Source organism: Candidatus Tisiphia endosymbiont of Beris chalybata (assembly GCF_964026555.1).
In the GTDB taxonomy this organism is placed as follows: domain Bacteria; phylum Pseudomonadota; class Alphaproteobacteria; order Rickettsiales; family Rickettsiaceae; genus Tisiphia.
Window position 1 is genome coordinate 634,386 of sequence record NZ_OZ032159.1, and the last position, 57,671, is coordinate 692,056.

The 57,671-nt window shown below is 34.3% G+C and carries 54 protein-coding genes, 2 tRNA genes and 1 pseudogene (2 of these 57 cut by a window edge); 23 read left to right on the plus strand and 34 right to left on the minus strand.

Features of this window, described 5'->3' with window-relative positions; all coding sequences use genetic code 11:
• The 4 genes from mgtE to AAGD44_RS03095 all read right to left on the minus strand — a co-directional run.
• Positions 1-1,019: the 5' portion of a magnesium transporter gene (mgtE, locus tag AAGD44_RS03080; RefSeq protein ID WP_341764518.1), read on the minus strand. It extends 352 nt beyond the left edge of the window; 1,019 of the gene's 1,371 nt are visible here — the first part of the coding sequence; the start codon lies at positions 1,017-1,019; the stop codon falls past the left edge of the window.
• 99 nt (positions 1,020-1,118) lie between these two features.
• Positions 1,119-1,204 (minus strand) — tRNA-Leu (locus AAGD44_RS03085).
• Positions 1,205-1,282: 78 nt separating this feature from the next.
• Positions 1,283-1,543 carry a hypothetical protein gene (locus AAGD44_RS03090; protein WP_341764519.1) on the minus strand — a complete coding sequence of 87 codons (261 nt, stop codon included), beginning with the start codon at positions 1,541-1,543 and terminating at the stop codon, positions 1,283-1,285.
• Positions 1,544-1,788: 245 nt separating this feature from the next.
• Entirely contained in the window at positions 1,789-2,685 is an 897-nt protein-coding gene (locus AAGD44_RS03095) for a TIGR01459 family HAD-type hydrolase (RefSeq protein WP_341764664.1), read from the minus strand.
• Positions 2,686-2,887: 202 nt separating this feature from the next.
• Here AAGD44_RS03095 and gyrB point away from each other — a divergent pair, with 202 nt between their 5' ends.
• Positions 2,888-5,311: a DNA topoisomerase (ATP-hydrolyzing) subunit B gene (gyrB, locus tag AAGD44_RS03100; protein ID WP_341764520.1), complete on the plus strand. Its 2,424-nt coding sequence runs from the start codon at positions 2,888-2,890 to the stop codon at positions 5,309-5,311.
• 6 nt (positions 5,312-5,317) lie between these two features.
• Here gyrB and AAGD44_RS03105 read toward each other — a convergent pair whose 3' ends face one another.
• The 6 genes from AAGD44_RS03105 to AAGD44_RS03130 form a co-directional block, all read right to left on the minus strand.
• Positions 5,318-5,731 (minus strand): hypothetical protein, encoded by a 414-nt coding sequence (locus tag AAGD44_RS03105; RefSeq protein ID WP_341764521.1) that lies wholly within the window; start codon positions 5,729-5,731, stop codon positions 5,318-5,320.
• A 154-nt stretch (positions 5,732-5,885) separates the two neighbouring features.
• The gene (locus AAGD44_RS03110) at positions 5,886-6,305 is read right to left on the minus strand and encodes a hypothetical protein (RefSeq protein WP_341764522.1); all 420 of its coding nucleotides are present in this window, start codon (positions 6,303-6,305) and stop codon (positions 5,886-5,888) included.
• A gap of 159 nt (positions 6,306-6,464) precedes the next feature.
• Complete coding sequence (locus tag AAGD44_RS03115; RefSeq protein WP_341764523.1) at positions 6,465-7,127, minus strand: outer-membrane lipoprotein carrier protein LolA; 663 nt, start codon at positions 7,125-7,127, stop codon at positions 6,465-6,467.
• A 213-nt stretch (positions 7,128-7,340) separates the two neighbouring features.
• Positions 7,341-7,802, minus strand: a complete 462-nt coding sequence (bcp, locus tag AAGD44_RS03120; RefSeq protein ID WP_341764524.1) for a thioredoxin-dependent thiol peroxidase — start codon at positions 7,800-7,802, stop codon at positions 7,341-7,343.
• A 156-nt stretch (positions 7,803-7,958) separates the two neighbouring features.
• Positions 7,959-8,690, minus strand: coding sequence for an SURF1 family protein (locus AAGD44_RS03125; protein WP_341764525.1), 732 nt, complete (start codon positions 8,688-8,690; stop codon positions 7,959-7,961).
• The gene (locus AAGD44_RS03130) at positions 8,690-9,592 is read right to left on the minus strand and encodes a glutamine synthetase (protein WP_410521006.1); all 903 of its coding nucleotides are present in this window, start codon (positions 9,590-9,592) and stop codon (positions 8,690-8,692) included. Before AAGD44_RS03130 ends, AAGD44_RS03125 begins: the two co-directional genes overlap by 1 nt.
• A 1-nt stretch (position 9,593) precedes the next feature.
• Between AAGD44_RS03130 and pgeF the strand changes: the two genes are divergently transcribed.
• The 5 genes from pgeF (at position 9,594) to AAGD44_RS03155 (ending at position 13,391) form a co-directional block, all read left to right on the plus strand.
• Positions 9,594-10,412, plus strand: a complete 819-nt coding sequence (gene pgeF / locus AAGD44_RS03135) for a peptidoglycan editing factor PgeF (protein WP_341764527.1) — start codon at positions 9,594-9,596, stop codon at positions 10,410-10,412.
• Positions 10,413-10,714: 302 nt separating this feature from the next.
• Positions 10,715-11,245, plus strand: a complete 531-nt coding sequence (locus AAGD44_RS03140) for a hypothetical protein (RefSeq protein ID WP_341764528.1) — start codon at positions 10,715-10,717, stop codon at positions 11,243-11,245.
• A gap of 36 nt (positions 11,246-11,281) precedes the next feature.
• Positions 11,282-11,431: a hypothetical protein gene (locus AAGD44_RS03145; RefSeq protein WP_341764529.1), complete on the plus strand. Its 150-nt coding sequence runs from the start codon at positions 11,282-11,284 to the stop codon at positions 11,429-11,431.
• Between the two features lie 216 nt (positions 11,432-11,647).
• Positions 11,648-12,976: a Tol-Pal system beta propeller repeat protein TolB gene (gene tolB / locus AAGD44_RS03150; RefSeq protein ID WP_341764665.1), complete on the plus strand. Its 1,329-nt coding sequence runs from the start codon at positions 11,648-11,650 to the stop codon at positions 12,974-12,976.
• Between the two features lie 339 nt (positions 12,977-13,315).
• Positions 13,316-13,391, plus strand: a tRNA-Thr gene (locus AAGD44_RS03155).
• 276 nt (positions 13,392-13,667) lie between these two features.
• On the opposite strand, the gene mfd is transcribed toward AAGD44_RS03155, so the two are convergent.
• The gene (gene mfd / locus AAGD44_RS03160) at positions 13,668-17,129 is read right to left on the minus strand and encodes a transcription-repair coupling factor (RefSeq protein ID WP_341764530.1); all 3,462 of its coding nucleotides are present in this window, start codon (positions 17,127-17,129) and stop codon (positions 13,668-13,670) included.
• Between the two features lie 12 nt (positions 17,130-17,141).
• Positions 17,142-17,411, minus strand: coding sequence for a succinate dehydrogenase assembly factor 2 (locus AAGD44_RS03165; protein ID WP_341764531.1), 270 nt, complete (start codon positions 17,409-17,411; stop codon positions 17,142-17,144).
• Positions 17,412-17,565: 154 nt separating this feature from the next.
• Here AAGD44_RS03165 and AAGD44_RS03170 point away from each other — a divergent pair, with 154 nt between their 5' ends.
• Together AAGD44_RS03170 and dnaA are read left to right on the plus strand one after the other, a co-directional pair.
• Positions 17,566-17,952, plus strand: coding sequence for a rhodanese-like domain-containing protein (locus tag AAGD44_RS03170; RefSeq protein WP_341764532.1), 387 nt, complete (start codon positions 17,566-17,568; stop codon positions 17,950-17,952).
• 23 nt (positions 17,953-17,975) lie between these two features.
• Entirely contained in the window at positions 17,976-19,340 is a 1,365-nt protein-coding gene (dnaA, locus tag AAGD44_RS03175; RefSeq protein WP_341764666.1) for a chromosomal replication initiator protein DnaA, read from the plus strand.
• A gap of 143 nt (positions 19,341-19,483) precedes the next feature.
• Here dnaA and AAGD44_RS03180 read toward each other — a convergent pair whose 3' ends face one another.
• From AAGD44_RS03180 to AAGD44_RS03195, 4 genes are all read right to left on the minus strand, one after another.
• Positions 19,484-20,572, minus strand: a complete 1,089-nt coding sequence (locus tag AAGD44_RS03180) for a hypothetical protein (RefSeq protein ID WP_341764533.1) — start codon at positions 20,570-20,572, stop codon at positions 19,484-19,486.
• Between the two features lie 538 nt (positions 20,573-21,110).
• Positions 21,111-21,554 carry a DUF2335 domain-containing protein gene (locus AAGD44_RS03185; RefSeq protein ID WP_341764534.1) on the minus strand — a complete coding sequence of 148 codons (444 nt, stop codon included), beginning with the start codon at positions 21,552-21,554 and terminating at the stop codon, positions 21,111-21,113.
• Positions 21,541-21,720 (minus strand): hypothetical protein, encoded by a 180-nt coding sequence (locus tag AAGD44_RS03190; RefSeq protein ID WP_341764535.1) that lies wholly within the window; start codon positions 21,718-21,720, stop codon positions 21,541-21,543. The genes AAGD44_RS03185 and AAGD44_RS03190 overlap by 14 nt, the downstream gene beginning before the upstream one ends.
• A 53-nt stretch (positions 21,721-21,773) precedes the next feature.
• On the minus strand, positions 21,774-22,199 hold the full coding sequence (locus tag AAGD44_RS03195; protein WP_341764536.1) for a DUF2163 domain-containing protein: 426 nt from the start codon (positions 22,197-22,199) through the stop codon (positions 21,774-21,776).
• Positions 22,200-22,308: 109 nt separating this feature from the next.
• Between AAGD44_RS03195 and AAGD44_RS03200 the strand changes: the two genes are divergently transcribed.
• On the plus strand, positions 22,309-22,602 hold the full coding sequence (locus AAGD44_RS03200) for a hypothetical protein (protein WP_341763459.1): 294 nt from the start codon (positions 22,309-22,311) through the stop codon (positions 22,600-22,602).
• Positions 22,603-22,613: 11 nt separating this feature from the next.
• The gene (locus AAGD44_RS03205; protein ID WP_341763476.1) at positions 22,614-23,507 is read left to right on the plus strand and encodes an IS3 family transposase; all 894 of its coding nucleotides are present in this window, start codon (positions 22,614-22,616) and stop codon (positions 23,505-23,507) included.
• A gap of 18 nt (positions 23,508-23,525) precedes the next feature.
• Here AAGD44_RS03205 and AAGD44_RS03210 read toward each other — a convergent pair whose 3' ends face one another.
• From AAGD44_RS03210 to AAGD44_RS03250, 9 genes are all read right to left on the minus strand, one after another.
• A complete protein-coding gene (locus tag AAGD44_RS03210; RefSeq protein WP_341764537.1) occupies positions 23,526-23,891 on the minus strand; it encodes a hypothetical protein in 366 nt (121 codons plus the stop codon).
• Positions 23,888-24,487 (minus strand): TIGR02217 family protein, encoded by a 600-nt coding sequence (locus tag AAGD44_RS03215; RefSeq protein ID WP_341764538.1) that lies wholly within the window; start codon positions 24,485-24,487, stop codon positions 23,888-23,890. Before AAGD44_RS03215 ends, AAGD44_RS03210 begins: the two co-directional genes overlap by 4 nt.
• A 67-nt stretch (positions 24,488-24,554) precedes the next feature.
• Entirely contained in the window at positions 24,555-24,971 is a 417-nt protein-coding gene (locus AAGD44_RS03220; RefSeq protein ID WP_341764539.1) for a hypothetical protein, read from the minus strand.
• Entirely contained in the window at positions 24,961-25,299 is a 339-nt protein-coding gene (locus AAGD44_RS03225) for a phage head closure protein (protein ID WP_341764540.1), read from the minus strand. The genes AAGD44_RS03220 and AAGD44_RS03225 overlap by 11 nt, the downstream gene beginning before the upstream one ends.
• A 1-nt stretch (position 25,300) precedes the next feature.
• Positions 25,301-25,837, minus strand: a complete 537-nt coding sequence (locus AAGD44_RS03230; protein ID WP_341764541.1) for a head-tail connector protein — start codon at positions 25,835-25,837, stop codon at positions 25,301-25,303.
• Positions 25,838-25,980: 143 nt separating this feature from the next.
• Positions 25,981-27,669, minus strand: coding sequence for a phage major capsid protein (locus tag AAGD44_RS03235; RefSeq protein WP_341764542.1), 1,689 nt, complete (start codon positions 27,667-27,669; stop codon positions 25,981-25,983).
• Between the two features lie 557 nt (positions 27,670-28,226).
• Positions 28,227-28,994 (minus strand): hypothetical protein, encoded by a 768-nt coding sequence (locus AAGD44_RS03240; RefSeq protein WP_341764543.1) that lies wholly within the window; start codon positions 28,992-28,994, stop codon positions 28,227-28,229.
• A 266-nt stretch (positions 28,995-29,260) separates the two neighbouring features.
• Positions 29,261-31,561 carry a Sca4 family protein gene (locus tag AAGD44_RS03245; RefSeq protein WP_341764544.1) on the minus strand — a complete coding sequence of 767 codons (2,301 nt, stop codon included), beginning with the start codon at positions 31,559-31,561 and terminating at the stop codon, positions 29,261-29,263.
• Between the two features lie 101 nt (positions 31,562-31,662).
• Complete coding sequence (locus tag AAGD44_RS03250) at positions 31,663-33,228, minus strand: Npt1/Npt2 family nucleotide transporter (RefSeq protein WP_341764545.1); 1,566 nt, start codon at positions 33,226-33,228, stop codon at positions 31,663-31,665.
• Between the two features lie 170 nt (positions 33,229-33,398).
• Here AAGD44_RS03250 and AAGD44_RS03255 point away from each other — a divergent pair, with 170 nt between their 5' ends.
• The 3 genes from AAGD44_RS03255 to AAGD44_RS03265 all read left to right on the plus strand — a co-directional run bounded on the left by AAGD44_RS03255 (position 33,399) and on the right by AAGD44_RS03265 (position 36,592).
• Complete coding sequence (locus tag AAGD44_RS03255; protein ID WP_341763535.1) at positions 33,399-34,520, plus strand: ISAs1 family transposase; 1,122 nt, start codon at positions 33,399-33,401, stop codon at positions 34,518-34,520.
• 98 nt (positions 34,521-34,618) lie between these two features.
• The gene (locus tag AAGD44_RS03260; protein WP_341763536.1) at positions 34,619-35,794 is read left to right on the plus strand and encodes a hypothetical protein; all 1,176 of its coding nucleotides are present in this window, start codon (positions 34,619-34,621) and stop codon (positions 35,792-35,794) included.
• A 30-nt stretch (positions 35,795-35,824) separates the two neighbouring features.
• Positions 35,825-36,592 carry a tetratricopeptide repeat protein gene (locus tag AAGD44_RS03265; RefSeq protein WP_341763537.1) on the plus strand — a complete coding sequence of 256 codons (768 nt, stop codon included), beginning with the start codon at positions 35,825-35,827 and terminating at the stop codon, positions 36,590-36,592.
• Here AAGD44_RS03265 and AAGD44_RS03270 read toward each other — a convergent pair.
• Both AAGD44_RS03270 and AAGD44_RS03275 read right to left on the minus strand, forming a co-directional pair.
• Positions 36,573-36,719, minus strand: coding sequence for a hypothetical protein (locus AAGD44_RS03270; protein ID WP_341763538.1), 147 nt, complete (start codon positions 36,717-36,719; stop codon positions 36,573-36,575). The two genes, AAGD44_RS03265 and AAGD44_RS03270, sit on opposite strands and share 20 nt — an antisense overlap.
• A 39-nt stretch (positions 36,720-36,758) precedes the next feature.
• Complete coding sequence (locus tag AAGD44_RS03275) at positions 36,759-37,649, minus strand: IS982 family transposase (RefSeq protein WP_341763461.1); 891 nt, start codon at positions 37,647-37,649, stop codon at positions 36,759-36,761.
• Between the two features lie 153 nt (positions 37,650-37,802).
• Between AAGD44_RS03275 and AAGD44_RS03280 the strand changes: the two genes are divergently transcribed.
• Entirely contained in the window at positions 37,803-38,687 is an 885-nt protein-coding gene (locus AAGD44_RS03280) for an IS982 family transposase (protein ID WP_341763539.1), read from the plus strand.
• Here the strand turns inward: AAGD44_RS03280 and AAGD44_RS03285 are convergent.
• The 4 genes from AAGD44_RS03285 to AAGD44_RS03300 form a co-directional block, all read right to left on the minus strand.
• Positions 38,684-39,817: an ISAs1 family transposase gene (locus AAGD44_RS03285; protein ID WP_341763596.1), complete on the minus strand. Its 1,134-nt coding sequence runs from the start codon at positions 39,815-39,817 to the stop codon at positions 38,684-38,686. The genes AAGD44_RS03280 and AAGD44_RS03285 overlap by 4 nt on opposite strands.
• A 99-nt stretch (positions 39,818-39,916) precedes the next feature.
• Complete coding sequence (gene hemC / locus AAGD44_RS03290; protein WP_341764546.1) at positions 39,917-40,816, minus strand: hydroxymethylbilane synthase; 900 nt, start codon at positions 40,814-40,816, stop codon at positions 39,917-39,919.
• Between the two features lie 25 nt (positions 40,817-40,841).
• Positions 40,842-43,544 carry a sodium:solute symporter family transporter gene (locus tag AAGD44_RS03295; protein WP_341764547.1) on the minus strand — a complete coding sequence of 901 codons (2,703 nt, stop codon included), beginning with the start codon at positions 43,542-43,544 and terminating at the stop codon, positions 40,842-40,844.
• A 173-nt stretch (positions 43,545-43,717) separates the two neighbouring features.
• Positions 43,718-44,542, minus strand: a complete 825-nt coding sequence (locus AAGD44_RS03300) for a folate-binding protein (protein WP_341764548.1) — start codon at positions 44,540-44,542, stop codon at positions 43,718-43,720.
• Between the two features lie 244 nt (positions 44,543-44,786).
• On the opposite strand from AAGD44_RS03300, the gene AAGD44_RS03305 reads away from it, so the two are divergent.
• The 6 genes from AAGD44_RS03305 to AAGD44_RS03330 all read left to right on the plus strand — a co-directional run bounded on the left by AAGD44_RS03305 (position 44,787) and on the right by AAGD44_RS03330 (position 50,324).
• Positions 44,787-45,584 carry an RMD1 family protein gene (locus AAGD44_RS03305; RefSeq protein WP_341764667.1) on the plus strand — a complete coding sequence of 266 codons (798 nt, stop codon included), beginning with the start codon at positions 44,787-44,789 and terminating at the stop codon, positions 45,582-45,584.
• 189 nt (positions 45,585-45,773) lie between these two features.
• The gene (gene coxB / locus AAGD44_RS03310) at positions 45,774-46,595 is read left to right on the plus strand and encodes a cytochrome c oxidase subunit II (protein ID WP_410520996.1); all 822 of its coding nucleotides are present in this window, start codon (positions 45,774-45,776) and stop codon (positions 46,593-46,595) included.
• 1 nt (position 46,596) lies between these two features.
• Complete coding sequence (locus tag AAGD44_RS03315; protein ID WP_341764549.1) at positions 46,597-47,220, plus strand: CatB-related O-acetyltransferase; 624 nt, start codon at positions 46,597-46,599, stop codon at positions 47,218-47,220.
• Positions 47,221-47,231: 11 nt separating this feature from the next.
• A complete protein-coding gene (ctaD, locus tag AAGD44_RS03320; RefSeq protein ID WP_341764668.1) occupies positions 47,232-48,821 on the plus strand; it encodes a cytochrome c oxidase subunit I in 1,590 nt (529 codons plus the stop codon).
• 111 nt (positions 48,822-48,932) lie between these two features.
• On the plus strand, positions 48,933-49,556 hold the full coding sequence (locus tag AAGD44_RS03325; RefSeq protein ID WP_341764550.1) for an RDD family protein: 624 nt from the start codon (positions 48,933-48,935) through the stop codon (positions 49,554-49,556).
• A 6-nt stretch (positions 49,557-49,562) separates the two neighbouring features.
• Positions 49,563-50,324 (plus strand): gamma-glutamyl-gamma-aminobutyrate hydrolase family protein, encoded by a 762-nt coding sequence (locus AAGD44_RS03330; RefSeq protein WP_341764551.1) that lies wholly within the window; start codon positions 49,563-49,565, stop codon positions 50,322-50,324.
• A 181-nt stretch (positions 50,325-50,505) separates the two neighbouring features.
• Here AAGD44_RS03330 and AAGD44_RS03335 read toward each other — a convergent pair whose 3' ends face one another.
• Positions 50,506-51,324, minus strand: a complete 819-nt coding sequence (locus AAGD44_RS03335; protein WP_341764552.1) for a hypothetical protein — start codon at positions 51,322-51,324, stop codon at positions 50,506-50,508.
• A gap of 614 nt (positions 51,325-51,938) precedes the next feature.
• On the opposite strand from AAGD44_RS03335, the gene AAGD44_RS03340 reads away from it, so the two are divergent.
• Positions 51,939-52,265, plus strand: a complete 327-nt coding sequence (locus AAGD44_RS03340; RefSeq protein WP_341764553.1) for a hypothetical protein — start codon at positions 51,939-51,941, stop codon at positions 52,263-52,265.
• Positions 52,266-52,819: 554 nt separating this feature from the next.
• Positions 52,820-53,645: pseudogene (locus AAGD44_RS03345) on the plus strand (dTDP-4-dehydrorhamnose reductase family protein).
• Positions 53,646-53,969: 324 nt separating this feature from the next.
• On the opposite strand, the gene AAGD44_RS03350 reads toward AAGD44_RS03345, so the two are convergent.
• A complete protein-coding gene (locus AAGD44_RS03350) occupies positions 53,970-55,439 on the minus strand; it encodes an oligopeptide:H+ symporter (protein ID WP_341764554.1) in 1,470 nt (489 codons plus the stop codon).
• Between the two features lie 657 nt (positions 55,440-56,096).
• On the opposite strand from AAGD44_RS03350, the gene AAGD44_RS03355 reads away from it, so the two are divergent.
• Entirely contained in the window at positions 56,097-57,230 is a 1,134-nt protein-coding gene (locus AAGD44_RS03355; RefSeq protein ID WP_341763596.1) for an ISAs1 family transposase, read from the plus strand.
• A gap of 191 nt (positions 57,231-57,421) precedes the next feature.
• Here AAGD44_RS03355 and AAGD44_RS03360 read toward each other — a convergent pair whose 3' ends face one another.
• A protein-coding gene (locus AAGD44_RS03360; RefSeq protein WP_341763476.1) for an IS3 family transposase crosses the window boundary here: on the minus strand, positions 57,422-57,671 show its 3' end. The gene runs 644 nt beyond the window's last position; only the last 250 of its 894 coding nucleotides appear in the window; its start codon lies off the right edge, out of view — the gene reads right to left on this strand; it ends in the stop codon at positions 57,422-57,424.

A 57,671-nucleotide genomic window follows, 5' to 3' on the forward strand; every position in this document is an offset into this window, starting at 1 on the left:
TGCGTACCGGCATTCCCTCCCATAGACGCAACTATAGGCATGATAGAAGCAAGCGCGATAAGTTTAGAAATGGTTAAACTAAATTGATTGATAATTATAGAAGTAAGGCAAGCAGTAATTAGATTCACAAATAGCCAAGGAAATCGATGTTTTACTGTATAAAATAAGTTATAGAATGTATCTTGAGTATGAACTCCCCCAAGGGACATTATATCTTTTTCTGTTTGTTGTTCAATAATATAGATCATATTATCTATTGAGACAGTGCCTATCAATTTCCCGCTCTTATTAACTACTGGCACAATAGTTAGAGCATATTGTTTAAAAATAAAGCTTAATTCACTTAATTCAGTGAATATATCAGTAATTTTAAACTCATGGCCCATTATCTTTTTTATTGATTCCTCGCCTCCATATTTTAGTAAAGTGCTTAATAATATGATCCCGATAGGACGATATTTGCTATCTGTTATAATAGCCGCATGAAAATCTTGTTTTATATGTTTATGCCTAATAAATTCTATTGCTTTTGCTACAGTCCAATCTTCATGAAACGAGATGAAATTTCGCTCAATTACTCTACCGACTGTATCCTCTGGGTAGGTACAGCCTTCTAGAATTTGCTGTCTTTTTTCTACTTTTAAATTATCTAATATTAATTCTTTTGTAATATCATCTAAATCTACTATTACTTCGACGGCCTCTTCTATCGCTAGCTGATTAATTAGTTGAGCGCTTTTTTGCACCCCTAAGATTTGTATGATTAAAGGTTTGCTGCTGACACTGAGCTGAACTAAAATCTCAGGCCTTAAGCGAGGAGCAAGAGGAGGAAGGATTATTTTATAAATTTTGTAATTAATATTGTCAAGGAAATCTGCTAGATCCGCATAATGGAGCTTATGCATCATCTCGACTGCTTCTTGAACCTGCTCATTGTTAATAAGATCAGTAATTTGTTCAAAAATTTCCTCAAATTGATCTTGATGAACAGATAATATGCTTTTGGATTGATTCTGCATAATTCCTCTTTGGGATTATTGAATTTTAAAAGTATCCCTAAATAGCCAAGAAGAAGGAGAGCTTCCTACTTCTTCTCTGGTACAAATCATACGTGATATTGGTGCGGCCGAGAAGATTTGAACTTCCATTCTGAAACAGAACAGCACCCTCAATGCTGCGCGTCTACCAATTCCGCCACGGCCGCATTAGGTTTTATGAACTCCCTATAAGGACTTGATAGGGTTTATTAGACTTCCTGCCTAAGTCCCATTATAGAGAAAAGCTAGCAGTCAGTATCACTACTCTCTGCTGTAAGCTGCACTTCCCTAGCTAACGCATTTTGATACACTTTCTCGATTATTAAGTGTAACTTAAAATTTTTATCCATAAATGCCTCTTCTACTACTTGCTCTAACAGCTGTAATCCCTCATTGCGTAGCAGTAGATTTTTGTGGATAATGTCTAACGCTTCTTCAGTCTTACCTGCATTTACCAGCTGTGCTATTTCCTGATATCTTTCTCTTACAATTTTCGAGCTAGGCACTTAAGTTTTTCTAATATCGATTATTTTCCACTTCTTGAGATCAAAAGGGTCTACTCCAATATTCTCTAGGAACGGGCTTCAAAATGAATTGCGAAGAAGCAAAAGATATTATCGGTTAATTATTAACAAATTATGCTCCCTATTTCAATAGCATTTATAGTATAGAGTGATTTTTTCAGTATACTACTTAACTTATTCTAATTGTTTTTTTATTTTACCATAGACTTACCTACTTCCCTGGATAATTAAGTGAATTTGGAAGTAAGCGTTTCCTGCCCCTTTCCTAATTCAATGACAAAATTGGGCATTACTTTTTCCTCATGAGCAGCGATTGTTATCTGTTCTAATTTCTCCTCTAAAACATGGTATTGGCTATGAAATTTAGTAGCATTCCCTGTTAATACTAACGCAGAGTCAATCCCTATTGTGTTGGCACCTAATATATCTGTATAAAAAGTATCGCCTACCATTAGAATACGTTTTTTAGGAATATTTGGTAGTTTATTTAATGCCAGCTGATATATTTCAGGGTATGGTTTCCCCGTATAAATTACAGAACCTCCAAATTGCTTTATTTTAGCCGCAAAATACCCAGCACAATATCTATATACTCCTTGTTGCATTATTCCAAGATCAGGATTAGCACAGATAGTAATCGTTTTTCTGTTAACGGCAGTTTGTAGTAAACTATCTATTTCATTTAAATTTACCTTTTCTCCTTCATCATAATGTAACGTTAAAAGCAAAATATTAGCTTCATTTATATTAAGGGTAGTAGGGATCTGGGTATTCTTTATTAGGTCATTTTGATTACTACTAAGATGATATATCAAAGGTTTATCAATAGCAAAAATTTCCTTGCTATTAAGTATCATATTTACCGCTAATTCTCCTGAGCTAATAATCATTTCTTTACTAGCGTTAATGCCCCAAGCAGTAAGCTTAGACCATAAATGTGAGATATTACGCGGAGCATTAGTAATGAAAATCACTTTTTTACCCTTGTTAATTACGTAATTAATATTATCCACCACTCCTGGATAGTTATAATTGCCTTCTACTACTACCCCCCAAAGGTCAAATAAAAACGCATCATACTCATCGATTATTGCCGTAATATGCTTATAAGTTAGGCTAGTCATTTTCATTTCCGCTAATATAACAATTTCAAAATATTTTAATGATAGTGAATTACGAGTAATAATAGACAAGAAATATTTTTAGTAAAATTATTTCTCGCCTATCATATCAGAATATTTTAATACGGTGCAGGAAAAGTATATATTTGCTATAAATGTATGTTAGTGTATAGTTATTTTCTATCTTTTATTTTAGTATTTATTTATGTCCGAGATTCCACAGCCACATATGCCAAACGAATATGGCGCTGATTCTATCAAAGTTTTAAAAGGTCTTGAGGCAGTCAAGAAAAGACCAGGGATGTATATCGGTGATACTGATGACGGGTCAGGACTGCATCATATGATTTATGAAGTTGTGGATAACGCCATAGATGAATCTTTAGCAGGGTATTGTGATCTAATTGAAGTAATATTAAACCCTAATGGCTCAGTTACGGTGCGAGATAATGGACGCGGCATCCCAGTAGATATTCACGAAGAAGAAGGAATATCAGCCGCTGAAGTGATTATGACCCAACTACATGCCGGAGGAAAATTTGATCAAAACTCTTATAAAATATCAGGCGGACTTCATGGTGTTGGAGTGTCAGTAGTAAATGCCTTATCAGAATGGCTAGAGCTAAGAATCTGGCGGAATAATAAAGAATATTTTGTGAAGTTTAAAGATGGAGCAGCTGAAGCCCCACTGGTACTGCAAGGAGAAGCCATAGGTAAAAAGGGCACAGAAGTAACATTTTTTCCTTCTATTACGACTTTTAGCGCCATTGAATTCAATTTTGCTACTATCGAACATAGACTCAGAGAATTGGCGTTTTTAAATTCTGGAGTAAAAATTTTATTAAAAGATTATCGTTTTTCTGAACGCCAAGAAGTAGTATTTTGCTTTTCTGGTGGAGTGGAAGCGTATGTGAAATATGTGGATAGAGCAAAAACGGCATTACATCAATGCATCACTCTTAGTACCAGTAATACAGACTCAGGTATTACCCTTGAATTAGCCATGAATTGGAATGATTCATATCATGAAAATATTTTGTGTTTTACGAATAATATCCGCCAACGCGAGGGTGGGACTCACCTTGTAGCGTTTAAAGCAGCTCTTACCAGGGTCATTACCACTTATATGGAAAATATTGGATATAATAAAAAAACTAAAGTCAATTTTATAGGGGATGACACCAGGGAAGGGTTATCATGTATTTTATCTGTGAAAGTACCCGATCCTAAATTCTCTTCTCAAACTAAAGATAAATTAGTCAGTTCCGAAGTACGTCCTACTGTTGAGAATGCTGTATATACTAAAATGTTGGAATGGTTTGAAGAACATCCAAGTGATGCTAAAATCATTATTAATAAAATTATAGAAGCTGCCACTGCACGAGAAGCCGCTAAAAAAGCGCGAGAATTAACTCGCCGTAAATCTGCTCTTGAAGTTTCAAATTTGCCTGGTAAATTAGCAGACTGCCAAGAAAGAGACCCAGCGGGAGCAGAACTATTTATTGTAGAAGGAGACTCTGCTGGGGGCACCGCTAAGCAAGGGAGAGATAGGAAATTTCAAGCAATTCTACCATTACGCGGTAAGATATTAAATATTGAAAGAGCCAGGTTTGATAAAATGTTGAATTCTGATCAGATAGGAACATTAATCACTGCTCTTGGCACTAGTATAGGAGAAGATTTTTCTCTAGCAAAATTAAGATATCATAAAATAATTATCATGACTGATGCAGATGTGGATGGATCTCATATCAGAACCTTACTACTTACTTTCTTTTATAGGCATATGAGGCAGTTAATTGATAATGGTTATTTATATATAGCGCAACCTCCTTTATATAAAGTCAAGAAAGGCAATAATGAATTATACTTAAAAAATGAGCAAGCATTACAAGATCATTTAATCAAGACTACTCTTACCGATGCTTTGATTACTTTGAATGATGGCACGCGAATTATTGGTAAGGAGCTGGAAGAAATAATACAAGGTGTTATTAAATTTGTGCGCTTACTTGATCAAGTAAGCAAAAAATTTAATAGGCAGCTTGCAGAATGTTTGACTATACGCAGTTTATTAGGAAGACACATATTTGAAGAAAATACTAGAGAGCAGATCCAACAAGCTTTAAGCATTTTAAATCTTGGGGATATTGCCCCTGATAAAACAGATTGGCAATTTGTAGTCGCTGAAAATAATATAGAATTTTTTCGTTTTGTCCGGGGCATGAAAGAGAGCAAAATTCTGTTAAAAGAACAGTTAGAATCGCTAGAATTTACAGGTCTTGCTAAAGCTTTTACTATTATTGCCCCTATATTTGTTAATCCGATAAAATTATCAATTAGAAATCAGGAGCACGATATTATATTCCCAAGTAATATGCTAGATTCTATTTTGGAGAATGGTAAAAAAGGAATAACTATCCAACGTTTTAAAGGGCTTGGAGAAATGAATGCTGATCAATTATGGGAAACAACCTTAGATCAGGCTAAAAGGACATTATTACAAATTAAAGTGCATGAGCAAGATAGTGCGGAAGTACTATTTTCTACCTTAATGGGCGATATTGTTGAACCTAGAAGGCAATTTATTCAAGAAAACGCCTTGAACGTCATGAATCTAGATGTGTAGTAGCGACTACAACACACTATGCCTTCGAGCTATTTTTTGATTTTTGGGACTTGCTGGAGGAGTTTCTGTTGGCGACATCGGCTGCTGCTGAGCATGTTTAGACGCTGCAACTGCTACTGATTTTCCTAACTCCACCTTGGGTTCCTGCGGAGGCACGCTAGTATCAGCAGTTCTCGCCTCTCTAGAATTGGTATAATTTTTATGGTAGCCTTTACCTACATCGATTACAGTTTTTCCACCAACAAATAAAGCCCAAAGGCCTATCGTCGCTCCAGACGTTAAAGGAGCAAAAGTAAGGGCCACTCCTAATCCAACAAGAACTTTTCCTTTATGGTTTTTCCATGTATCTTTGAGAGAATCTTTAACTAAGTTACCGAATTCTTTGATTTTCGCTGCAATAGTTTTTTTTTCTTCGGCCATGACTTATTTAATACCTATTAATTTATTATAACAATCGTGCTATAATCTACTCTCCTTATCAAGAATTTTTACTTTTGTAATATTAAGATGAGATAATTTTTACTAAATATTAAGAAAATAGTGATAAATTTACTAATATACTACCCTGCTAATATTATATAGTGCTTTCTGCATGAGTTGAGTCTATGCCCTCCCCTATAATATGCAAGGTACTGTTATATTGTTTATGATTTTCATTTTGACTTAAAAGAGGAATAAGGCTATTTGATGGTTGCACAGCTCTTAGCTCTTGGGTATTTACTATTACTTCACTCTCTCTTACCTGCGCTACAAGATTACTATTGTTAATAGCTTTATTTTGACAATATTGAGTATATGAATCTTTAAGTATAACCCCTAATATTACAACGCACCCTCCCAATAACATTGTTACACCCAATACAGTACTTGCCATTATAGCAAAAAAATCTATAGGATTAGTATCAGTATTATGGTTGGCACTGGCAGAGGGTAAATCCTGGCCATTATCTGATTTACTTGTAATATTGACTACACCTAATATGCGGGGATACATTCTTTCACTATAATTATTAATTTATTGAGTACTTTAAAAGCTATTCATACAAATAATATCACTTTCGCGTAATAAAGTAAATAGCTATAATGTTTTCAACCTAGAATAATTATAGTCCTCCCCTCTTATCGGCTAATTACATAGAAACCTTCACAAGACCTAGTTACCTATAATGTATTTCTTTTCAATATCACTTTTGGTTAACCTCTTTGGTGCCCCAAATATATCAGGGTTTTTTAGCTTAAATAAATCCTCATCAAATTTTTTTACTTTAACAATGTGATTAAATGTTATAGTAATAATGTTGTCCCCTTCAAATATTTTTAGGGTTTGTATCTGGCCTGTCCCTTTATTAAAAATAATCTGGCTACGTTTTTCTGTTAAATTATGATAAATAGTGATCGTAAAAATATCCGCATAATTTTTTGCTGATTCAAATTTAAAATATTTCTCCAAATCTTCACTATCTTCTAACAGAAAATTAAATATATTTTCTTGCGCTTTAATACGCGTCACATATTTCATATCATAATCATACACTGCCACATAATTACTATTGCCGATCACCAGTAGAGGAAAAGGAGCATAATAATTACAACGAAACCTATAAGGTTTATTGATTAATAATTTACCTTCTACCCTATTCCCCTGTAAATCTTCTTGAAGAAAATCTACCGCTATAGAATCTATTGTGCGCAAATATCCTTTAAGCTGCGTAATAGCGCTCTTACTGTTTTCTCCTTGATATTGGATGGCATTAACATTAGTTATTGTGAGTAAAAAATATAACACGACAATAACTTGTTTTACCCAGCTTTTCATTTGTACCTTTTAAGAGATTATATTAATTATACCAATTCCCATACTTAACAGGGAGAATAGTTTATAGAGCTAAATTGCAACACTCTAAATTGCGATGCGATAGCATTAGCTATATTCCTCTTTCGATGATTTTGCGAGCTAAAGCGATGGTAGAGCCTATAGATAATAGGCAAGCTATTTGAGCAACGACGCATGCAAATTCATATCAGAGGTTTATAAATTCTCTATCTGCTTTAATACCTCTTCTGCATGTCCTTTAACTTGCACTTTCCGCCAGATATGAGCAATTTTTCCTTCGGTATCTATTAGAAAAGTTGTCCTCCCTATGCTCATATATTTCTTACCAAATATCGATTTTTCTTCCCAAACTCCATAATTTTCACATGTGTTAGAATTAAAATCTGAAGCTAGATCAAATTCTAGCGAATATTTCTTTTTAAATTTATCATGAGCATTTAAATCATCCTTGGACACTCCTATGATTATCGTATTCAGTTTTTCAAATGCTAACTTAAGTTGACTAAAGCCTCTTGCTTCAACGGTGCACCCAGGGGTATCATCCTTAGGGTAAAAATATAATACCACAAACTTGCCTGCCAACTTCGATAAACTAATATTATTATTTTCTCCCACTAACATAGTAAAATCTGGAGCATTATCCCCTATTTTTAACATTCTAATTATCCTCTTAATAAATATTGATTAGTTAATTTTAAATCTTACCCTCTTTCCGCCAATATAGCCAAAGTGATTTAGCTGGTGGCACTTGAATTTAAAGGTAAGGTTGCGCAGCGTATAGAGAATACGTGAGCACAACCGAAGCCTGCAAAATCAAGTGTCACCAGCTAAATACCGCGGGCTATAAGCCATAATGAAAATTATTGCAAATGCTACTGCTAACGCAAACCAAGTAATAGCATATTCCAAATGATCATTTTTAATATGCAATAAATTTTCGATTTTTAAGGGCTTTAAAATATCTTCTTGCCCCACAGCAACATTATCCATAAGCAGATAAAATTCTTCTAGCTTTAAACCTAAGATATTAGAGGCCTCCTTTATATCTAAAGTAAACCAGATATTATTTTTAATATCGTTATCAAATATAAAAAGCCTTTTTTGCTCCCCTGGCAGTATTACCCCGATAATTTGATTAATAGAGCTGCTATCTAATATTTTATCAATATTATGTTTGTGACTACTACCAAACCATCCTCGCGTAACTAAAATTATTTTATTATCATCTGTCTTAAATGGACTGACCAAATAATACCCATCTTTCTCGGCAGACATCGCCCTACGCCCATACAGATGAAGATTTTTATCTAGTAAAAATTGCCCCCTGACTGCTACTTTCGCATAATATTTATCTCCACTAAGTGTTTTTATATCAATAGGAGCATTATTTAAATTGTTATTTATTAAGTTCAAAAATAATTGTTTTTCCTTAAGTCGGCTAACTTGCCAAATACCTAGTGACACTAGTATTACAAAAATTAATATAGCTATTAATACCGGGAATAGTTGTATTTTACCTTTACTTAAAGTTAAAGTTTTTGGCACTATAATTTCTTCATTATTTCTAGCAAGGATTCTAAAGTAACAAGTTTGCTTTGTCTACGATCAAATGACATTAATTCGCGTTGATAATCTGGAATAAAAAATTCTAATTTAAATAATTTTAGTGCGTCTGCTAATGTTTTAGGTAATGGCAGTAAATTATACTGTTCATCGAAAGCATTACCATAGATCTTGGGTAGGTTGTTAATTTCCCTAGGGCTTTTCAGTCCTAAGTATATAGAGTTTAAAATTGTAAAAATTGCTAGATAAATATTAGTTAAGGGATTAGCTATTCTATGCTCTAATCGTTTAGGATAAGAAGCAGGGATGCGCAGAGCAACGGTTCTATTATTATTACCAAATGATACATTAATTGGAGCCATGAAATTTTTATCTAGCCGTAAATAATCCTCCTCATATGACATGAACACCAGAAAAGTCTCAATCATATAATGCCCAATACTTGACGCTACCTTATTTAGGAACTCATGATTGATATGAGTAGCACTAGTATCAATAAAATTAAGGTGGAAATGCATACTGCTACCATAATCATCAAGGAATGGTTTAGCCCTAAAATTTACCTTGCTTTGCAATTGATTTGCTACCATTGTTATTTTATACCGCACCTTATTAATATCTTCTATATAATTAATTATATTAGTTGTCGGAGGCAAATTAACTTCAAATTGGTTTTTGCCTTTTTCCTTAATAAGTTTCATACCTAGAAGATGCTCAAATTGGCATAGATCTACATTATTACTTAAGTAAAATTCTATTTCCACCCCTATACACGCTATTAAGCCATAATCTATTTGTAACTCGTGCATTAATTTTTCTAATGCATTGTATTTCCTCAAATGATCTGATAATTTATCTATAAAATCTTGTAGGGGAAAAATCATCATGAATGTGCTTATAACAAATAAAGTTTATTATAAAATTTTTGACCTAAGCTTCAAGGGTTCAAGTCATATTTATAATAAAAAAAATATGGGGCCCTATTCTCTGCTTCCTAATTCTCTAGAAGTTATCCACAATAACCGAAAAGCAATAGTTAATTATTGCCAGGCTCAAAATATAGTAATCTTAAAACAAGTACATGGCACTAAAATTATTGATGCTGATTTAATTAATGATTTTACTACGGATTTAGAGGGGGACGGCGTCATTACTTCTAAAAATAATTTAGTACTAGCAATACAAACTGCTGATTGTGTGCCAATTCTTTTAGCAAGTAGCGACGGAAGCCTAATAGGGGCCGCGCATTGTGGATGGCAGGGTAGTAAAGCAGGTATAGTAGCTAATATCGTCACTATAATGCAGGCTAAAGGTGCTAAGGATATTTGCGCGATTATTGGCCCTAGTATTCAACAATATTCTTATGAAGTAAATGAGGAATTTTATAATAGTTTCGTAGACGAGAGAGAGATTTATGTAAAATTCTTTATTCCTTCACATCGAGAAAAACATTATATGTTTGATCTACCTGCATACGTAGAACTACAATTACAAGAAGCAGGTGTTCATAATATCCATAAGATAGCAGAAGATACTTATACTACTCAGTTGAGCAAAGCGATTGATAGTAATAGTGAGGAGCTAAACCATACTACAACAGAACCGTTAGATTCCAGTATATATAAATATCCAAGCTACAGACGTTGTTATCATACAGGAGAATTATACAATAGCGCTATATTATCTACCATTATCAAACCATAAATTCTTAGCGTTTTTCTACTTATAATAGTAGACTTAATCCCTTTCATCTCTAAAATTATCATAAAAAAATAATTTTTATTGACAGTTTTTTTGGCATATGCTACTTTAGATTGCAAAATTTAAAAAGTGTATACTGCTCGTACTTCAAGAATTGGATTTTATTTTAAATGGCGAGCGCGCGCAGCGTACATGCCAGTACGTGAGCACGTGAGTCCATGATAAAATAAAAAAAACAATTTTTGAAAGACGAGTAGTATATACTTAAAACAATGTAATAATTATTAAAGCAAGGAGTAATAATTATGCCTTATCTCCTAAGAGCACAGAGAATAGAAGCTGAAAAATCACTTCCTCTTCCAAAGAGAAAGGCTGTAAATGAAGAGCGCTTCCTCCAAGGCATATTACACGACTTAAATTCTCCCTTCAAAAGCCCAATACCTGATTCTGTTCAATTTGGTTGCGATGAACAGTATATAAAAGTATCCCAGGATCCAAAAAAAAATGAAGCTTTATTAACATTGGTTGTGCAGCCTGAAAAACATGACAGAGGAAATTACCTTGAATTAGCCAAAAATATCTTAGATAATGGAAAAATTACTAAATTAAAATGTTCAGGTTTACAGGCGGAAGAAGTCGCTACTTTAAAGGAGATTTGGCAGAAGTTTGGTCAAGTTGTTGCGAATCATGATATGTCAAAAGCTACAAATATTGCTCCTTCTACCTCTTATCCACAAAACCTCGACGATAATTTCACTTTGTCTTACTCCTTAATCCCATTTGCAGGCGAGGAAAAATCACATGAGTTAGGAGGGGCAGCTTCGCACCTTGATTAACTTATGCAGGAAGTCTATTGTAGTTCTCTTAGTATTATGATATATATACTGCTTGCACCTGAAGAGTTGGTAGACGATAGAATCAACTTCAAGAAGAAGCCAGGAGGGCCAAAGTCGAGCACCGGAGCGTACATATTAGTATGCAAGGAGCCTCGATCTTTAGAGCGCAACGACGCCAATTCTTGAAGTTCCTAGAGTATATACACTTTTGTTCTGCTAGAGCCATCATTTTCTTAGCCAGAATTAGCTTATGCAATAAGTCTATACTCCCCTTCCGATGATTTTGCTGCTAGGCACGATGGTAGAGCCTAGAGATAATAGGCGAGCTATTTGAGCAACGACGCATGCAAATTCATATCAGACGAGTATATTATTAATTTTAAGTAGAGAACATTGATAGTGATAAAATATTTATTGCCTGTAGTCTTGCTAATTTTCACTTTTAATAGCTATGCTATAGAAACTATATCTATAGAACGCGGGCATGTTGACCCTACCCCGATAGCAATCAACCAGTTTGAGGCAAACGCACAAAAAGAGCATGTGATTGCTCAAGATATAATTAACGTCGTAACTAATGACTTGAAAATTTCTGGCATGTTTCGCCCTATTTCTGCTGCTGCTTTTATTGAACAAGTTATAGGAATAACTCATAAACCTCTTTTTGCTGCATGGCGGCAAATTAACGCCTCTCTTGTACTGAATGGTGAAATATTGCAGTTACCTTCCGGCAAACTAAAAGTTAGCTTTATACTTTGGGATACCAATTTAGAAAAAAAACTATTAGGAGAATTTTTTGAAGTACCAGCACCTTTATGGCGAAGGGTAGCTCATAAAATAGCCGATAAAATCTATGAAAGAATTACTGGGGATAAAGGTTATTTTGATACAAGGGTAGCATATATCGCAGAAAATGGTCCATATTTAAATAGAGTTAAAAGAATAGCTATGATGGATTATGATGGAGCAAACCAAAAATATCTTACTGATGGTAAAAATTTAGTCCTTACCCCCAGATTTTCACCAGCTTCAGATAAGCTGCTCTATTTAGCTTATGTCAATAAACACAAGCCGCATGTGTATGTTCGTGACCTTACGAGCAATAAAGAGAGTCTAGTAGGTAATTTTCCTGGTATGTCATTTGCACCTAGGTTTTCTCCCAATGGCCAGAGCGCTATAATGTCAATAGCTCAAAAGGGGGCTACGCATATTTTTGAAATTGATTTGAATAGCAAAACAACTCGACAATTAACTACTGGCGCAAAAGTAATTAATACTTCTCCTAGCTACTCACCTGATGGGAGTAAAATAGTATTTAACTCTGACCGGAGTGGTTCTAGGCAGTTATATGTAATGAATGCCGATGGATCTAATGTAGAACGTATAAGTTTTGGAGGAGGAGTGTATGCTGCCCCAAGTTGGTCACCAAGAGGGGATTATATAGCTTTTACTAAAATAACTTCATCAGAAGGTTTTACTATTGGAGTGATTAAACCACATGCTCTAAATGAAGAAAATAACGAGAGAATTATCACCAGCGGCTACCTAGTTGAAGGCGCATGTTGGGGGCCTAATGGCAGAATTATTATGTTTACTAAAGGTTGGCCTCCAAAAGGGCCAATAGCAGGCAGAAGCCGCATTTATTCTATTGATTTAACTGGTTATAATGAACGGGAAATGCTGACTCCTGAAGATGCTTCTGATCCCGAATGGTCTAAAATATTAAATTAATTAATAAATTTTGGTGAGTAAAAAAAGTATATATACTGCTCGTAACTGAAGAGTTGGTATACGATAGAATCAACTTCAAGAAGAGCTAGGAGTGTCAAAGTCCAGAAGCGCAGCGTACTATATATTATACTGCTCGTACTTCAAGAATTGGGTTTTATTTTAAATGGTGAGCGCGCGCAGCGTACATGCCAGTACGTGAGCACGTGAGTCCATGATAAAATAAAAAAACAATTTTTGAAAGACGAGTAGTATACGTGAGCATCGCAGATCTTTAGGGCACGACGACGACGCCAATTCTTGAAGTTCCTAGAGTATATCCATCCTGATTAATATAATTTTGCCGGTATAGCTCAGCTGGTAGAGCAGCGCATTCGTAACGCGCAGGTCGGGGGTTCAAGTCCCTTTACCGGCACCATACCAACAACATCTAGATTCTGTGGAGGTTTCTATCTAATGGTCGATTTCGTCGTGATTTTCGTTCTCGAATCCTCACATATAGCTTATGCCATTATGATATATACAGGATAGTACGCAGGATAGTACGCGGGAAGCGCATAGTCGTCGTCGTGCATACTTGAAGATAAAATACTCTTGTACGCACCTTAATGGCCTATGCTATACGCTGCAGGCCTTGCGTTCCGTATCTTCTACAAATTCCTTACTCGATGCGAATTTTTCAAGCAATCTACTATTAAAAACACTCCATCAATTTCTGCAGTAAATCATTCGTCTCTTTCATAATATCTTGATCTATTAAGTTTTTGGTAAATATAAGCTTATCACCCTGCTTTAATTTTACTTGGCTGGGGTATTGCATAACAAACTTGCTTACTGGCCCTGCTACATTCGATTCTTTATAAAATTTGAGAACAAATCCTCGATCCCCTGAATCTAAGGTCTCAATATTCAGTTGCTTGCATTTATATTTTATTTTAACAATATTAAGTAAATTAATAAATTCTTGCGGGAGAGCGCCAAAACGGTCGACCATTTCGTCCTGAAAATTTTCAATTTCTATCTCCGAGTTTAGGCTCCCTACTCGCCTATATATATTCAGCTTAAGCGCTGAGTCAGAAATATAATAATCTGGAATAAAGACTGGCAGCCCTAGATTAATCACCGGTACGAAATCTTTAGGTTGGTCTATAGCTTCTTTTTGCAATGTGGCTATTTGCAATGCGGATATTTGCTCATCCAACATTTCTTGATAAAGCTCAACTCCGACTTCTTTGATTTGCCCCGATTGTTCTTCTCCTACTAAATTACCAAAACCACGTAAATCCATATCATGGCTTGCAATGATAAAACCAGAACCAAGAGCGCAACTATTTTGCATTATTTCTAAACGTTTTATTGAAGTAACAGTCATTTTTTTATAATTTGCTAGAGTTAAATAAGCATAACCCCTTACTTTACTCCTTCCTATTCTCCCGCGTAATTGATACAGTTGACTTAAGCCTAAACTATCAGCTTTATGAATAATCATAGTATTTGCTTCAGCAATATCGATCCCTGATTCAATTATAGTGGTAGCCACCAGTATATCAAACTTACCATCCCAAAACTCGCTCATCACCCCATCCACCTTGGCCACATGCATCTGACCATGTGCTACTTTATATTTTAATTCAGGCACTATTGCTTGTAAATATGCTTCCACTTCACTTATATCCTTAATCCTAGGTACTACATAAAAACTTCTACCCCCACGAAAACGTTCTTTCAGTAAAGCATCTCTAATAATTACTTGATCAAATGGCATGACTATTGTTCTGACTTCTAGCCTATCACTTGGAGGAGTAGAAATAATACTAAGATCCTTAAGCCCTACCATTGACATCTGTAGAGTCCGAGGAATTGGGGTCGCCGAAAGAGATAGCACATGCATTTTTGCTCTTAATTTTTTTAAATGCTCTTTTTGGCTGACCCCGAAATGCTGCTCTTCATCAATTATCAATAATCTAAGATTACTAAATTCTATATTTTTAGTAAGCAAGGCATGGGTGCCAATGATGATATGGGCAGAACCAGACTTAATTTGCCCCTTAATGATTTTAGCTTCACTAATGGTAACTAAGCTGGATAATTGTACAATATTTAAACTTAAATCTTTAAACCTTTTGAGAAACCTTAAATAATGTTGTTTGCAAAGAATAGTAGTAGGAACTACAATAGCTACTTGCGGGGCATTATATTGTTGAAATTCATTATATACCCCATAATTAGAAGATTTCACTATCATATAAGCAGCTCGTATAGCTACTTCAGTTTTACCAAAACCCACATCCCCACAAATAAGCCTGTCCATTAGTAGCCCGGAATCAAAATCTTTTTTTATATCATTGATAGCATTTAGTTGATCTTCAGTTTCGGTATATTTAAATCTACGACAAAAATTCTCATATTCTTCGGAATCAAATTCTGCCGGGTTAATTGTCGCTAATTTTCTTTTAGCGGTAATTTCTAATAATTGACCGGCAATCTCAGTAATGCGGTTTTTTAATTTCGCTTTATTCCTTTGCCAGGTAACGCTGCCTAACTTGGATAATTCCCCTTCATTACTACCATACTTTTTGATTACATCAATATTTTCAACAGGAATATATAATTTGTCATTATTATCGTATAGGATTTTCAAAAAATCATGGGCTTTATCTTTAATATTTAACGTTTCTACATTAAGAAACTTCCCTATCCCATGCTCCTTATGGACAATTAATTCTCCTTCACTTAGATTATCTAGTTCCATTAAAATGTTTTTTAACTTACGCCTAGGCGACTGCTGTCGCGTACCTACTGCTTTTTCTCCTAAAAGATCTCCAGCAGCAATAAATAAATATTTCTCTGTATAGAATCCTTTGCTCAGTGATACCGCTATAAGATTTATTACATTATTTTGCGCAGATTGTATGTTGTCTATTTCTAAAGAAGTCTTGGAATAATTACTGATGATATTTTTAAACCTCTCTATATTACTTTTAGATTGACAAAAAATTATTGGTATTTTAGTGTTATTTTTTTCTATTATTTCAAATAGTTTCTCAAATACTGTCTTATTTTCAATAAAACTGACTGCTGTAATTGTTTCTAATGGATAGGCAAAAGCAGAATTTTCATAGGCAGAATCTGGGGGAATTATTAAAATATTGTCCTCTTGTTCCAATCCCTTGCGAATCTGTTCACTAGTATAATAAAGCTGGCTAGTTGGCAGGGCTGGATAAAAAGTATTTAACTTAATCTTATTAGACTCAACACGCGCAGTGTAAAGGTCTAGACAGTTATTCTCATGTTCAAGAATCGACTGTACAGATAAATTATCATAAATAATCAGGGGATTCTTTAAGTAATCTATTAACCCATAAGCGGAATTATAAAATAAAGGAGATAAATGCTCATATCCTTGAAATTTTTTGCCTTCGATTATGGATTGATATAAAGGGAAATTAATATAGTTCACTCCAAAAGCTTTGAGATAATTATCTCTAAAGTTATTTATAGTGGCTGGATCTAATATTACCTCACTAGCCGGATGCAACTCTAACTCTTGGTGTTCATGAATAGACATTTGGCTGTTAATATCAAATTCTTTAATAGATTCTATATGATCCCAACTAAAATTAATCCGATAACCTTTATTGCCTGGCAATACTATATCTACGATCTCACCCCTTACCGAAAATTCCCCACTATCAATGCTACTAGCACTTCTAGTAAAGCTATTATGTACTAAAAATTCCGCAAGCTGCACTGCGGTTAATTTCATTTGACAATGTAGCTTTAGAAAAGATTCAGCTAAATATTCAGGTGGGGGTAATTTACTAAGCAAATTTACCGCATTAGTAACTACCAGTTTTCTTGCCGGGTTTATCGCCAAATAGCTTAAGATATTTGCTCGTTCGGATAGGATATTTTGATTAGGTGAGATGCGATCATAGGGAATTGTATCGAAACTAGGAAAATATAATATATTTGAATAATTAGGTGGTATATTAGTAGCGTTACTTTTATGCTTAAAAAACAATAATTGTCTGTAACTTTCTATTGCCTCCTCTTCAGTGGTAAAGATAAGTAAAACATTTCTATTTGTCTTATGAACAAAATGTTCGTGAGCAAAAAAACTTTTGGCTGTAAGGGGTAAAGGCTGCTTTATCATTATTCATTAAATTTATAAGTCATTTATATCAAAGCTCAGTAGCTGCAACATCACGGTAGAATTAAGATGCTGTGGAGGAATAGTTTTATTAGTAATCCAGTCATAGATATCTATATCATCCTGGTCAAGTATTAAAGCAAAATTTCTTAAGCTTTCTTGATCCATAGTTGGAAGATAAATTGCCGCGAATTTACTAAGTATTAAACCTGTTTCTTTACAACCACGATTTTTACTCTGATATAGTAGCTTTTTAGCTAAAGAATTTCTACTAAGAGGTGCCATAATACAATTTTATAAAAAAAATATCATAATATCCTTTAGATAATTTGACAATTGCCAAATATGAAATATAAAATGTAAATGCAGAAATACAATTCAGCTGCTCTGAAATATTCCCCTTGAATAAGACGTTAAAATATTAATCAAAACTAAATCTATGAACATCAAAAATATGTCTTCCTTAAAAGCCTATGAGATGTTAACAATAGATAATAAAGCTATAATTATTGATGTGAGAACTAGCAATGAGTGGCAAACAGTAGGCGTTCCTCAGCTATCTAAGCAGCAGTTGATATTTCTTAGCTGGCGCTTATTACCGGATATGTTATTAAATAATCACTTTACCAACCAACTTATGTCACATATTAAAAATGTTGAAACGAATCTATTGTTTCTATGCCGCTCCGGCGGGAGATCCTATGAAGCAGCGAATTTGATTAGTAGCTTAGGCTATACTAACTGTTATAATATTATCGATGGATTTGAGGGAGGCATTAATGGAATTGGTTGGCAACGAAATAATTTACCTTGGCAAGTTCTGTGAATACCAGTAAAAATCAATTCTCTATGGAAGAAATTCATAAATCTCGGGATATCTGGAAACAAGTATTACTTGATCTTAATAAACATTATGGGGATGCTTTATATAAAAGCTGGTTTAGTAAGATTAGTTTCTTAGAATGTTCGATTAGTACTATTATTCTTTCTACCCCCACAAATTTTATTCGTGATTGGATAAAAGCCAGATATATCACTACAATATTACAATCTTGGCAATCTTATGACTGCGAAATAAAAACAATTGAAATAGTTACTAAAGAATTACCGGATTTGAAGCAAGCTATCTATCATAATTTTGAAAAGCTACCAGCGACAGAAGAAGTAGATACTAGCCCTGAGAGTATATTCTCTGCCTTAGACTTACGCTTCACTTTTGATAATTTTGTAGTTGGAGGACCTAATGAATTGGCATATGCTGCTTCAAGGGCGGTTGCAGAGTCAGCGAATGCTGTAGCTGAATCCAACCCTTTATTCCTCTATGGAGGGGTGGGGCTTGGTAAAACTCACTTAATGCATGCTATTGCTTGGTATATAAAACATAATAATCCACAACGTAAAGTAATTTACATGTCGGCAGAAAAATTTATGTACCAATTTGTTAAAGCCCTGCGTAATAAAGATGTGATGTCTTTTAAAGAAGAATTCCGGTCAGTTGATGTGCTAATGATTGATGATATCCAGTTTATTTGTGGTAAAGATAGTACTCAAGAAGAGTTTTTCCACACTTTTAATGCTTTAATTGATAATAATCGGCAAATGGTTATCTCATGTGATCGCTCTCCCTCAGACCTGGATAATATTGAAGATCGCATAAAGTCTAGGCTCGGTTGGGGGTTGGTTGCAGATGTCCATAGCACTACCTATGAGCTTCGCCTTGGGATCTTAGAATCTAAGCTGGAGCAAATGAATATTCATATTCCTAAAAATGTTATTGAGTTTTTAGCAGCAAAAATAACCTCAAATGTCAGAGAGTTAGAAGGGGCCCTGAATAAAGTTATCGCGCATTCTACTTTAGTTGGGAGAGAAATAACCTTAGAAAACACCCAAAATATCTTACGGGACTTATTACGTTCTAATGAAAGAATTATTACTATTGAGGATATCCAAAAAAAAGTAGCCCAGCGTTATAATATTAAGTTTTCTGATATGTCCTCCCCTAGACGTATCCGCTCAATAGCTAGGCCAAGGCAACTAGCTATGTATTTAAGTAAAACTTTAACTCCTAAAAGCCTTACTGATATTGGGAAAAAATTCGGCAAAAAGGATCATACTACTGTAATGCATGCGATTAAAAAAGTAGAAGAATTATGTGAAACTGATATAGAATTCCGTGAAGAACTTGGTTTATTAATGAAGATATTACAGAATTAAGTATACTCGAATGATCTCCAGATTGGATTTGAAAATGAATGGTGAAGGAGCGCAGCATACGTAAGGTACTTGATCCCCTGCGCCCATGATATTTTCAAAAAACAATTCTTTAAAGCAAAAGAGTCTAACAAAATTAATGTAGGTTAAGAACCTTCGATATAATCCCCTATTATGCTGCTCTCACAGTCCGGACTATAGTCTGCGTTGATCAGATTATCCGCCATACCAGTTAGCAAAGAAGAGGAAGGTTCTATTCTGTCCTCTGCCGCAGTTTGATTTATCGATGATCCACTTTGCTCCATTGACATCTCATCACTATCCTTAAATTTTTTGCAGGGCAGTTCACTTAGTCCTGCATCTAACCCTTCTTTATCTTCCGTTGATAAAGTATCATTTGGTAGATCTATTGTTTGGCCTGTAGCTTTTACTTTATCTAATGCTTCTGGTACCCAATTACGGCCTTTTCCTGCTTTCACAATTTGAAAGCCCTGCTTCTCTGCTGCTTCTATATTGTTCGCATCATCATCTACAAATATATTCTTCCCCTTATTTTTTGTGGGGCATAACCTCTCACCTATCCATATATGCCCTGTTTTACCTTCTACACTCTCACCTATCCATATATGCCCTGTGTTACCTTCTACACCTTTATCCTCCATACCTGATATGATGACAATTTTCTTTATCTGCTCTTCATCAAGTTCCAGTATCCTTAATGTCGCTGTTACTGCAGCAGGATATTTGCTAAGTGTATGAATTATAATCTGACATTTTTCTAGGCACGATAGACAATATTTCAAAAATTCTTTTTGCATTTCAGGCTCATGGATTTTAATTCTAGAGTTTGAAGCTGTTAATATCTCAACCGTCCGCTTTGCGATGTCGCTAGGTTCATATCCAGGTTCCTTTCGGCCCAGAAGTAGAGCACCATTAACTGCAATGCCGCAACCTATAGGAGTAAAGATAAACTCTTGCTCCAACTGACTAGTCAGGTTCCCCGTTACCATTGTCCCATCAAAGTCGATCCATACTACCATTTCGAGGCGTATGGATAGATATCCCTCTAGCACCAAATTTTTTAGTGCTTCTCCATATCTATCATCTCTTGAATTTATCGTAGAATTTACCGTAGAGGGGTCTAGGTTTTTAAACTCTAGGCTTAACTTCAATCTCGTTCCTTTCCTTGTTTGCTTCATTGTTGCTTCCTCTGTTGTTTCTCCAGACTTTGCCATAAATACCTTTTAATTATTTAGTTAATAATTAATTAATGTTTTAACTTTTTGTAAAAGGTTAATACAGTATTATTAGTATAATAGCAATAAGTTTTTTAGATTTTTTAAGGAATTTATAATATCTTGTAGTAAATTAAAATTAAGATTGACTGCTTTTTAGGTTTTGTGAAGGTTTCTATGTAATGAGTAGATTTATAGGCATTTTTGCTCACAGAACCGCAGCACACTAGGGGATACGTGAGGATTCGAGAACGAAAATAACGACGAAATCGACCATTAGAGAGAAACCTTCACAAAACCTAGTAAGGATAAAGTATATAGGAAGGACAATGAGGCAGTTTAGAGGTTTAAGCTGCTGCAGAGCTGCATTTTAGCTGCAGGTATAGTCAATTAATATAAACTAGGGACGGTTGTTGCTCGTTGCTCGCCTAGTAGTTCTAGGCTTCGCGCCTCGCGCCTAGTCCTTAATTCATCTTAATTGACTATAGATAAATTTAGGAGGTTATTAATCCTGAGGTTTTAATACGTTATAAAAACTTCACTTATGACTATAATCTTTTTTATTTTTAAGAGTATTAAAAGTGCCTAATAATATACTGATAACCACAGTCAAAATGGTTGAAGCAGCAAAAATACTAGCAACAATATAATCAAGCTGGGTAAGGCAGGCAGTAATTATTGCCAATGTTATAATAAATAAAATACTACTAACTCTACCTTTTGTTACTAAGAGTTCATAAGATTCAATATTTTTAATTTCTAGCTTATGGCGATGTATTTGTTCTTTCTCAGACATGGCTATTAGCTTAGCTATAGTGCCTGGATAAAGAGTTTCATATTCTTCTAATAACTCAATAGGAGGCAGGACATGCTCAAATTTCTTACGATAGTATTTATAATCTGAATCCCTAGGAGGGGTCATTTTAAAATAGCCTTTATTGAGCCTATTATTATTAGCAAAGAAACTTTTATTCTCTTTCATAATCTCTTTTTATTTCTTGAAATGCGGAATTAATATCTTTTTCTATTTTGATAAAATATTCACGCAAATCTATTTCTTGTTTTTTTCTTAAAGGCGCTGGTAAAATTGTGAAAACGTTTAAAAAATCTGATAAGAACCTAGAAAAACTTGCTAAGAAATATTTCATAAATTTCATTTATAGTTGAAAATGATTAACATTTTTTAAATTGGTTGACATAATTACAACTTAATGAACCTATCATCAGGTAAAAAAGGTTCACCCCTGAAATTTACTGCATTCTGAAATTTATTGCAACAAGTTATAAAATTTTTATCGCAGCCAGCGGTAATCCTAGCGGTTTTGTGGTATTTTATGTTATCTGGAATTACTTTATCAACTATAAGTATATTTTGGGTATGATTTGCAACTTTTGCGCAAAAGGCCCCCTCCCCAAAATTCACATCTCCGCCCATAAAATATCCATCTTCTTTATTTAGATTGCTGATTCGAATAGTTTTACCAAAAATTTCTTCAATGTTATACAGGGTGCTATACATTGTTTTATCTATTTTGCAGCGTGAGTCACCAAAATTAGCTCGACAATTCTTACTGTAGGATTGTAATATAGTTTGGTTATAAGCCGCGGTGTTTGAGATGAGATGCAAAGTAAAATCTAGATCTCTTTTGATATAAGCGTAATGCGCCCCGAAAACTAGAGCAGTGATAGAGAGACTATTTTATGTTAAAATAAATATAAAATAGGAGCAGTCGAAAATGAGTAAGCCAAAAAGTTACAGTAAAGAATTTAAGTTTAAAGTATCGCTAGAGATGATCCGAGGAGATTTGAGTATTGCTGAAATAATCTCAAAATATCAAGTTCCAAGGTCGGTAATGACAAGGTGGAAGAAACAATTTTTGGAAAATGGTGCTGATATTTTTAAGTTTAGCTATGAAAACGGTAATTCCTCTAGTTCTACAAGCGAAATAGAGAAACTGCATGCAACTATTGGCAAATTGAAGGTAGAAAACGATTTTTTGCAGCTCGTATCTGCCAAGTTGAAACTATAAAGAGGAAAGTGATGGTAGATAAGGATTATAAAGATTTAAGTGTTCGTCGGCAAAGTCAGCTATTGAATCTGAACCGCTCCAGCCTATATTACAAGGATTCGGAGAAGGATCAAGATAATTATTTAAGTAATAGAATAGTTGAGATCTATAGTAATTATCCGATATATGGTTACCGGCGAATAACGGCGATACTTAGGAGAGAAGTGGTAATTGTTAACAGCAAAAAAGTCAGGAGGTTGATGAAACTAATGAATTTGCAAGCAATTTACCCTTCGATTAATACAAGTAAAAGAAACCTAAAAGAAGCTATTTATCCATATTTGCTATCAGGGTTAGAGGTTATAAAGCCAAATCAGGTATGGCAGGTGGATATCACTTATTTAAGGGTACAAAGTGGTTTTATGTATTTGGTTGCATTAATCGATGTTTATACTAGATTAGTAGTAGGATATCGTTTATCAAATAGTTTAAATACAGAGAGCTGTTTGCTAGCGTTAGAAGATGCTATAGCTAAATATGGGAAGCCGTCGATAATTAATAGTGATCAAGGTAGCCAGTTTACCAGCGAGGATTGGATTAATGAATTGAGGAGATGCGTCATAAGCATCAGCATGACGGGCAAAGGCAGGTGTAACGATAATGCCCATATTGAGCGTTTATGGCGATCGTTTAAGTATGAGGGGTCGTATTTATACCGGTGTACTTCAGTTTTAGAGTTGAAAAATAATATCCCGAAATGGTTGAATTGGTATAACAATCAAAGGCCCCATCAGGCTTTGGAGTACAAAACGCCGTTTGAGATATATAGTGGATTTATGGATAAGTCTTGCGACTTACCCACAATTCCACTATTACCACAACAGCTACAAAATTATAAAAATAATATTTTTGTAGATAGTTTATGAAAATAATAGTCTCTCTATTTAAAGCTTTTTTGGTCTAAACATAGGGGCGCAGTTCAAAGTACTACATCTATAACTAACGAAATAATTAATTCTTTGAGCAAAACACTGATATATTTTTACCACCGCATCAGTTAAATCATGATGTTTTTCTATCCCATGATTCTCAAAAATGCCTCCTAGTATAATATAGTTTTGGCCAGAATCGTTAAATTCTCCTTCTTGTAAAGTCATCCCAGAATTAGGAATAAAGATTTTATCATCGATTAAAATTGATTTATCAAATTCTGTTAAATATAGATTACTGTTATCTGGCAATTTAATGTGAAAACAATATTTCAGCTCTGCGCTTTGAGCCATAGGCAGCGGTATAGTCAAACTGGTCATATTACCTCTAATAATTCTATTTCCGCTAATTCTATTGAGGCATCGTGAGCGTAATGATATTCAAAGCTATCACTACCAAAACGCACTTCTACTTCAAAAAGGTAACTAGCAATTAAAATATGTTCTTCTTCTAGGGGGGCTTCTAAGCTCACTACTCCGTTAGTGTGATTCACTTTTGGTGCTATGCTGACACTGTCACTAGGATAAACCGAGAACTCACAACTATTCCATACCGGCTTAGTAATAATCCTGGAATATGGCATTATTGGATCTTCATAGGTTTTAATTAATTGATATTGCTGCAATTTTCCGTCTCCTTTACTAATCACTTGTGTGGTTGCTTGATAATCTAAATTATCTCTAAAACGAAAAGAAAAATTACTACCTCGCCTGGCCCGAAAAAAAGCACTAAACTGTTCAAATTCCAGGCTACTTAGCCGACAATTTTTAATCAAATATTTTTGTTGAGAATATTCCCTATCTAAATTTCTTACTTCTCTACCAGACAAAGTTGACACACAAGAAGTAGCGAAAGCAGCTCTACCTATTGCAAAACTTTCAATAAACTGCGGTAACCGTATATCATGAAAATTCATACTTATTTTCCTTCACTTTATTAAATAATACCATTTCTGAAAACTAATCATCTACCTTCGTCGTACTTTATGCAGGAAGCCTATTACTTTTTAATAAGGCCTTATAATTTATTGTCATCTTAGCAGTAATAAGGTCATGGCTATGCCCAAAACTTATATTGCAAGCCTTTAAACTAGCAACAATATAAGTTTGTGTTGGGTACGAACTAGTCGTTAATTTATTAGTAATCTGATCCGCCAGAGCAGTCAGGATAACTTGCTTTTTGTCTCGAGCAAACCCACATATTGTAAAATCTATTTCATATATATCTTGCTTAATTGTTGATATATTTTCAGCTTTTAAAATATTTATTAAGATAAAAGGATATTTAGCATCTTGAACTACTGATAAATAAATTCGGTCAACCTGCAGCCTAATATTTGGCTCGCCTGACAATAATCTATAGGTTGCTTGCTGAAAATCTTGAATAAAATTAAGAGACATATATTTCTAAACCTATTATATTTAAAAATTTATCTTGCTCTAAAATATTAATAATTCTTTTAATTTCGAAATATCTCTCTTTAAATAATATCCGCATATTAGTAGTGATATTTTTAATAAACCTTATTTTAAAGCTGTAGTATCCTTCGGTCATCACATGCCCAAAGCTTAAATGTTCAATGGCGATAAATCTGTTCTCACAAATAGGTTTTATTTCAGCATAAACCGCAAATTTTTCTTGCCATCTTTCGTGTTCTAGTTCATTTGTAGCGAAATTCTCTAAAAATTTAACTTGATGTTGAAAATTACGAGCTATTGACTTTTTCATTTCATATCCTCAATTGCCTATATGGAAGGTATAAATTCTTAATTTCAAGCGACATCGCAATATTATTAGAGCTTTCCCTATCATACATTTCTGCTACATGTATCAATATGCCATGCCTTATTGCAGGCGGAAGATTGCATTGCTCAAAGCCTGCGCTATAGCTCACTACTATTTCCTGGTATTCTATTGGCTCATTTAAGCACAACACCGAATCAATTTGATCTACATAATATTGCTTATCGTGTAGCGCCAATTCTTCTTCACTAGTTTTTACCGTAACTTTATCTACATATTTTATAGGAGCATATTTGAGCGGAAAATGCTGTTGTCTTTTAATATTACAAGTAAATTCTATCATTCTTGAAATTAGTGAAAGCTTAGTAAAATTTTCTGCCGTTATAATTGCCGCCTCAATTAAGCTGCTAATTAACGCATTATCATAATCAGCCTCAATCCTCATATAATTCTTAACCTCTTCTAAAGGCCAAATGTTCTGCGGAGTTAACGAGGTCACTTTAAAAATATTTTTTTGGTACATATATACTGTTCATAAATGAAGAGTTGGTATAGTATATATAGTCACTTAGGTTGAATTAGATACTAGGCACGAGGAGTGAAGCCTAGGAGATACTAGGTAAGCGACGAACAACAACGTAGCTAGTTTAACCTAAGTGACTATAACTAACTAAATAATCCAAATTTAATAGCCCGTTGATTTATCACATCACCCCCTACCCTTTTTACCGCATAAAATTTTACAAATGGCTTATCGGTATATGGGTCTCGCATAATATTAATGCCGCTACGGTCTACTATCTTATATGCCAAACGAAAATCCCCAAGCGCAATGGCGATATTGCCTGGTTTGATTGTCATCATCTCCGAGCAGCAAATCACTGGTATGCCAAAAATTGTTTGGGTTAAAGATTCAGATAATGATTGTTGCCAGATAAACCGCCCATTATTATCTTGCAATTTTTGAATTTCTGATAAAGTACTGCGGTGCATTAAAAAGCTAGCATTTGCTGCGTAATCTGCATCAAGCAAATTAATCAGGTCTAATAATCCTGACACACTTACACTACTTCCCATATTGAACTTATCGATTTTATTATGATCTTTAGATAAAATACCTTTAGGCTTTTTCTTACCATCTCCGTTGATAAAAGCATCATTTTCAGCTTTGACGAAGCTATCTCTTAAACATTCTATTAACCAATTATCGATCCTTATCGCTGAATCATTTATCAGAGTTTGGCTTGCTTTAGGCTGCGCATATAGTTCATGAACAAAAATTCTCTGCTGCTTTAGCTTAGAGGTAGTAGTATCATCTCGTGCTTCCACTTCGCCCACCCAACCACTAGAAAAAGACCCTTCTTCAATCACTATATCAAGAGCATTACTGGAGATTATTGAAGTAGAAGCCAACTGCCTCATTGGGGAGCGGGAATGCATTTCACTAATGATGTTGTTATATAAAGTGGGTACTAGTAACACCCCTCCATCATCGTTGCTGCCCTGCATGGCTTTTTCTATGATTTCACCTTTATTACCTTGCCTAATATAATTACTAAAAGCATTTTTATGCTCTAGATCCTGCCTTGTATCTATCTCTGGGCGTGACAAAAAATTCTCTAGATTATGAATTCTATCTTGTAGTTTATTAATTTTTAAATAGGGTAGTTCTTCATCATTATCGTTAGGACTTAATAATTCATTATTCATGTTCTTCTCCGTTAAAAATGTAGGGGTTATATTTTGCCCAATTGAATTTAAATCACCCCTCTTTTGCAGCTTGCATCGAGTTGGGAATTTGAACAGACTTCTTTCGCAACTCCCATCGCGCAGGAAATTTGAAGGAGGTCTATTGTGTGGCGTGGGATTAGGAAGGGGAAGATGTTTAGTTATATGGGTAATTTTAGCCTGACAATTAGCAGGAAAAGTGACAATGCTAACCTCCACTAATTTAGCCTTGGTGATTACTCTTTGATTTAAGTTATTGTAATTGGCAAGCTGAATATTAAAGCCAATCGAAAGCCCATCAACTGCCCCTTGCCGTACTAACTCTATCGCTTCTCGGCCCGTTTCAATTTTATTATTAATTATGGCGTCAACTTGTAGCCCATAATCATCTTCAGTTAACGAGTGGATTACGCCGATTGGCTTAGTACAATCATGTTGCCATAATAACTTAATATTTGGCTTATCTATTTCCGGGCTTGCAAATGCTCCTTTAATAATTAAATCATTATGTTGATCTAAAACATTATATACACTAGCATAACCTGAAATATGAACGCCATTTTCGCCGACAGATTTGATAATTAAGTTTTGATTTCCAAGAGTGCAGTATAAGAGTTGAGTATCCATATTACCTATAATTGCAATAATTATAAGTAATATATCCTATTAATAGTCTAGCACTAAGTAGTTGAAGAAAAAAAATTTTAAATTACTAGAATGATTTCAAGAATTGTTTTTTGAAATCAAAAGGGTATATATAATGTTCGGGCTTCAAAAATCATCATTAGACCTCTTTCCAAACTCTACTCCTACTGGTAATTTTTTCGTCGAAACTCGTCTCCGTTCCGTAACAATCGTCTATGTACGCAGCTCAACTCGACTTCGCTTCTCCTAAAAATTCCGTATCTTTTCACCACCCCGGCCGAGATTCAACTATTAAAATAATTTTGTATAAGTTTTTGAAATTTAAGACTGTGGTTTTCGCGTCTCCAGGGTGTATTTTCGAAGGAAAAATACACTAACAATTGAATTTAGGCCGGGGGGGTGAAAAGATACAAAATTCCTCAGTAGTAGCGAGTTTGGAAAGAGGTCTATTTTATTTTGAATAGCGCACTCGCCTATAGATAATAGGCGAACATTGAGCAACGACGCATGCGAATTCATATCAGAGGAGTATATATAGATTATCGCTGGATAGTATGGCTAGGACCTTGCTTATTGGCAGGTGTTGAGGGAGGAGTGATACTACTATTCGGTACGGGAGGATAGTGGAGTTTCATCCGATCTACCATAGTAACACCTTTATTACTCTCATTAATAGTATTTGCGATTACTGGGTTATTAACCCCTTTAATAGGTTTGTCTAATGCAGTAATAATATTATCTAGTGTTTTCTTGGGTCTTTCCATAATCTCATCAACCTTCTCAAACCACTTATCTACATTCTTTGTAACATTTAAATAAGCCTTTTCTTGTCCTTCAAGAGGTTTACTAAATATGGAGTGTATTCCTTCCATAAAACTTTTACCTAAGTTTTTAAGTAGATCCACTATAGGTGATATTATATTTTTTAAGGGCGCTAATAGCACTGTTAACCCTTGACTTAATATATCCCATATTTTAGGGATATATTCTTCAGAAGCCTGTTCGATATTAGAAGCTATTTTACTTATTTTTCCAACCTTGGTGGCGAAATTAGCTAATTTCTCTTTTTCTTCTTCCGGAATCACAGATGCTGCAGCAGTAATTGCTATACTACCAAGCTCTCCAAGAGTCTTTATAGCTAAAGAGCCCATTGCAGGGAATAAATCCTTAGAGCCACGCGATTGTATTTCTTCCGAAGACCTTCTTAAGGACGCTCCAACAACCTCCCCTATTGAGGATACAAAGTCAGTCAATGATGTAGGATCTTCTATTGTCTTAATACCTTCTAAACTACGTCCCTTAGACATAAGCAATTGCCCTCTAATTTATGCATAAGCCTTAATTTATACACAAATTTGGAATAATATCAACAGTTAATATTAGAGAGCGAGAAGCTATTATTAATTTCTTAAATAAACCACAATTCGCGGTAAAAATAATTATCTTGATATTATATTGTCCCAAAGTAAGAAATGGCGCACCCTTCGCCCTTAAAGCGGGGGTGCGACCTGATGGTTGCTTATTGATAGCAACCTAAATAGAGAGATATTTCTGATCGTTTTCGCCGCTGTGACTAATGTGCCAATCCACCCCCACCAACCTGACTGCGGTTACCCTTATTAAGAGACCCTAAACCTTTTGGTACAGGCTTCAAAGCCACTTCTGATTTTAATTCAACAATGCTTTTATTGATAAATGCTAGTAATCCTACATTACCCGGAGTATTCATAGCTTTGCTATCTTCGTCATAAAGACCAACTATTGTGGAAGGCCACCCATCGGGGTCTACAGTTCGTATTTCTGTTTTTAATCTAACTGTCACTAACTCCTTGTCATCACTCTCCTGCTGCGGCTTCAAGGGTATCTTACCTTCTCTCTGCTTTTCCTCATCAATTTTCGCCAATGGTTTTAATTTCTCCTCTCTTCCCTTAGCTACCTTTTCTGCTAATTTTTGTAATAATTTTTTTTGATCATTGTGAGATATCCCCTGGGAGGGGGCTTCCTCAAGGCGTTTATTAATCACATCTTTCTGGTATTGTAATAATTCTTCTAGATAATTGTGAGATATCCCCTGGGAGGGGGCTTCCTCAATGTGTTTGTTAATCACATCTTTCTGGTGTGTGATGGGTTTCTCTTGCAGCTTTTCCCATAAAGCAGCCACTTCTGTGTCAATCTGCTGGTCTGTCATTACCTTTATTGTAGGCGCTACTGGAAACAATGAGGGGCTACGTGGTGGATTTTTAAGGGTCTGTATTAAATTCTCTGCTTGCACCACGCTAACTATATGAGGGTCTGCGGGTGTAGTATCGGGGTTTTTCTCATCCTGTAGTTTCTGCTCGTGCTCTTCTTTACCATCAATAAATCTAGTAGATTGTGGCGCTGAAGCTTTAGCTTTATCAATACGCGAATCAATTAGATTATCTGCCGATTTGCTTTCTTTGCCCATTAAATCTGCAACGTCGCTTTTTTGCTCCTTTAGTAGGGATTGTCTTTTTAGTGCGACATCAGTTACGCTAGTTGAGTGGCTTGGAACTTCTCCTCCCGCTGGCAAGAACCTATTGTTTGCTAAGTCCTTCAGCACCTGTTCTCTCTCGATTGGGCCCAGGGAGGCAAGTTTTTCCTTTATTAATGCCTCCTCTGTTTTAGTGTCCTTATTTAAAGTTGCCCATATTGTGTCTGCCTGAGAATTCATATCCATGGATGGGCTTAGCTTCACTTCTGCATCCATCTGTATGTTAGCATTTGGGTTCATAGTTTTATCCCACAATTCTGCATTCAGATTCTTTGAGATGTTTTCTACATCTGCTAACTCTACTGCGCTTGTGGATTTATTCCCTATATCCTGAAAGTTTTTAGTAGCAGTAGAAGGGGTGTCTTTCTCTAATCCCCTACTAACAACATCTTGGGCTTGCTCCCGCTCAATATCAGGTCCCTCAACTACTTGCGAAATGTCAACCGAGTGCCCGTTATTTTTAGCTACTTCTTGCATCAGTGCTTGGTACATCCCTCGATCTATACCGGTAGTAATAATTTTTCCTTCATGTTCGAAATAACCCATTGCACTGGGATCATTACCATTGAATAACATAGGCTCTGGAGAGCTGAACTCAATTAACTTCCCCTGCGCGTTATAATGGATGGTGGTACGTAATGGGCTGCTACTACCTAAATATTTACCATTTTGATCCATTAAATCCAATGATAAAACTACTGGCCCACTGATCTTCTCTGAGTCCAGGCTGAATGGAATACCTGTTATCTTTCTATGTTTACGTACTGTTACTTCAGTACCATCTAACTTTCTTACTTGGGTAGGAACATTAATAACTGTAGATTTTAATTTAATAATTTCTTCCCCAGTTTCCGGATCTTTTATTATTGTCTGCCTATTTTCCCATTTTATTGGCTTAAAATCGTCTTTGAAATGTGTCTTAATATACCCATAACCTTCAATTTCTGCCTTTTCTATCTCAGCTTTTACTACAGGATCTCTAAAAGCCTCATGAACTTTTCGTTTATTTTCCTCGTCCTCAACAAACTCTGCATAATCTCTCCGATTGTTAAGCTCTGCCTTTCCCAAATATTCAGCTATTATTCTCCTTTGTGCAGCTAAGATTTTTTCTCTAACTGCCTTGGTTATCTCATCCACTTCTTCCTCATCACCCGACAAGGAAAAATTAAGAGGTAGCTTCTGATTTTCTATATCTGGGAAATCTGCTTCTTGTTCATTAACCGGTGAAGCAGCATCACTAAAAGAGGCAACCTTACCTTTATTTGTTGTAAAGTGGGCGCCATCTGTAGGATTAGATTTAACTTCCTCATCTTCTATCAATTCATCTATAATATTTATTTCAACCCCCTGATCTTCCTTCATCTCTCCTTCTCCATTGTTATATTTCTTTTAATAATGATTAAATGTTAGTTAATATCTCCTTGAAATGCAATAATTTTATCAAACTGCTCGCAAAATAAAAATTAGTTTTGTATTATCTTTTTATACTCCTTATTCAATTCCCGCACAGTCCATATCCATATTACGCAGACTATACTAAAGACACACATTAAATATATAGATATAGATTGATAAGTTGCAGACGGCAAGACAATAAAAATTAAAGACTGCAGAAGGGCACTAGCTGATTTGCCAAGCTTGGTACCAATAACATCTGCTGCCGCTTTACCCTTAGTCTTCAACTCTATATCTAATGGTACATAGGACATTTCTTTGGTAGAATCAAATAAAGTATATTTACTGGATTTACTTAAAACATTTTGCATTGCTCCAAGAGCAATAGCAACAGAGGACGGATCGGTGAGCATAAAGCTTGCTACTACCAACGCCGCTAGATAATCAAAGTTAGTTACGAAAAAAAATAATAAACCAGTAGTAAAAACCATTAAAGGCGTGATCAAGGCAGCTGTATACCACCCTAACCTTCGAACAATATTAGAACCAAGAATAACAAAGATAATAGTAAAAATACCAGTATAGCTTAAATAATTACCCACAAATATCGCAAATTCTGTCGGGGTGTGATAAATTTTTGCGGCTGACGCTTTCCAAGGTCCTTCCACTAAATTGATGGCTAATCCATAGCAAACTAGTAAGGTAGCAATTAATCTGATATATCTGGAAGTAATAATCATTTCCAGGCTTTCTAAAAGAGAGATAGACTGCTTCTGCGCCGAAAATTGTAGCTGATGGCGTTGGTGTTCTGGTAATATTTTATGATTTAAAAACCAGAAAGTAACTAATGCTACTCCCCCCAATACTAATACACAGGATAGGATAATTTGTATAGAGAGTTCGCTTTCAGTATGCGCTAAATCAAATTTATTAGTTAAATATTGATTGAAATAGTTTAGGTTTTCTAAAAACTTCCCCGATATATAAAGGCCAGTTTGAGCAAAAAGTCCAAATAAAGGATAGAATCTCTTAGATTGGTCTATGGAAGTTATATTATTCACAAATTGCCAAAATAATAAGGCAAATATCACATTTGGCCATAATTCTGCTACTATATAGAATAAAGAAAAACTCCATTTAGATAAAAGCAAAATAAACCATTTAAAATTAGGGTAAGCACTTATTAAAATGTTAGCATGCGTGCTACTTAAATGTAGGGAATTATAATTAGGGAAAATTAGGAAAGCGAATAAGGCAAAAAATAGTAGAAAAATTGATAATATTAAATAAAATATGCTTTCCCCCTTCATTTTATTAACTAATTTGACATATATTATGGCAATTAGAAAAGCAGAAGGCAAAACTCCCCAAAATTTTAGAAACGCGACCGTTTCAGTACCTATCATAGTATTAATCAGGCTATCTTTTAGTGCTCTGATCAAATTCTGGATAAATAAAATACAGAACATTATCAGGGTGATATACAGAAACTTGGAAGCCTCAGATCGCTCTATCGGCCAAATATATTCTATTAAATTATTAGGGATACTTAGAGTAGGAGAGCGTGATTTAGTAGGGGTTATTGTATTTTTAATTACAATAAAATATGAGAAAATTTTAAGAATTACTGCCATATGCAGCCTAACCTCCTTTTAACTTGGCTAGAACCACATGTTAAAGCTTTTTATTCCTATCGTCAATAAAAAAAATCAATAATCCCAGGGCTGCCTCATATAAAAAATTATATAAGTAATATTGAATAAAAATTATTATAGTAGTGGTTACAAATAAGTGAGTGGTAACCATGAGAGAAGAAGAATTACGAGAAAGTTTTGAAGACTTTATTAATGGAATAAATGATCATAGAGTTGATAGGAATAAGCTTCATAGTGTGGAGGAGATTTTATTTTTGACTTTAACTGCAATTATTTGTGGAGCAGAAGGTTGGCGAGATATTGAACGATTTGGCAGGTTAAAATTAGAATTTTTACGTACGGTGTTTCCATATGCTAATGGAATTCCTTCTGACGATACGTTACGACGTTTTTTTCGAGTACTTGATCCTAAAACATTCAGCACATGCTTTACCGTTTGGGCAAGTAGCTTAAAACTTCCAAGTAGCACACATATAGCTATAGATGGGAAAGTGTCTCGTCATACATTCGATGGTGATAAGAATCCATTACATATGGTATCAGCTTTTGCTAGTGAATGTCGAACAGTGTTAGCACAAGAGAAAGTATCTGATAAAAGTAATGAAATTACAGCAATACCTAAATTACTTGGTATTCTAGACATAAAAGGAGCTATTGTTACCATTGATGCTATGGGCTGTCAAAGAGAGATTGCCCAAGCAATTATCGATAAAGAAGCAGATTACATATTATCATTAAAAGGTAATCAAGGAAATTTACACCAAGATATTAAGTTAGTATTTGCAGATAAAGAGTTGCTGAATGAATTGTCAGTTGATATCAATCAAACAACTGACGGAAGTGAGCATGGACGTATTGAAGAACGGATTTATCGAGCTGTTACTATGCCACAAGAATTACAGGAGCAACATAATTGGCCGGAGCTTAAGACAATTATAGAGGTTATAAGTAAACGAGAAATAAAAGGAGTTTTATCTGAAGAAACAAGATATTACATTAGCTCTTTAGAGCAAGAAGCAGTAAAAATCGGTATGGCAATCCGATCTCATTGGGCTATTGAGAATAGTGTGCACTGGATTTTGGATGTTAGTTTTAGAGATGATGATTCACGTATTAGAAAAGGTAATGCTCCTCAAAATATAGCTATTATTAAACACATGGCATTGAATGTATTACAGAAGGCTAAGCAAAAAAGGGATTCTATCAAGCAGCTTAGAAAAGCAGCTGGTTGGGATAATAATCAACTACTCACTATCTTACAGTATATTTAAGTGCGGCAGCCCTGCAGTTTATTACTGAATCTGTTGACTCGCTGGTAACTAATTTTCGTTCCTCTCAGCTTTGGTCAGATAGTCTTCAAAGCCAGTTTATGACTGCGCAAAGTAAAATGGGGTCATTAACTAATAGATCGAGTGAACTTAATTCTCAAGAACAAAGACAATCCGAGAGTCTGACCTTAAAATGGGCCCAAAGTGATTCAATGATTAAAGGTTTTTCATTTAGTGAAAATCAAGCGATCAAAGAATCTATTTTACAAGGGCAATCTCTTAACGAAAATTACGGTAGTAGTGAAAGAAAAGAAACCTCTACTAGTACTAATGCAAGTTTAGGGTTAAATTTAGGAGTTGTTAATGCAGGTGGAGGAGTAGGTGCTAATAATAGTAAAACTGAAGCCTATGATACATCAGCAAGCAAACAAAAAGCCTATAATGATGCTTTAGAAAAAGTAAAATCAGCTCAAAGAGATAATCGGATTAGTACTAGCAATGATGAAGTTAGATCATTAGGCCAAGATTTAATTAGTACCTGGAATGAACAACAATCAGTTAGTAGAGAAATAGCTAAAACAACGCAAACAATGCAACAATTATCCAACCAAAGAAACTATGTTGAGAGTAACTCCGCTACTATTGACCGCAACATGAATGAACCAGTTTTACAAGCAATTATTGCTCGAAATATCCCAGGAGTAACCAGCAAGGAACAAGCAGCTAGATGGGCAAGCCACCACAGTCATGAAGCTATGAACATAGCACAAGAAGTAGTTGGTATAAATAAACCATTACCCCAAAGTAATTGGAACGATAGTCACCCTCAAGTTAAAGATCTACAGTCAATTGATTCTATCATTAACAATACACCAATGACAACACAAGAGGACCTGAAAACCAACTATCTAGAATCAAATAATAGATTACAAGAGCAAGCTACTGTGACAGATAGCACAGGTGCATCAAAAGCATTAGCCGAATCAGTAAAATCTGATTTAAATAAAGGCAAAAAATTGTATAGTCAAAATGTAGATGAAATACTTGACAATCAATTGTCCAGCTCAGAAAGAGAGAAAGCAGTAGATCTTGAAATTACGACTGTTGATATCAAGGATGATAGTAACAAATTAAAAGAGCAATTTGATCAAACCAGCAATTCAACAATTGTTAGAACTGCGGGACGAGTAGTGGATAATATGAGGTTAAATACAGATGCTATCAAAAAGCAAAATATTACTTTGCCTTTAAGCAATAACAAGGATAATAAAAATTAATATTTTAAAAATAAAAAGTAATTTATGAGTATGATAAAAAAGTTAGTTGTAACTATCCTGTCATTGCTATTATTTAATATAACAATTGTAACCGCCAAAGAATCTTTAAACCAAGAGGTTACTAACAAACATAGACTGCAACAAAATATCCAAGATCAGGATTTAACTAACGATTCTGATCTCACTGCTGCAAAATCCTATTATGATAAAGGAATAGCTTTTAAAAGATTTAAAAAATATCAAGATGCCATAGAAAATTTTGACCTAGCCATTAAACATAAACATGATTATGCAGAAAGCTACTTGGAAAGAGGATGTTGTTTATTACACTTAGAAAAATATCAAAAAGCTATAGAGAATTTTGATCTCGCTATTAAATATCAACCTAATTATGTGGAAAGCTATTTAGAAAAAGGACATGCTTTATCAGAATTAGGAAAACAACATGCAGCTATAGAAAATTATAACATAGCTATAAAATACCAACCTGATTATTCAAATGCCTATCACAACAAGGGAGTAGCTTTTGAAAGGTTAGGGCAATATCAAGAAGCTATAGAAAATTATAATTTAGCAATTAAATACCAACCTAATGATGCACCGACATATTATAACAAGGGTATATCTTTAATAAAGTTAGGAAGATACCAAGAAGCTATAGAAAATTTTGACCTGGCTATACAATACAAACCTGAACTTACTGAAAGTTATCAAGAAAAAGGTCAAGTATTACAAAAACTTGGAAAATCTAAGGACGCTACAGAATTATTTAATAAAGCTAAATCGTTGTCAAAGTAAATTTTTTATCTACTAATAGATTAACCGCGCGTGTAGCCTTAAGAAAATGGCTAAAATCGCTATAATAACGCCATGTTCGACTTTTTTTTAAGATTGACAAAAGAATAGGATAGCCTAATAAGGTCATAGTTCAATTATCGAGAAAGAAGCTATGACCCTAGAAACGTTAATTCTGGATAAGAGAGTTATGAATATATAGATTAAAGTCAAGTTTTGTGGAAGGTTTAGTTTTTTTTAGAGAATAAGCAACTAGGGTAGAAAGAATATGAACAAAAGCATTAATAGGAGATCTATGTCTTGTATGTTCAAGATTCATTTTATTTTTTAAAAAATCAAAAACTGTTTCAATTAAGTTTCGTTTTCGAAGCAAGATTTTTTCCTTTAAATCCATTAATTTATTCGCCATATTTTTCTTAATTCCATGAATCATTTTTAAGCCTCTTTCATATAAATTTAAAAACAAATTTTGCTTGATATATCCCTTGTCAGCGGCCATAATGCCAGTTAATCCTTTAGTTAATTGCGCTACCGGAACTCTATCATCTACATTACCATTAGTCACTTTTAATGCCATAATTTCTCCTTGGTTATTAATTATTAAATGTAATTTAAAGCCATAAAAATATCCCATAGAGGATTTACTATGTTTGGCTAATCCTTTAAAAACTTTATTACTATAGCGTCGTTTATTGTGACAAGCTTTAATTGTTGTAGAGTCAATAAAATAAATACCTGTTTCTTGCCCAAATAATAAATGAATCAACATATTTAAGGGCATGAATAATCGCGGCATTAAAGCAACAAATCTGTTATAGCTTAGGGCGCTAGGGAAGTCGTTCTTATGTAAATATTCGACGTAAGTTTTATAGAAAAATTTAAAGTTCTTAGCATGCGATGTATGAAACATAATTATTATTGTTAACATTTCGCTTAAACTCATATTACAAGCGCGATCTCTCTGCTTATTGGATGGTAATAATTTGCTCTTTTCATATTCAAGATAAATTTTACAAAAATCATCTATAAAACTATATAATTCTGTGATATCTTTCTTCATGCCTACAGTTTGTTTTTTTGTTCAAAAACTTCAATACTGTAGGTTGCCTCCCTTGGCAATCCTTATTATACGCCATGTTCGACTTTTTTTTAAGATTGACAAAAGAATAGGATAGACTAATAAGGTCATAGTTCAATTATCGAGAAAGAAGCTATGACCCTAGAAGAGTTTATCATTACTGTGTATTGTTTCATAGAAGAAAAAATGACTATAATAACCAAAAATATCAAAGTAAGGAAAGCAGGATTTCCACCTTGCTTAAGTGACGTGGAAGCATTAACAATGGAAGTGGTGGGAGAATTTATCGGTTTGCACCAAGACAAGCAGATATGGGAATATTTTAAACGTCATTTTCAAGAATGGTTTCCCAATCTAAAGAGTAGACCGTCTTATGTGAAGCAATGTAGCGGTCTTTTATCTATTAAGAACATGCTGCTTGCCGACTTGTTTAAGAGTGCAAGCAAATCAGATCTGCATATGATAGATGGGGTACCGATTCCTGTAATAAATTTGGCCCGAGCAACGAGAGGGCGATGTTTTAAGGAATACGCTGACTATGGGTACTGCGCTTCGAAAGATAGCTATTATTACGGTTTTCTAGGACACGTATTAATTAATGAAGAAGGTCGAATAGCTGGATTCATGATAACTCCTGCTAATGGGTCTGAACGTGAAGCTCTGCAAGTAATGTCTCCTAATATTAGTGGCATGGTACTGGGCGATAAAGGCTATCTTGGTCAGGATTTAAAAGATGAGTTGGCCACCAAAAACATTGATTTACAAACACCTTTAAAAAAGAATATGAAGGATAATAGATCCAAGAATTTCCTTAAATGGATTACTGCTACTCGTCGTTTAATTGAAACTGTTATTGGTCAGCTTACAGAACGTTTTGCTATTAATGCTATCAGAGTTAAGAGTTACTGGCATCTACAATCTCGCATCGCTAGAAAATTACTTGCTCATACTATTGCTACATTTTTGACAAAGTCTTTAAAACTTGTGCCAACACAACTCGAAAAATTAGTTACCTGCTAAAAAAAAGTCGAACATGGCGTTAAGATAGTGAGTAGTTGATTATTATCCCAACCAGCTGCTTTTCTAAGCTGCTTGATAGAATCCCTTTTTTGCTTAGCCTTCTGTAATACATTCAATGCCATGTGTTTAATAATAGCTATATTTTGAGGAGCATTACCTTTTCTAATACGTGAATCATCATCTCTAAAACTAACATCCAAAATCCAGTGCACACTATTCTCAATAGCCCAATGAGATCGGATTGCCATACCGATTTTTACTGCTTCTTGCTCTAAAGAGCTAATGTAATATCTTGTTTCTTCAGATAAAACTCCTTTTATTTCTCGTTTACTTATAACCTCTATAATTGTCTTAAGCTCCGGCCAATTATGTTGCTCCTGTAATTCTTGTGGCATAGTAACAGCTCGATAAATCCGTTCTTCAATACGTCCATGCTCACTTCCGTCAGTTGTTTGATTGATATCAACTGACAATTCATTCAGCAACTCTTTATCTGCAAATACTAACTTAATATCTTGGTGTAAATTTCCTTGATTACCTTTTAATGATAGTATGTAATCTGCTTCTTTATCGATAATTGCTTGGGCAATCTCTCTTTGACAGCCCATAGCATCAATGGTAACAATAGCTCCTTTTATGTCTAGAATACCAAGTAATTTAGGTATTGCTGTAATTTCATTACTTTTATCAGATACTTTCTCTTGTGCTAACACTGTTCGACATTCACTAGCAAAAGCTGATACCATATGTAATGGATTCTTATCACCATCGAATGTATGACGAGACACTTTCCCATCTATAGCTATATGTGTGCTACTTGGAAGTTTTAAGCTACTTGCCCAAACGGTAAAGCATGTGCTGAATGTTTTAGGATCAAGTACTCGAAAAAAACGTCGTAACGTATCGTCAGAAGGAATTCCATTAGCATATGGAAACACCGTACGTAAAAATTCTAATTTTAACCTGCCAAATCGTTCAATATCTCGCCAACCTTCTGCTCCACAAATAATTGCAGTTAAAGTCAAAAATAAAATCTCCTCCACACTATGAAGCTTATTCCTATCAACTCTATGATCATTTATTCCATTAATAAAGTCTTCAAAACTTTCTCGTAATTCTTCTTCTCTCATGGTTACCACTCACTTATTTGTAACCACTACTATAATAATTTTTATTCAATATTACTTATATAATTTTTTATATGAGGCAGCCCTGTCAATAATCCCTTATTATTTTAAAGAACTAAGCATTATTTTTGCCGCCTTTATTCCAGTATTTTTATAATTTTTTAGGCTGGAAATTTCGTTATGGAAGGCTATTCTACTGCCCTCTATGTTAGCTAGCATAAATTCTGTATAAATTCTGCCGTTAAGGTATTGCGAATAAGCAGCGACTGGTGTTTGACAGCTTGCATCTAAATATTGTAGAAATGCTCTGCCTATTTGCATTAAGTACCAAGTATCCAGATGGTTAATTTTATTACAAATTTCCTGCAGCTCATGATCATTTTTCCTAATTTCTATTGCAATAATTCCTTGCCCTACCGATGGCAGCATTTTGCTAGTATCAATTAAGTGACAATATTGTTTATTAAATAGCCCTAATCTTTTTAATCCACTATAAGCTAAAATTGTTGCATCAACCTCGTCTTGCAGTAATTTCTTAACTCTAGTATCAACATTTCCTCTAAAAGTTACAATCTCTAGATCCGGCCGTTTATCATGCATCAGAATTTTGCGGCGTACTGAAGAGGTCCCTACCCTGCTATTAAACGGTAAGTCTTCTATACATTTATAATGTTTACAAATCAAAACATCGCGCGCATCTTCTTGCTCTAGCACGGCCGATATCATTAATTCGGGAGGTAGATTACAGGGCACATCTTTTAGAGAATGGACCGCTAAATCGATCTCCCCTTTGATCAGAGCTATTTCTATTTCTTTTAAAAATAAAGCCTTACCTCCTATATCATAAAGGTTCCTATCCTTAATTAAATCGCCGGTAGTGATGATTGGAATTATCGTGTAGTTTACCTCAGGATAATGCGTTTTAAGTTGCTCAATCACTAAATTTGTTTGGATTAAAGCCAGCGGGCTTTTCCGCGTCCCTATCCTTATTATTTTGTTCATAACAAATAATTCTTCTTAACTAATATCAAAGAGGTAAAGTAGCTATAAAAATAGTTTTACCATTTTGATCATTTTCTGCCCAAATTTTCCCCATATGAACTTCAATTACCTTTTTACAGAGAGCAAGCCCCATACCTCTTCCTCCCGCAGGAGTACGAGTTTTTGAACTTACCATAAAAACTCCAAATATATCCAATAATTCTTCCTTGGGGACTCCTATCCCTTCATCTTGAATAGTAAATTTTACTTCTAGTGCTGTTTTAATTAAATTGATTAGAATCTTGCCCTTATTACCATAAGTAATAGCATTAATAATTAAATTATCTAAAGTTTGTTTTATATAATATTTATCACAGTTCACGGTAATATTTTCTGGAATATTTAAAACAAATTCTAGCTCTCGATCATTCAGGTAAAGCTCACTACATATATTTATTCTTTCATGCACTAAATTACTAAAATTTACCTCTTCTTTATTTAGATTATAAGTTAAACTAGTTAATTTAGAAAAATCTAAAAGATTGTTCATTAAACTATTTAATCTTCTAGAGCTTTTAGCAATCACTAATGCCGCTTGTCGGCGTTGCTTATCCGAGAGCTTATCATATTTTTCCCACAAGGTTTCTCCTAAGCTAGTAATGCCTGTCATCGGAGTGTGAATTTCATGATTTATATTCCGTAAAAATTCATGTTTAAGGTTTAGTAATTTTTGTAATTCTTCCTCTCGATCACGTATTTGCCTTCCCAAATGGATATTTTTCGCGTCAGCTAACTCTTGTTGTTTTTGTTTAGGTCTTAAAAATAAGATTAAGATAATAGCAAATAATATCAAGTAACTGATTATCTTAAACTGAATAAATTCATTACTTGGTAAATTATCAACCTGCATATAATATTTATAAAATTCGCTACTAATAAAGATATTAATTACGATTAAAATCATGGTTAAATACCATCTTAATAAAATCGCAACTATTATTAAATTAACCATAAATACTACTATTTGTAGTTTATTATAATTATTTATAATAATAAGAACACTATTAGAAAAAATTAGGGTATAAAATATACAAAATAACCATAATATTGAGATAAAATCCTTATTGTTATATTTTTGAGACCATAAAGGATATATTAAAAGTGATGCTGCAGTAATGAGCGCCGTATAATTTATCAAATTGTATAGATATATATATTCTTGATATCTGTGAGTGATTCCTTCCGGTACTATATAAATAGAAAAATGGGTACTAAGCATTATAAAAAGCCCTAGGTAAATATAGGTACTTTCTTGTCTTGGCAGGCTATTATGACATAATTTCAAAATATTAAAGTTTTTAATATTATTGAAAAAATTAATGATTTTACGTTTACGTTTCGCTGTTAAACTAGTAAGGTAGAGCAGCTTTTTACCACTACTAAACCCTCCGGGTTGTTTTAGTAAATAATGACTCCCTAAAAGAAATAGCAAGTTAGTAAATAATCCTACTATGGCGGCATAAAATTGCGACATGTCCGAGAAATGCCAAAATAATATCATAAACAACCCTGCTACCATACCAATTATAATACATTTAGGAGTCGATCTGAAGCCAAAGATAGATAAAATTAGTGGGCCAGATACTATTGGCATATAAAAGCTGGTCTTTAATAAAGAAGTGAATAATAAATTTTTTATATATAATGAGATAATAAAGGCAATTATCCCTATAAGTATCGTATTAACATAGGAAAAGGTTAAGGTCTGTTTCAAGGACCATTTAATTCCTAATGCTTTAGGTAAATCGTAAGAAGCAATAATTGCTGCAACATTAATATATGAATTAACAGTAGATATTAGCATCGACATAATACACACAGCAAGCATCCCTTTAAGCCCTATATGGTAGTCATCCATACAGCTCATCATATGCGGTATCATATCATTGAGTTGAAGATTTGGGTTATTGCAAAATATCAATATCGCAATCCAAATAAACATTATTAAAAGCAGAAAACAGGCTATAGAAGCAATACCAAAGGATTTAGTTACTTGGCCCGTATCCTTGGCCATTAATATTTTTTGGAAAACAGCAGGATTTAAAGAAGGAACAATAAAAAATATAAAGGAACTAATAAAAGGCCAAAATCTAGGGTTATGGATATTAGCTAATTGAGTCAAATCAAATAATGGACTTTGCAAAACTGTATTATATACTATTGCCTCACTATCAAAATTTTGCCAAATGGCTATCCCCAATATTGGCACAATCACACAAAAAGTAAAAAATTGCACGGTATCACTAAAGGTGATAGCCCTGATGCCGCCCACAGAGGAGTAGGCTATTACTACCACTGCAATAGATAACGTAGCATAAAAGCCAGAAAAATTAGAAAATAATTGTAAAATTACTGAGGCTATATGAAATTGTATCGAGACTTTGGCTATACAATAGCATATGCTGGCAATAGCAGTGATCAATCTTACTTTTTCGCCATATAAATTTCCCATAGTTTCTGCTACAGAAAAATTCCCTAAGAACCCTTCTACGCGCGGCGCTACAACAAAACAAACTATTAGACCGTTAATAACGGTACCCGCTACAGCAGGCACTATATAAAATAGCCCGTTAGTGTAAACCTGAAATATATTAGTTAAAAATACGCTCCCGCTAATCCAAATCACAATAGCAGTGGCAGCTATATTAGCGGTAGGGAAATTTCTTCTACCAATAGCATATTCTTTCATACTTTGCACTGCAGTATATGTATTTATACTGCGCTTCTTCCCGGGAGTTATACCTATTAATAAGTTAACCACCAAGAAACAAATAAAGATAATAATATCTATATTCGAGTAGAGAAATGCCATAGGTCTTTTATATTCTAAGATAAGGTTATTATAAAATATTACGATTATTTTTATAGTCTCCACTCAGGTATTGATAAAGAAACTGGGATGTTTCTTATAGTCGCAATACCATTTTTTAATAGAGCATAATCATCTAATCTAATCAAAGCTATCCCGCTATTCTGATAACTGGAACATAATACACCAATTTTCGTATTATTTATAACAATCTCATCACTTTTTAATATATTTGCAATATTTATTTCACTAAATAGTTTAAATATCTTCTTCCTAACAACACCCTGATATTTTGTTCGTGAAATCACCTCCTGCCCAATATAGCAACCCTTGGCGTAGCTTATAGCATTTAATTCTTCTCCTCCATATTCAACTGGGATTGATCGCTCATATATTAAATCTTCATAACCATCAACTATTGCCCACTCGTACTTATCACGTAGATATAATTGTTGCGTTTCTACCATTTGAGCAGACAAGTATTTTGTGTATTCTTTATCAATGATAGAGCGAAACCGTAACTTATTATAGCGCGGATCTTGAAGAGACATGAGTACATAAGATTCTAATTTTTCTTGAGAATAGAGCACTTCATAAGTTTCATTTAAATTAACTATCTCCACTTTAGCACGCAATTTATATCTATTTAAGTAAGCTTTAAATAAATCCGCTTGGTTGATATTAATATCGACCAAAAAATTTGTGGCTGATATTTTAAAGACAAAAAAATCGAATAAATATCTCCCTTGATTACTAAGCGCGTAATTATAACAATAATCATATTTTTTTATATCATTAGTAGTTAAATTATGTAAAAAGCTCATAGCATCATTACCTGACACCCCTATAATTGCTCGATCTATTAATGTTTCATACATATTATTTTCTATATTTTAATTGACTTTAGCACTTTTATAACTACTATATGCGTATACTTGCGTTATTTTAAAATTTGAATTTGAAAGTGAATGAGCACAGAGGGGTTAATATACCTACTCTAGCCCCACAAAAACCCATGATATTTCAAAAAACAATTTTTCAAAGTAAAAAAGTATACTGAGACAATAATTATTTATTTATTATATGAGATGCTCTTCATATTGTACGTCTTCTGAATATAAAATGAATGATTTAGTAGCAAACCTCAACAAAGTTGGCTTTGAACCACAGTTTTTTGATGACGTCATATATATTCAAAAAGAAACCAGAAAAGATTCTGGTCCTATCGATGTTTTTTTCTTTCCTTTCGGTTGTATCACTATATGGGGTGCTGAAGAAGAACAGGAAAAGGCTATTTTAGCTGATATAGTTCCTGTGCATGGCAAAGAAAATAATGAACTAATTTCGGATTTTATTTATTTCGATTATGATGAAGAAACTGGAAAAACTTTTATCGATGAAGAAAAAAATGAAATTATTCTAGGAGATAAATCAACTTTTATAAAATTATCTATCTCACATGCTTTAGCGCAATCAGTTAAACTTAGTGTTCTTGAGCAATCGGTAAGTAATTTAATAGTGAAAACCACTCCTATTCAACAGGAATTAGCTAGGACAGGGAGTGTTTCTCTTTCAAAAAAAGAAATATCTCAACAAATCGGGATATTGTTTAATGAACGATATTCTATTAATTTACATAGTGATATACTGGACACCCCAGAATTTTTCTGGCGACGCCCTAGCTATGAGCCATTATATTTAATGACAGTAGAATTTCAAGATATTCAGATTCGTCAGAATATTCTTAACCATCGTTTAAGTATGATCCATGAATTATATAACATTTTATCTAATGATTTAAATTATAAACATTCTACTAGATTAGAATGGATAATTATCATATTAATTACTATGGAAGTTGTGCTCTCTCTTGCACATGACAATTTATTCTTTAAAATCATTAATTATTTTATAAAGTAATTAACACCATTAAATATTAAATATCTATTAATCATTTTATATTTAAAAAAGGTGACTAACGATACACTCGGTTTAGGTGGATATTTAAAACTGTTTTAAGTATCCATTTCTTATTATATTAATAAACCAGTTCCATATAAGAATCATTATCCGGATATAGAACTTAGGTTATAAAATCTACCATATACAATGAAGAAATTGATTGTTGCATTATTAAGTCTTCTACCTGCTACTAATAGCTTAGCTTCAGAACCTCATGCCTGGCAAATGCTGTTTCAAGCCCCTGCCAGTCAGTTAATGGAAGAATTACAAGGATTTCATAATTTCTTATTGTTAATTACCGGCGGGATAGTCTTGTTTGTTTGCGCTCTATTACTATATGTTTGTATTAGATTTAACGCGAAAGCAAATCCTGTACCGGCAAAATTTTCCCATAATATATTAATTGAAGTCATTTGGACAATTATTCCAATAATAATTTTAGCTATTATAGCAATACCATCGTTCCGTATTTTACGTTTTGCTGAAAAAACTCCTGAAGCAGAGATGGTAGTTAAAGTGGTAGGATATCAATGGTATTGGCATTATATTTATCCCGATCATGACAATATAGAGTTTGATAGTTATTTAATTCTTGATCACAATTTAAAACCTGGACAGAAACGCTTATTAGAAGTTGATAATCGACTAGTGATCCCAGAAAATACTACCGTAAAATTTTTAATTACTGCAGGAGATGTGATACATAGTTTTGCTATCCCAGCGCTTGGTATTAAAATAGATGCTGTACCTGGAAGACTTAATGAGGCCTGGACTAAAATTGCTAAGAGAGGGGTGTATTATGGTCAATGTTCTGAGCTGTGTGGGATTAACCATGGCTTTATGCCAATTACCATTGAAGTTGTGAGTAAAGAAGAATTCCAAAGTTGGTTAATGTCAGCAAAGGCAAAATTTACTATGCACAGGAATATTAGTAATAAAATTTCTACTGTAACATATCTGATGCAATAATATGACCCATAAAAACAATCTTTATCCTCATATTTATACAAAGCAGGTTACCAAAGAGCTGGTCTTTTTAAAACATTTTATCCATAATCCCAATATCTCGGTAGGAGATTATACTTATTATCATGATGACAGCCGCTATCCAGAACGGTTTGAAGACCATAATATTAGAGGATTTAAGAACTGCAAATTAACAATTGGCAAATTTTGTTCTATTGCAAGAGGCACAACGTTTATTGCTGATGATATGAACCATCCAATGGATGGGTTTTCTACCTACCCTTTCTATAATTTTGAAAGATGGAATAATTATACTCCTAATCCAGGTAAAAGTAGAAATACTATAGTGGGTAATGATGTGTGGTTTGGCACCAATGCCGTAGTTATGCCGGGAGTTACAATAGGGGATGGCGCTATCATCGGCGCTGGGGCGCTAGTAACTAAGGATGTGCCTGCCTATTTTATTGTTGGCGGTAACCCTAGCCAAATTATTAGACAAAGATTTTCTGAAGAAATAATCGAGGAATTATTAAGGATAAGATGGTGGGACTGGGAGTATAACAAAATCACTAGAAATATCGAGCATATAGTTGGCAATGATATTACTCAACTAACAAAATGTCAATAACAGGACAATCTATGACTTCACTTGCTGAACACCATGATATTCCACGAGGTATAAAAAGATGGGTATTCTCAACTAATCATAAAGATATCGGTATGATGTATATCATGTTTTCGATATTTGCTGGAATTGTCGGTGGTTTATTTTCCCTTATTTTTAGATTGCAGCTAGCAATGCCTGCGGGACAAATAATCCAAGATTATCAATTATATAATGTCATAATTACTGCCCATGCCATTATTATGGTGTTTTTCATGATTATGCCTGCTTTATTTGGAGGGTTTGGTAACTATTTTGTCCCTCTTTTAATAGGCGCGCCCGATGTTGCTTTCCCAAGGCTCAATAATATAAGTTTTTGGCTACTAATACCTGCTTTTATTCTATTAATGCTCTCAGCTTTTGTAGATAATGGCCCTGGCACTGGCTGGACTCTTTATCCCCCTTTAAGTAATTTAGTTGGCCACCCTGGCGCTGCTGTCGATATGGCTATTTTAAGCCTGCATCTTACTGGTCTTGCTTCAATTGTTGGCTCAATCAACATGATTGTCACTATCTTTAATATGAGAGCAGAAGGAATGGGTTTATTTGACATGCCCCTCTTTGTATGGTCTATTTTACTGACCGCCTTTTTATTAATATTAGCAATTCCGGTCCTAGGTGGGGCTATAACTATGTTACTCACTGATAGAAACTTTGGCACCACTTTTTTTAAACCAGATGGCGGCGGGGACCCAGTGTTATTCCAACATTTATTTTGGTTCTTTGGACATCCAGAAGTATATATCGTAATACTACCAGGATTTGGTATAGTAAGCCAAGTGATCGCTACTTTCTCACGTAAGCCAATATTTGGCTATTTTGGGATGGTGATAGCTATGATAATTATCGGATTAGTAGGATTCATGGTTTGGGCGCATCACATGTTTACTGTTGGCCTTACTTATAATACCTTAGTATATTTTACTGCGGGGACCATGATAATTGCAGTACCAACAGGCATTAAAATATTTAGCTGGATTGCTACTATGTGGGGAGGTTCTATTACCTTTAAGACCCCTATGTTATTTTCTATAGGATTTATTTTATTATTCACAATCGGTGGCGTAACAGGAATAATATTATCAAATTCAGCGCTTGATAGAGTATTGCATGACACTTATTATGTGGTGGCGCATTTCCATTATACTATGTCTCTTGGGGCATTATTTACGGCTTTTGCAGGCTTCTATTATTGGTTTGGTAAGATGTCAGGGCGTCAATATCCTGAAAGATGGGGTAAGATTCATTTTTGGATTACCTTTATTGGGGTAAATTTGACATTTTTTCCGCAGCATTTTCTTGGGCTTAGCGGAATGCCACGAAGAATCCCTGATTATCCGGATGCTTTTGCAGGATGGAATATGGTTTCCTCTATTGGGGCGGCTATTTCATTTGCGGCGGCTCTTTATTTTGTGTTTATTGTCATTTATACTCTAAAATATGGCCAAAAATGCCCTGATAATCCTTGGGGAGATGGAGCTGACACTCTGGAATGGACAATTTCCTCTCCTCCGCCATTTCATTCTTTTGAGGTACCACCAAAATTGCAGCGGCAACAAAATTAATTTTTAAAGGTTAATTTTTTAATATTTTGTTATAAAAAAGGTGTTTGGGGTTGTGTTTTAATAGTATTTATTATATCTTAAATTAAATTACTATTTGACATTATTATCCTCATGAAAGAAATTAATATAGAACAAACCCTGGAACCTGCAGGGTTCTGGAGGAGAATTGCTGCAGGGTGTCTTGATGATACAATAATCTGGAGCCTTGGATGCATCTTGGCATTTATAATCATCGCATTTCTAATGATTGTTACTGAGTGGGAGGGAAAAGCCTTTTTACAATCTCTAAGTAATGAGTCTCTTCTAAGTATTATATATGATAATACTCCACGTGATGTTTTCAATCTGAAAGATACTGCAATGATGACATTGGCTATTATTAGTGGCAGTTATATTGCAGCCTTTGAATCATCCAAACTGCAAGCAACCGTTGGCGGCTATTTGGTAGGGATAAAAATCCTGAATAAAGATGGTAGCTCCTTAGGATTTTTAAAGTCTTTTTTTAGAAGCATAAGCATGACAGTTACCTTGTTCTTAGCTTCCTTTTTAAGTTGCATAGCGGCATTTTTCTCGAATCCCGATATATCCGATGCAGATCTGTTCAGGATAGCCAATATGACGGTCTATATATCGTGGATTATAATAGTAATTCTAAATATTGGTTTTTTCATATATGATGACCAAAAAAGATTCCTTCAGGATATAATTTTTAGAACAAGAATAGTACGACGATAAAGATAGATGACCAAGAAGCCAATAATAGCGATCACTCTTGATTCAGTTAATAATACTGAAAAATACGTATATTCTGCTTTTCCTTGGTATGCCCTGCGGCAAAATTATGCCGAAAGTGTATTACAAGCTGGCGGAATCCCCTTAATGCTGCCATATCAATATGATACTATAGATGAGATACTGGCAGTTATTGATGGATTAATTATACCAGGAGGGGATGAAGATATTCACCCTAAACATTATGGTCAAGATTTTCTCTCAACTAGGACTTGCACTAATGCTGAGCGTGATAATTTTGAAATTTTGCTTACCCAAAAGTCGCTAGAACAAGATCTCCCTTTCTTAGGGATATGCCGTGGGATGCAGCTTCTAAATGTCGTATGTGGTGGCAGTCTTATTCAACATATACCTGATCATCTCAAGGATTCTACGATTAACCACGAGCAACCGCATCCTAAAAATATTGTATCGCATCCAATAATAATCTCCCCGCAGACGCAGCTAGCCAAATTAGCTGATTCTCAAGAGAACTATATGGTCAATTCAACTCACCATCAAGCAGTGGGCAAATTAGGTACAGGCCTACAGGTTACTGCCATAGCGCCCGATGGAATTATCGAAGCAATTGAATCTATTAATCATCAATTTGTGCTAGGGGTAGAATGGCACCCTGAATATTTAAATCCTAATGGCCTTGACCTTAATATATTTAAAGGTTTAATTGGAGCTGCCATAGCTTATAAAAACCTAAAGTTAATAAAATTATAAGCCCCTTCTATACTAGGTTCTTATATCTTATAATACTTATAACCTATTTCTAAGATATAAGAACCTAAGCTGATTTCGGTATAATCTATTATATCGAAACCAGCAGAATATACTGTTGAAATGAAGAGGTGGTAGACGATAGAATCTACAACCCTGAGTACTTACAACTAAATTTCTTTGCTTAGACTACTCCCTCCTCCATTTCTCCAATAATTGGCAATTGATTATTTTCCCTAGGAATGATGTGATTTAAGCCACTAGCAATACTATTATTGATAGTGCTAGCCCTAGAGTAAGTAACATTATCATTTGTTCTCTCTATATATTTATCGATCAGGCATGCAGCAGTTGTCATTAATACCCCTAAGGTTGCACATCCTAATACTACTGGTACAACGCCTATACTTGCCGGAGCGTGGTGATGCAGCGGCAAATAAGGGGGTATATTATCAGTAATATTATTAGCAACAAGGCAGCTATTATTCGTTACTTGATTACCATCGATAAATACCAAATGCAACTCTGTACCATGTGGAAATAGTTCTGAATGTATTTCTGCTGCTGGGCAATCTTCGAATATCGAGATATTCTGAATAATACTATTGTTAACAAAGCTGAGTACAAAATTAAATTGCTTGTCTAAGTTAAGCTCTAAAGCTTTTTTTGTAAAATTGCAGATAAAGTCACATGCTGACTTTACAAGATATTTTATTCCCTCAGCGCCCATGGCATCATTTTTAAATATTTCAATATGCGATATATACTCTGGTGGTTCAGGCTGCACTAAAAGTTTGGACACACAGCTAGAGAAATACTTTGTTATGCTATTTACCATAGATACAAATGGTTGATACCCAACCTCACACCTACGAAACGAAAAATCAGAATTAAAGGCCGTAGCAGTGCAATCTTTATTTTCTATAGTATGAGCAATACCCGTAACATTTGTTGGGCTATTACATACTATATTAACTAAAGCTTCTTCCAAATGGTTGTTCATTGTAACCTCCAATATAATTATAATTAATGTTTAAATCTTAAAACTCATCATATTAGAAGATGTCAGGGTACTTAAATAATAAAAGTATTTTTGTTAAATTAAATAAACCAATAAGTAGAAAACTAGTGACATATTTGTTTAATAATTCTTGTTAAACATTAATCTAAGCGTAAAATATTATATTAGACCTCTTGCATAACCTAAAGATAATTGAAGAATTTTTAGGAGAAACGAAGTCGAGTACCGCAGCGTACATAGACGTACGTGAGGAACAGAGAGGAGTTTCGACGACAAAATGACCAATTAGATTAGGTTATGCAAGAGGTCTATTGAAGTAACCACAATGAAAGGTAAAAGCGTTTAAATAATATTTAGGAAGGTATAATACTGCTCATACTTCAAAAATTGGATTTCATTTTAAATGACAAGCACGCGCAGCCTACGATGTAAGTACGTAAGCACGTGAGTCTATGATATAAAAAACAATTCAGTAAAGCAAATGAGTATATGTATTGACTTATTTAAGGCTCTAAGCTTATACTAATCTATAGGCGGCGAGCTGCCTATAGATTAGTACTAAAGTTATGTTATCAACAATATATTTACGAGGATATATGACTACTAATAAAAATAACAACGATAAAAATCATCAAAATAGCAGTAGCCAGAAAAACACTAACGATCGGGACAATAAAAAGAATAACAGTAGCTCAGGGCACAGCAATAATAATAGCCATGATAGTACTAAAAAGAGTTCTAGTAGTAATAGCAGTAGTGGAAGCTCTAAATTGTCCGATGCTGCTGCTACTTTAGCTAGTAAGGATTCTACTGCCCAAGAAAAAAGCAAAGCTGCCTCAATAATGAGCCACGAAAGCGGAAAGAATAGCCAGTATAACGACCATAAAGGCGGTAGCCGTAGCTCAAGTAAAAATGATAAATAATAAAACTATTAGATAATTCGTATCGAGCAGGGAATATACAAAAGAGATAAACTTAAGGATATATAGTATTGAGGAGAAGTTGGTGACATCGTCGCTCCATCGCTCCTAGCACTAAATTCTCCTGAATTGACTATAGCGTACTTTTAGGGATTTTTTCAATTAACTGTATAAATTTCTTCAAAGGCCTTAAATTCTTTCTGCAAGTTTGGTTAAAAAAATGATCCATGGCTGCCTTCCAATTTTGGGTAAGCATGGCTCGTTTTTTTGCCATTATAATTTAATTGCAAAATATAGATCCTTGAAAAGAGTCCCTCAAAAACAGGCTTGTCATTTGGAGAAAACCCGTTTATTTTTAGTAACTATTACGTACTTAATGAGGATAATAAAAAATGGCTTTTAGAGTATAACTCGGTGAACTTCGTATACCACCTCTTCAGTTACGAACAGTATACATAGCTAAGTTCTCATACATGCTTACGTTTTTTACAATACAATCTTGAAGAATAATTGATGAAAATATTAATTCTTGGCGTTACAGGAATGCCGTTACAGGAATGCTTGGTAATGCTATGTTTCGGTTTATGGCAAACAAGGCTGGAGTAGAAGTATATGGTACAATGCGAGATACCAGTGCTTATGCTCATTTCCCTCAAGATTTAGCAAAGCAAGTTATTGCACCAATAGATGTTGAAAATTATGATTCCTTAGTTAAAACATTTGCAGCAATACAGCCAAGTATAGTAATAAATTGTATTGGCTTAGTAAAACAATTAGAAGATGCTAATCATCCCTTGCACGCGATTCCAATTAATGCTTTACTGCCTCATAGACTAGCTAGGCTTTGTCAAATAAGCAATACTAGATTAATCCATATTAGTACTGATTGTGTTTTCTCGGGCAGCAAAGGTAAATTATACAGAAAATGATTTTGCAGACGCAAATGACCTCTATGGTCGGTCTAAGTTTTTAGGAGAAGTAGATTATCCAAATAGTATAACTCTGCGCACTTCTATTATTGGACATGAGCTAGGAAGGTCGCGGAGCTTAATTGGTTGGTTTCTTGATCAGCAATCTTCCGTTAAAGGTTTTACTAGAGTAATTTTTTCAGGATTGCCCACTATAGAATTAGCACAGATAGTTTATAATATAGTGATACCTAAGCCAAATTTAACTGGGCTTTATCATGTAGCTGTCAAACCTATCAATAAATTTGATTTATTACACCTTGTAGCTAAAATTTATCAAAAAACAATTGAAATAATTCCATCAAATAAGTTAATAATTGATCGCTCTTTAAATGCAGAGCGTTTTAATCAAGCAACTGGTTATGCTACACCGGAGTGGCCGGAATTAATTAAAGCGATGTATGAATTTAAATAAGGTATACTGCTCATACTTCAAGAACCATCATTTTATTTTGAATGGCGAGCGTTTGCTGCGTACATGCCAGTACGTGAGCACGTGAGTCCATGATAAAATAAAAAAACAATTCAGCAAAGTGAATAGCCTATCGAGCAGGGAATTTGCAGGAGATGAGGTAGGCAAAACCGTAGCACACACTCGGGTGCAAATATGGATCCCCGCCTAGATTCGACCTGCAAATTACCAGCAGAAGTAAGTTTCACAAGAGGTCTAATAAATTAACAGTTTAGGAGTAAATACATAATGCCTCCCTTTTTTTATCGCCCTGTAAAAAATTATTGCTTATTTTTTTAGCTTATTATCACGCTGTCCTATAACCTTATGTATAAAGCTATAGAAAAGTAAAAATAGGGCAGCAAGTCCTAGGTTAAATATTGCTATTTTCCAGAAACCTTCTTTATATATCTCCAAAGATTCTAAACAATCTACTTCACCATTTATAGAGGGGATTGACATCAATTTGGATATTACCATGCCAGCCAAATTAGCAAATGCTGCCGCAAGCATTACTATACCCATTACAAATCCTTTCAAGTTTTTAGGGGCAAGTAAGCTAGCTTGCTCTTGGATTAATGGAGCTATACATAATTCTCCTAGACTCATAAAAGATATAGCAACTACCAAATACATATATCCTACTTTACCTTGTAGGTTGGCGTTTAAACATCCAATATATAGGATGAAGAAACATATCGGCATAGTCAAAAGACCAAAAGCAAATATAGAAGTTGCGTATTTCCTCTCAAACTTCATATAGAAACCAAATAATAACCCTAGTATGATTATCGATAAAGGATTGATGGCTTGAGATATAGAAGCTGGAATTTTTATACCTAATAACGTGCTTACCACATTTCTGTCAGCGAATAAATTAATTAAAGAGCCAAGTTGCATCTCTAAAGCAAAGAAACAAGTAAAGAACATTAAGAGGATAGATAACGCTATTAACTTTTTTCTTTGCTCTCTTGACGAGCTCAATATTATATAAGCAAATATACCGAAAATTATGCCTCCTATCAGTGTAAGTATATTAGCAAAAAATTCGCTATGGTTCAGCATATTAGAAACTAATATTGCTACCAAACAGCTACCAACAAGCGTCATACTAAATACTGCTTTAGTCATCAGATCAGGGCGTGGTGAAATTCCATTATCTCCTAAAAGATACTGAAATCTAATAAAGGTAATAAGTCCTATGAACATACCAATACCTGCTACACCAAAACCATAGTGCCAACCATATAAGTAAGCTATATAACTACATGAAATAGCCGCTAGAAATGAGCCTACATTTACACTTACATAGAATAAACTAAAGCCTCTACTACGTTCCGGATCATCCTCTTGATAGCAAGAGCCAAGCAAATTTGTTACATTTCCTTTAAACATACCAGTGCCCACTGCTATTAGTGCTAGACCGAAATATATTAATCCTGGCTTAAGCTCAACCAATGCCATAGATATGTGACCTACAGTCATAATAATGCCGCCTAGCGTTACCATGTTACGAAATCCCATCAATTTATCGGCTATAAAACCGCCAAGCACGGGTCCTGCGTAACCTATTGCTGCAAATAAAGAATAGGTGGCATATGCTTTTGCATCTTCAAATCCTAATTTAGAAGTTAAAAACAATATTAATAAGGATCTCATTCCGTAATAACTAAAACGTTCCCACATCTCAACAAAAAATAATATTCTCAAAAATTGAGGGAACTTCTCTGTATTTGATAAGTCTATGACTTTGCTCATAAAATTTACTTCATATAATAAATGTTAATTTTACCTAGATTCCAAAAAAACTAAAATGCTTTAAATGAAGCTATGTACCAGGAAAATATTGAGACTTTCTGCCTAAGACAATCTATAGTTAATTAAGATGAGTTAGAGACTCAGGACGAGGAGCGACAATGTCCATAATTCTCTGTTTCTTCTAAAATTCCGAAGGCTAGTTTGACTTATGCAGAAAGTCTATTATACCCTTTTGGTTTTAAGAATTGGATTTTGTTTGAGGGAGTAGAGCGACGCATACAAATAGTAAAAAGAACGCAACTACGGAAAAACAAAAATAATTCTTGAAATAAGAGCAGTATATAGAAATTTAAATTATTTTTTGACTATTAGAGCCAATGAGAATAGAGGAGACAGGAAGGCATCATTAGAGGAAAAGATAAGGAAACCTTATTAATATTTTTTATACCTATTAATATTTGCTGATTCTGTGAATCGCTTAATGCTTTTGACATAATAACCTAAAATTATCTAAAAAAAGTAGTTTTAGTAAAATAAATTTAAAAATTGACAAGGTCAAGCACTATTTAACACAGGGCTGCCTCATATAAAAAATTATATAAGTAATATTGAATAAAAATTATTATAGTAGTGGTTACAAATAAGTGAGTGGTAACCATGAGAGAAGAAGAATTACGAGAAAGTTTTGAAGACTTTATTAATGGAATAAATGATCATAGAGTTGATAGGAATAAGCTTCATAGTGTGGAGGAGATTTTATTTTTGACTTTAACTGCAATTATTTGTGGAGCAGAAGGTTGGCGAGATATTGAACGATTTGGCAGGTTAAAATTAGAATTTTTACGTACGGTGTTTCCATATGCTAATGGAATTCCTTCTGACGATACGTTACGACGTTTTTTTCGAGTACTTGATCCTAAAACATTCAGCACATGCTTTACCGTTTGGGCAAGTAGCTTAAAACTTCCAAGTAGCACACATATAGCTATAGATGGGAAAGTGTCTCGTCATACATTCGATGGTGATAAGAATCCATTACATATGGTATCAGCTTTTGCTAGTGAATGTCGAACAGTGTTAGCACAAGAGAAAGTATCTGATAAAAGTAATGAAATTACAGCAATACCTAAATTACTTGGTATTCTAGACATAAAAGGAGCTATTGTTACCATTGATGCTATGGGCTGTCAAAGAGAGATTGCCCAAGCAATTATCGATAAAGAAGCAGATTACATATTATCATTAAAAGGTAATCAAGGAAATTTACACCAAGATATTAAGTTAGTATTTGCAGATAAAGAGTTGCTGAATGAATTGTCAGTTGATATCAATCAAACAACTGACGGAAGTGAGCATGGACGTATTGAAGAACGGATTTATCGAGCTGTTACTATGCCACAAGAATTACAGGAGCAACATAATTGGCCGGAGCTTAAGACAATTATAGAGGTTATAAGTAAACGAGAAATAAAAGGAGTTTTATCTGAAGAAACAAGATATTACATTAGCTCTTTAGAGCAAGAAGCAGTAAAAATCGGTATGGCAATCCGATCTCATTGGGCTATTGAGAATAGTGTGCACTGGATTTTGGATGTTAGTTTTAGAGATGATGATTCACGTATTAGAAAAGGTAATGCTCCTCAAAATATAGCTATTATTAAACACATGGCATTGAATGTATTACAGAAGGCTAAGCAAAAAAGGGATTCTATCAAGCAGCTTAGAAAAGCAGCTGGTTGGGATAATAATCAACTACTCACTATCTTAACGCCATGTTCGACTTTTTTTTAGCAGGTAACTAATTTTTCGAGTTGTGTTGGCACAAGTTTTAAAGACTTTGTCAAAAATGTAGCAATAGTATGAGCAAGTAATTTTCTAGCGATGCGAGATTGTAGATGCCAGTAACTCTTAACTCTGATAGCATTATGAACTGCGCCCCTATGTTTAGACCAAAAAAGCTTTAAATAGAGAGACTATTATTTTCATAAACTATCTACAAAAATATTATTTTTATAATTTTGTAGCTGTTGTGGTAATAGTGGAATTGTGGGTAAGTCGCAAGACTTATCCATAAATCCACTATATATCTCAAACGGCGTTTTGTACTCCAAAGCCTGATGGGGCCTTTGATTGTTATACCAATTCAACCATTTCGGGATATTATTTTTCAACTCTAAAACTGAAGTACACCGGTATAAATACGACCCCTCATACTTAAACGATCGCCATAAA

Bases quoted from the DNA above. Each gene is read 5' to 3' on its own strand.
- AAGD44_RS03260 (WP_341763536.1), top strand. From the start codon at position 34,619: ATGACTGCGCAAAGTAAAATGGGGTCATTAACTAATAGATCGAGTGAA.
- hemC (WP_341764546.1), bottom strand. From the start codon at position 40,816: ATGAACAAAATAATAAGGATAGGGACGCGGAAAAGCCCGCTGGCTTTA.
- AAGD44_RS03305 (WP_341764667.1), top strand. From the start codon at position 44,787: ATGAATGATTTAGTAGCAAACCTCAACAAAGTTGGCTTTGAACCACAG.
- AAGD44_RS03130 (WP_410521006.1), bottom strand. From the start codon at position 9,592: ATGATTTTTCCCCTACAAGATTTTATAGATAAATTATCAGATCATTTG.
- AAGD44_RS03200 (WP_341763459.1), top strand. From the start codon at position 22,309: ATGAGTAAGCCAAAAAGTTACAGTAAAGAATTTAAGTTTAAAGTATCG.
- AAGD44_RS03230 (WP_341764541.1), bottom strand. From the start codon at position 25,837: ATGTACCAAAAAAATATTTTTAAAGTGACCTCGTTAACTCCGCAGAAC.
- AAGD44_RS03180 (WP_341764533.1), bottom strand. From the start codon at position 20,572: ATGGCAAAGTCTGGAGAAACAACAGAGGAAGCAACAATGAAGCAAACA.
- coxB (WP_410520996.1), top strand. From the start codon at position 45,774: ATGAAGAAATTGATTGTTGCATTATTAAGTCTTCTACCTGCTACTAAT.
- AAGD44_RS03275 (WP_341763461.1), bottom strand. From the start codon at position 37,649: ATGAAGAAAGATATCACAGAATTATATAGTTTTATAGATGATTTTTGT.
- AAGD44_RS03210 (WP_341764537.1), bottom strand. From the start codon at position 23,891: ATGACCAGTTTGACTATACCGCTGCCTATGGCTCAAAGCGCAGAGCTG.
- AAGD44_RS03205 (WP_341763476.1), top strand. From the start codon at position 22,614: ATGGTAGATAAGGATTATAAAGATTTAAGTGTTCGTCGGCAAAGTCAG.
- AAGD44_RS03350 (WP_341764554.1), bottom strand. From the start codon at position 55,439: ATGAGCAAAGTCATAGACTTATCAAATACAGAGAAGTTCCCTCAATTT.
- AAGD44_RS03235 (WP_341764542.1), bottom strand. From the start codon at position 27,669: ATGGATACTCAACTCTTATACTGCACTCTTGGAAATCAAAACTTAATT.
- AAGD44_RS03295 (WP_341764547.1), bottom strand. From the start codon at position 43,544: ATGAAAGAATATGCTATTGGTAGAAGAAATTTCCCTACCGCTAATATA.
- AAGD44_RS03330 (WP_341764551.1), top strand. From the start codon at position 49,563: ATGACCAAGAAGCCAATAATAGCGATCACTCTTGATTCAGTTAATAAT.
- AAGD44_RS03165 (WP_341764531.1), bottom strand. From the start codon at position 17,411: ATGGCACCTCTTAGTAGAAATTCTTTAGCTAAAAAGCTACTATATCAG.
- AAGD44_RS03190 (WP_341764535.1), bottom strand. From the start codon at position 21,720: ATGAAATATTTCTTAGCAAGTTTTTCTAGGTTCTTATCAGATTTTTTA.
- pgeF (WP_341764527.1), top strand. From the start codon at position 9,594: ATGAATGTGCTTATAACAAATAAAGTTTATTATAAAATTTTTGACCTA.
- AAGD44_RS03355 (WP_341763596.1), top strand. From the start codon at position 56,097: ATGAGAGAAGAAGAATTACGAGAAAGTTTTGAAGACTTTATTAATGGA.
- AAGD44_RS03170 (WP_341764532.1), top strand. From the start codon at position 17,566: ATGAACATCAAAAATATGTCTTCCTTAAAAGCCTATGAGATGTTAACA.
- AAGD44_RS03340 (WP_341764553.1), top strand. From the start codon at position 51,939: ATGACTACTAATAAAAATAACAACGATAAAAATCATCAAAATAGCAGT.
- AAGD44_RS03250 (WP_341764545.1), bottom strand. From the start codon at position 33,228: ATGGCAGTAATTCTTAAAATTTTCTCATATTTTATTGTAATTAAAAAT.
- ctaD (WP_341764668.1), top strand. From the start codon at position 47,232: ATGACTTCACTTGCTGAACACCATGATATTCCACGAGGTATAAAAAGA.
- AAGD44_RS03335 (WP_341764552.1), bottom strand. From the start codon at position 51,324: ATGAACAACCATTTGGAAGAAGCTTTAGTTAATATAGTATGTAATAGC.
- AAGD44_RS03265 (WP_341763537.1), top strand. From the start codon at position 35,825: ATGATAAAAAAGTTAGTTGTAACTATCCTGTCATTGCTATTATTTAAT.
- AAGD44_RS03280 (WP_341763539.1), top strand. From the start codon at position 37,803: ATGACCCTAGAAGAGTTTATCATTACTGTGTATTGTTTCATAGAAGAA.
- AAGD44_RS03105 (WP_341764521.1), bottom strand. From the start codon at position 5,731: ATGGCCGAAGAAAAAAAAACTATTGCAGCGAAAATCAAAGAATTCGGT.
- AAGD44_RS03245 (WP_341764544.1), bottom strand. From the start codon at position 31,561: ATGAAGGAAGATCAGGGGGTTGAAATAAATATTATAGATGAATTGATA.
- AAGD44_RS03315 (WP_341764549.1), top strand. From the start codon at position 46,597: ATGACCCATAAAAACAATCTTTATCCTCATATTTATACAAAGCAGGTT.
- AAGD44_RS03110 (WP_341764522.1), bottom strand. From the start codon at position 6,305: ATGTATCCCCGCATATTAGGTGTAGTCAATATTACAAGTAAATCAGAT.
- mfd (WP_341764530.1), bottom strand. From the start codon at position 17,129: ATGATAAAGCAGCCTTTACCCCTTACAGCCAAAAGTTTTTTTGCTCAC.
- AAGD44_RS03140 (WP_341764528.1), top strand. From the start codon at position 10,715: ATGCCTTATCTCCTAAGAGCACAGAGAATAGAAGCTGAAAAATCACTT.
- AAGD44_RS03325 (WP_341764550.1), top strand. From the start codon at position 48,933: ATGAAAGAAATTAATATAGAACAAACCCTGGAACCTGCAGGGTTCTGG.
- AAGD44_RS03145 (WP_341764529.1), top strand. From the start codon at position 11,282: ATGATATATATACTGCTTGCACCTGAAGAGTTGGTAGACGATAGAATC.
- dnaA (WP_341764666.1), top strand. From the start codon at position 17,976: ATGGAAGAAATTCATAAATCTCGGGATATCTGGAAACAAGTATTACTT.
- AAGD44_RS03300 (WP_341764548.1), bottom strand. From the start codon at position 44,542: ATGTATGAAACATTAATAGATCGAGCAATTATAGGGGTGTCAGGTAAT.
- AAGD44_RS03215 (WP_341764538.1), bottom strand. From the start codon at position 24,487: ATGAATTTTCATGATATACGGTTACCGCAGTTTATTGAAAGTTTTGCA.
- AAGD44_RS03115 (WP_341764523.1), bottom strand. From the start codon at position 7,127: ATGAAAAGCTGGGTAAAACAAGTTATTGTCGTGTTATATTTTTTACTC.
- AAGD44_RS03225 (WP_341764540.1), bottom strand. From the start codon at position 25,299: ATGAAAAAGTCAATAGCTCGTAATTTTCAACATCAAGTTAAATTTTTA.
- AAGD44_RS03255 (WP_341763535.1), top strand. From the start codon at position 33,399: ATGAGAGAAGAAGAATTACGAGAAAGTTTTGAAGACTTTATTAATGGA.
- AAGD44_RS03185 (WP_341764534.1), bottom strand. From the start codon at position 21,554: ATGAAAGAGAATAAAAGTTTCTTTGCTAATAATAATAGGCTCAATAAA.
- AAGD44_RS03240 (WP_341764543.1), bottom strand. From the start codon at position 28,994: ATGTCTAAGGGACGTAGTTTAGAAGGTATTAAGACAATAGAAGATCCT.
- AAGD44_RS03095 (WP_341764664.1), bottom strand. From the start codon at position 2,685: ATGACTAGCCTAACTTATAAGCATATTACGGCAATAATCGATGAGTAT.
- bcp (WP_341764524.1), bottom strand. From the start codon at position 7,802: ATGTTAAAAATAGGGGATAATGCTCCAGATTTTACTATGTTAGTGGGA.
- gyrB (WP_341764520.1), top strand. From the start codon at position 2,888: ATGTCCGAGATTCCACAGCCACATATGCCAAACGAATATGGCGCTGAT.
- AAGD44_RS03270 (WP_341763538.1), bottom strand. From the start codon at position 36,719: ATGACCTTATTAGGCTATCCTATTCTTTTGTCAATCTTAAAAAAAAGT.
- AAGD44_RS03285 (WP_341763596.1), bottom strand. From the start codon at position 39,817: ATGAGAGAAGAAGAATTACGAGAAAGTTTTGAAGACTTTATTAATGGA.
- AAGD44_RS03220 (WP_341764539.1), bottom strand. From the start codon at position 24,971: ATGTCTCTTAATTTTATTCAAGATTTTCAGCAAGCAACCTATAGATTA.